The sequence below is a fragment of the bacterium genome (assembly GCA_023150945.1).
GTDB lineage: Bacteria > Zhuqueibacterota > Zhuqueibacteria > Zhuqueibacterales > Zhuqueibacteraceae > Coneutiohabitans.
The window spans coordinates 1-57671 of the sequence record JAKLJX010000022.1 but is presented as its reverse complement, the minus strand read 5'-3'; the positions used below and the strand labels follow the sequence as shown (position 1 = coordinate 57671).

Annotated in this window: 25 protein-coding genes; 9 read left to right on the top strand and 16 right to left on the bottom strand. The window is 59.4% G+C overall.

Annotated features, from left to right (window positions below; all coding sequences use genetic code 11):
- Positions 1 to 57 precede the first annotated feature (57 nt).
- From L6R21_22450 to L6R21_22440, 3 genes are all read right to left on the bottom strand, one after another.
- Positions 58 to 1938 carry a long-chain fatty acid--CoA ligase gene (locus tag L6R21_22450; protein ID MCK6561969.1) on the bottom strand — a complete coding sequence of 627 codons (1881 nt, stop codon included), beginning with the start codon at positions 1936 to 1938 and terminating at the stop codon, positions 58 to 60.
- Positions 1939 to 2123: 185 nt separating this feature from the next.
- Positions 2124 to 3560, bottom strand: coding sequence for a hypothetical protein (locus L6R21_22445; GenBank protein ID MCK6561968.1), 1437 nt, complete (start codon positions 3558 to 3560; stop codon positions 2124 to 2126).
- A gap of 69 nt (positions 3561 to 3629) precedes the next feature.
- A complete protein-coding gene (locus L6R21_22440) occupies positions 3630 to 4904 on the bottom strand; it encodes an outer membrane protein transport protein (protein ID MCK6561967.1) in 1275 nt (424 codons plus the stop codon).
- A gap of 631 nt (positions 4905 to 5535) precedes the next feature.
- On the opposite strand from L6R21_22440, the gene L6R21_22435 reads away from it, so the two are divergent.
- Entirely contained in the window at positions 5536 to 6330 is a 795-nt protein-coding gene (locus L6R21_22435; GenBank protein ID MCK6561966.1) for a tetratricopeptide repeat protein, read from the top strand.
- A gap of 66 nt (positions 6331 to 6396) precedes the next feature.
- On the opposite strand, the gene L6R21_22430 is transcribed toward L6R21_22435, so the two are convergent.
- Together L6R21_22430 and L6R21_22425 are read right to left on the bottom strand one after the other, a co-directional pair.
- Positions 6397 to 7029 carry a hypothetical protein gene (locus L6R21_22430; GenBank protein ID MCK6561965.1) on the bottom strand — a complete coding sequence of 211 codons (633 nt, stop codon included), beginning with the start codon at positions 7027 to 7029 and terminating at the stop codon, positions 6397 to 6399.
- A gap of 4 nt (positions 7030 to 7033) precedes the next feature.
- Positions 7034 to 8176 (bottom strand): hypothetical protein, encoded by a 1143-nt coding sequence (locus L6R21_22425; protein ID MCK6561964.1) that lies wholly within the window; start codon positions 8174 to 8176, stop codon positions 7034 to 7036.
- 462 nt (positions 8177 to 8638) lie between these two features.
- Between L6R21_22425 and L6R21_22420 the strand changes: the two genes are divergently transcribed.
- The 8 genes from L6R21_22420 (at position 8639) to iolG (ending at position 17901) form a co-directional block, all read left to right on the top strand.
- Positions 8639 to 9145 (top strand): polyhydroxyalkanoate synthesis regulator DNA-binding domain-containing protein, encoded by a 507-nt coding sequence (locus tag L6R21_22420; protein MCK6561963.1) that lies wholly within the window; start codon positions 8639 to 8641, stop codon positions 9143 to 9145.
- A 387-nt stretch (positions 9146 to 9532) separates the two neighbouring features.
- Positions 9533 to 10018 carry a phasin family protein gene (locus L6R21_22415; protein MCK6561962.1) on the top strand — a complete coding sequence of 162 codons (486 nt, stop codon included), beginning with the start codon at positions 9533 to 9535 and terminating at the stop codon, positions 10016 to 10018.
- Between the two features lie 213 nt (positions 10019 to 10231).
- Positions 10232 to 11971 (top strand): AarF/UbiB family protein, encoded by a 1740-nt coding sequence (locus tag L6R21_22410; protein MCK6561961.1) that lies wholly within the window; start codon positions 10232 to 10234, stop codon positions 11969 to 11971.
- Positions 11972 to 12192: 221 nt separating this feature from the next.
- Positions 12193 to 13215 carry an alpha/beta fold hydrolase gene (locus tag L6R21_22405; protein MCK6561960.1) on the top strand — a complete coding sequence of 341 codons (1023 nt, stop codon included), beginning with the start codon at positions 12193 to 12195 and terminating at the stop codon, positions 13213 to 13215.
- Between the two features lie 82 nt (positions 13216 to 13297).
- Positions 13298 to 14806, top strand: coding sequence for a sugar ABC transporter ATP-binding protein (locus tag L6R21_22400; GenBank protein ID MCK6561959.1), 1509 nt, complete (start codon positions 13298 to 13300; stop codon positions 14804 to 14806).
- A gap of 64 nt (positions 14807 to 14870) precedes the next feature.
- Positions 14871 to 15818, top strand: a complete 948-nt coding sequence (locus L6R21_22395) for a ribose ABC transporter permease (GenBank protein MCK6561958.1) — start codon at positions 14871 to 14873, stop codon at positions 15816 to 15818.
- 69 nt (positions 15819 to 15887) lie between these two features.
- The gene (locus L6R21_22390; GenBank protein ID MCK6561957.1) at positions 15888 to 16829 is read left to right on the top strand and encodes a sugar ABC transporter substrate-binding protein; all 942 of its coding nucleotides are present in this window, start codon (positions 15888 to 15890) and stop codon (positions 16827 to 16829) included.
- A 31-nt stretch (positions 16830 to 16860) separates the two neighbouring features.
- On the top strand, positions 16861 to 17901 hold the full coding sequence (iolG, locus tag L6R21_22385; protein MCK6561956.1) for an inositol 2-dehydrogenase: 1041 nt from the start codon (positions 16861 to 16863) through the stop codon (positions 17899 to 17901).
- 320 nt (positions 17902 to 18221) lie between these two features.
- On the opposite strand, the gene L6R21_22380 is transcribed toward iolG, so the two are convergent.
- The 11 genes from L6R21_22380 to L6R21_22330 all read right to left on the bottom strand — a co-directional run.
- Complete coding sequence (locus tag L6R21_22380; GenBank protein ID MCK6561955.1) at positions 18222 to 23207, bottom strand: Ig-like domain-containing protein; 4986 nt, start codon at positions 23205 to 23207, stop codon at positions 18222 to 18224.
- 604 nt (positions 23208 to 23811) lie between these two features.
- Positions 23812 to 32139, bottom strand: a complete 8328-nt coding sequence (locus L6R21_22375; GenBank protein MCK6561954.1) for a S8 family serine peptidase — start codon at positions 32137 to 32139, stop codon at positions 23812 to 23814.
- Positions 32140 to 32199: 60 nt separating this feature from the next.
- Positions 32200 to 37479: a S8 family serine peptidase gene (locus L6R21_22370; protein MCK6561953.1), complete on the bottom strand. Its 5280-nt coding sequence runs from the start codon at positions 37477 to 37479 to the stop codon at positions 32200 to 32202.
- A 201-nt stretch (positions 37480 to 37680) separates the two neighbouring features.
- On the bottom strand, positions 37681 to 42387 hold the full coding sequence (locus L6R21_22365) for a S8 family serine peptidase (GenBank protein ID MCK6561952.1): 4707 nt from the start codon (positions 42385 to 42387) through the stop codon (positions 37681 to 37683).
- Between the two features lie 424 nt (positions 42388 to 42811).
- Positions 42812 to 43600 (bottom strand): AraC family transcriptional regulator, encoded by a 789-nt coding sequence (locus L6R21_22360; protein ID MCK6561951.1) that lies wholly within the window; start codon positions 43598 to 43600, stop codon positions 42812 to 42814.
- Between the two features lie 180 nt (positions 43601 to 43780).
- Entirely contained in the window at positions 43781 to 48139 is a 4359-nt protein-coding gene (locus L6R21_22355) for an FG-GAP-like repeat-containing protein (GenBank protein ID MCK6561950.1), read from the bottom strand.
- Between the two features lie 242 nt (positions 48140 to 48381).
- Positions 48382 to 51951 carry a CHRD domain-containing protein gene (locus tag L6R21_22350; GenBank protein ID MCK6561949.1) on the bottom strand — a complete coding sequence of 1190 codons (3570 nt, stop codon included), beginning with the start codon at positions 51949 to 51951 and terminating at the stop codon, positions 48382 to 48384.
- 26 nt (positions 51952 to 51977) lie between these two features.
- On the bottom strand, positions 51978 to 52751 hold the full coding sequence (locus tag L6R21_22345; GenBank protein MCK6561948.1) for a T9SS type A sorting domain-containing protein: 774 nt from the start codon (positions 52749 to 52751) through the stop codon (positions 51978 to 51980).
- Between the two features lie 116 nt (positions 52752 to 52867).
- Positions 52868 to 53437 carry a T9SS type A sorting domain-containing protein gene (locus L6R21_22340; GenBank protein ID MCK6561947.1) on the bottom strand — a complete coding sequence of 190 codons (570 nt, stop codon included), beginning with the start codon at positions 53435 to 53437 and terminating at the stop codon, positions 52868 to 52870.
- Positions 53362 to 55182: a S8 family serine peptidase gene (locus L6R21_22335; GenBank protein ID MCK6561946.1), complete on the bottom strand. Its 1821-nt coding sequence runs from the start codon at positions 55180 to 55182 to the stop codon at positions 53362 to 53364. Before L6R21_22335 ends, L6R21_22340 begins: the two co-directional genes overlap by 76 nt.
- A gap of 278 nt (positions 55183 to 55460) precedes the next feature.
- Positions 55461 to 57671 (bottom strand): T9SS type A sorting domain-containing protein (locus L6R21_22330; GenBank protein ID MCK6561945.1); only part of this gene is annotated, 2211 nt, incomplete at its 5' end.

Genomic DNA, 57671 nt, shown 5'->3' with positions numbered 1-57671 from the left:
ATGGCATCACGTTGAGTGTTGAGCAAGTACGATTGGCCGCGTCCGGAGCCGCACGGCTCAAAACGGCACGCTCTTGCCTGACGGCTGTGCGCCGGTAGCAGCCTCACGGCCAAAGGGGAAGCCGTTCAAACGCGCGTCCTCGCGCAGGTTGTTTTCCGCGTACATCGCTTCGATTTCTGCCCGGTATTTCTCCGCCACCAGGTTCTTCTTGATCTTGAGCGTGGGCGTCAGCAGGCCATTCTCGATGGTGAACTCCGGCACGATGCGGATCTTCTTGATGGTCTCGAACGACGCCAGCTCGCGATTTTTCGCCGCCACTTCCGCTTCAATCAAGCGTTTGATGTGATCCTGGCCGCGCAGCTCATCGATGATGGTGAAAGCAATGCCGTGCTCCTGCGCATAGGCTTTGATGTTTTCCGGATCCAACACCACCAACGCGCACAGGAATTGCCGTTGATCGCCCAAAACACAGGCCTGGCTGATGTACTTCGACGTCATGAGCAGATTCTCGATCGGCGATGGGGCAATGTTCTTGCCGCCGGCGGTGATGATCAGCTCCTTTTTGCGGCCGGTGATGCGCAGGAAATTCTCGGCATCGATCTCGCCGAGATCGCCGGTGCGCAACCAGCCTTCGGGCGTGATGGTTTCGGCGGTTTCCGCCGGCATTTTGTAGTACTCCTTCATCACATTGCGGCCGCGAAACAGGATCTCGCCGTCGGGTGCAGCTTTCTGTTCGATGCCCGGCCCCGGCTGGCCCACCCAGCCGAAACGATAGTTGTCGTGGCGGTTGACATTGGTGAAAGAGGTGTTCTCCGTCATGCCAATGCCCTCGAGAATCAGAATGCCGGCGGCGTGGAAAAATTTGGCGACCGACGGACTCATGGGCGCGGCGCCGCTGATACACCAGCGCAAGTGGCCGCCCAGCGCCGCGTGGATCTTGTGGAACACCAGCTTGGTCGCCAGCGCATACTGCCAGTGCAGCAGCGCAGGAATCGGTTGCTTCGCCAGTTTGAGATCACTCACGCGGTCGCCCACGCCGCAGGCCCAGCGGAAAATTTTCAACGCCAGTCCGCCCTTGGCCTCGGCATTGCTCAACACTTTGGCATAGACTTTTTCATAGACGCGCGGCACGCTCGCAAACCATTGCGGCTTGGCGATCTTGATGTCTTCCACGATGGTTTCCATGCTGCGCGTGAATGTCGTGGTGGTGCCGGCGAGCAGGGCAAAACTCACGCATTGGCGCGCGAACACGTGCGCCAGCGGCAGAAACAGAAACTGGCCGTCGCCCTCCCACACGTCAACACATTGCCAAACCGATTGCGGCGTGAAAGTGAGATTGTCGTGCGTCAGCACGGCGCCCTTCGGCAGGCCGGTGGTTCCCGAAGTGTAAACGATGGCAGCAGGATCGCCGGGCACGGGCAACCGCGTGCGCCGCTCGAATTCCGCCTCCGGCACCTCCCGCCCCAACTCCAGAAACTGCTCGAACGTCATCGCCCAGCCGTCCGTGGCCGCGCCTTTGAACAAAATGACGCGGCGAATATTGGGAATTCCCGGCCGGATTTCCAGCGCTTTCTTGAGTTGCACTTCATCTTCCGCAAACAGCAAAACGGCGTCGGAATGATTGATGATGTATTTGCAGTCGCGCGCCAAATTGGAATGATAGATGCCCACCGTGCAGGCGCCGATGCTGGCCGTGGCAACGTCCGCCACCACCCAGCGATAGCAGGTGTAACTCAGGATCGCGATCTTGTCGCCCGGATTGATGCCCAGCGCGATCAAACTCCGGCCGACCTGCTTGACATGATCATAGAATTGCGACCAGGTCACCGCTTCGAGGTTCCCTCCTTCGCCAAACCAGCGATAGGCGGGTTGCCCGGGCCGCCGCGCAATGGTTTCTTGCACCATCGCATGAATGTTTTGATAGTCTTTGATCTCCATCTCCTCCTCCTTCACAGAAACACCTCGGCACTCATTCAAACTCAGGCTGTGCTTCCGCCGCGCACGGGCGCGGTATGGGACTCTCCGCAGCCTGCCACCCGGCCGGCGCCGCGCAAAAGAAGCGATTCCCGCGGGTGGCAAGATGCTGGCTGAGACAATCAGATTTGCGGAGAGGGGAGCACGCCTCAGTAGAGCGCCTGAACTTGCGCGACCGCTGCGGCTGCGGCACCGGTCACTGCCGCGCCCAGGTACTGCCCTTTGTACTCCGCAGGATTCAGCTTGGGAATGGCGAGTTGAAAGGTGGCGTTGATCTTGTCGATGAAGGCGTTGGCGATCAGCGCGTAGCCGCCGTTGTTGGGATGCACACCGTCCAGACTGAAGGCGGTGTTCTGCGGATCCAGCAGCACAAAGCGGCCGGAATATCCCTCGAGGCCGGTGGCATTGAGTGTGGCCATCAAGCTGTTGCAATCGACGATGGCCGCTTGAAACTGGCCAGCGAGCGTCTGCAGCGTGCTGTTGAATCCCGCCACCGCCTGCTGGATGGCAAGCTTCTCCGCGGCGGTGATCGACATCGTGCCCGGGAAGGGCTGGCCGGTCGGGTTCAAGCCGGCAGCGCGCATGCCTTGCTCCAACGCCTGTGCCTGCGCCACCGGCAGACCCAGTTGCAGCAACGTGGCGCCGTCAGGAATGCCAAGGCCGGTTTGATACGCGCTGAGCGCCGGCAGAGTCAAGTGTGCCACTTCCTTTTCTTCCGTCATCAACGGCACGTAGAGCGTGTTCGCCGTCGGGTCGAAGTCCACCGGTTGGAATTTGGCGTCGAACACCACCGGCACGGGCGCGGTGATTCCCAGGGCAGGAATCGGCCGGAAGATAAAGTCCATGGTGTTGAGGTAGGGCAGGTCCGTGGCGTTGGGCACGTTCGCCATGACGAGGGCGGCGTGCGTCTTTTGGCGCAACTCGGTCAGCAGCGTCGTGTAGCGGGCTTGAAAATCGGAGAGCGGCGTAATCAGTGCCGGATTGCCACCGCTCAACGCCGCGCCCAGCACGTCGCTGTCGCCGATCCACAGCAACACCAGCGTGGGATTGAGCAGCGCGATTTGTTGCAGCGGCGTGGTGTTGCCGAGGTTGGGATTGCGCAGCACGAGATCGAAAAAGGAGTTCGTGCCGGTCGCGGAAGTGGCGGCGCCGGTGGCGTTGAGCATGTCGCGTAACGTCGCGCCCGGCACGCCGAGATTGTCATAAGGCCGCGCCAGCAAAGCTCTCAACAACAGCGAAGTCGGCGACACCTGCAAATCCGGGGTCACGATCTTGCCATTCTCCAGCTTGAGCGGCTGCTTGCCCGGCGTGCTGCCGATGCCGGGCGCGGCAATGAGCGGCAGCTCGAAGTCACCGGCCTTGCCGATTTGTTGCGCAATCAAAAACGGATAGCTGTGCTGCTGGAAATCATCACGCAAACCGCCGGATTGAAACCCGGCGGTGTGGCTGTTGCCGAGCGCCACCATTTTGCTGAGGACGAGTTGATTGGCGGTGATATTCAGCTCCGGCTGCTCGGGTGTCTTGACGCCGCAGCCCAGCCACCAAACCAAACTGAGAAGGCACAACACATGGGTCAACTTTCGCATATCGACCTCCACGGTCACAACGCATGATTGTCACGATTCCAATTCATCACGGGCTGGTGCTCCGCGCCGCTAGAAGGTGTAGCCAAAGCTGGCGAACAGCAAATCGGCGCGGGAATTATACGTGCCGTCGAAACCGTGATAGTTCCTGCCCACGCCATTTTCGAGAGTGGTGCGCTTGCCCAGCAGCACCAGCATGTAACCGGCATCGATTTGATACTTGCCGAACGTGTAGCCCGCGCCCAGGCTGAAGTTGTGGCGCGTGTCATCTGGCAGCAGCGGGCTGACCGCTTGAATCGGCTGCGGCGTCTTGTCGTAGATATAACCGGCGCGCAACGCGAGCGCATCGTTCAACTGATAGTGCAGTCCGAGCCGGCCCTGCCAGGAATCGTCATATTCCTCCAGCATGGTTTGATCCAGCCGGTCATTGGCAAAGTCCAGCGCGATTTCATTGAACACCGACCAATTGAACCAGATGTAATCGGCCTCGAGCGCAAGCTGATCGGTGAATTTGTAGTGAATGCCGGTGGCGATGAGATTGGGAAATTCGATGGCCGTGTTGGCTTTTTGATCCTGCAGCAGGGTGCGCGCCAGCGCGCCGGCATTGGGCACGGTGAGATTGTCAAAAATCGTGAAGTCCGCTTCGCCCTCTTTGAATTCATTCTTGATCGAGTGGCGATAGAGAATGCCCCAACCCAGCCGCGCGGTGCGAAACATGGCACTGGCGCTGAATCCCAGCGCCAGCTTGGAGTTGCCCTCCAGCGTCACGTCGCCCACTTCATAGCCCGGCGAGCCCGGACTGTCGAAGAGAAACACGTTCTTTTCCAACTTCACGCTGGCGAGCACCAGGTCTGCGCCGCCGCCGATGCTGAAATTCGGGGTTATTTGATAGGCCACCACCGGCGAGATGTAGAACGATTTCAATTGCGCGTTCTTGGAATACCCGCGCCCGGAGAAGTCATCATACCATTCCACTCCCAAACCAAACGGATTGGTGACGCCGAGGCCGGCGGCAAACTTCCGAGTGAAGCGATGGGAAAAGTAGAAGTTGATGGGATAGAAAAACGTGTCGCGGGTTTCATACATGGCGCTGCTGAACACGGGCGCAGCGCCGACAAAGCGGCTGTTGGGAAAGATCAGTGTGGTCCCGCCATATATCCGCGTGCCATCGAGATACGCCAGGCCGGCGGGATTGTAGAATATCGTGGAGCCGTCCCAAGCCCACGCCACCGCGGCTCCGCCCATGGCCGAGGCACGACCGCCAAATTCATAGATACTGAAGCCGCTCGCCTGCAGAGAATGTGCGGCCAGGAGGGGCAACAATAATAGCAGCAGCCCTTTTCGCATAAGTCCTCCTTCTCATCAGAGTTTTATATGAAGAACAGTTGATTAGGATAGGAGACTCAGCCGGTGTCGCCTGGCGAGCCAGCGGCTCGACAGGCAACCGAGGAATACTTATGCAACCGAATTCAGGCGGGCTGATCGTGCTAATCAGGCGGGCCATTCCGCTGAATGACGTTCAATAACTGTTCCACCGGCTCCGGCAAAAGTGCCGCTGGCTGCGGCTGCCGGCGCGCTGATTCAACTGGTTGAGAGTGTTTCAGTTACCACCTGGAGGCCGGTTTTCGCCGGATTTTGGATTTCATGCGAAACCGCGAAAATTCTTACTCTTTCGAAAACGCTTCGCAATGTTGGGAAATCAGCGCAGGTTCGCGCTACCGGGTCAGAACCGGCCGGCCCCGAAATCAGACGCGGTAGCGCTCACCGCTGGCTGTATTTCCTGAACTTTGTTCACTCGGCTGCGCCGTCCGTCAAGTTCACGCACTGCGTCATGGGATGGTATGATTATTGAGTTTTTTTAGTGGCTTCAGCGCAGTGAAATCCGCGGGGCCTTTGGCCGGCGAAGTGAACCATTCGACCCAGGCGGAATGATGCAAGATCCGAGGTCTCTCAAAACCCACGGTGAGGAGGAAATCTCATGATTTGGCGATGGCTGGTGGCCGTGCTGCTGATGCTGGTGGCGTTGAGCCGTGAGTGCCGCGCGCAAGAAGACGGGGTGGAGCGCATTTTGGCGCAGGGGAACGCAGCGTATGCTGCATTCGACAATGACGGCGCGTTGCGCAATTTCCGCGCTGCGCTGCAGATGGATCCCAACAATTACGAAGCGCTGTGGAAGGCCGCGCGCGCCTGCGCGGATGTCGGCAAAACCTTCGAGCAGAAGGACAAGAAGCAGGCCAAGGCAATCTACTTGCAAGGTGACAGCCTGGCGCGGCAGGCCGTCAAACTCTATCCCGATTCCGCGGAATCGCACTTTGCCCTGGCCCTGTGCGTGGGCCGCGTTGCTTTGTTCGAAGGTGGCAAGACCAAGATCCGGCTTTCGAAGGAAGTGCAAAAAGAAGCCGAACGCGCGGTTGCCCTCCATCCGCGGCATGACGGCGCCTATCACATCCTCGGCCGCTGGAATTACAACATCGCCACGCTGGATTGGTTAATGAAGGCGGCGGCCAAAGTCATCTATGGCGGCGTGCCGCCCGGCGCCTCGCTGGAAGAGGCGGCCAAGATGTTTGCCCAAGCCGTGGCGCTCGACGGCCGGAAACCCGTCCACCGCCTGGAGTACGGCCGCACGCTCATCAAACTGGAGCGCTACCAGGAAGCGCGTGAGCAATTGCAGGCTTGCATCGCGCTGGATCGGGCGCAATGGGAAGACCCGCAACACCAGGCCGAAGCCGCCAAGCTGCTGAAGGACATTCGCGACAAGAAGGACAAGACGTGAGCGAAGGCGGTGGTGGATCGCGGCCGGAATCATCCCAATCCCGGTGCGCCGCGCGCCGACGCCGGCTCAGCGCCGGCTGTAAATCTCGAACACCGGCGTGAATTGCAGGTGCAGCTTCAGAACGATGGCGTCATGCGAGAGGGTCAGCTCGTGCTCGCCGTCTTCGATGTTGGGGGAGATGCGAAAGAGAAAATGCTGTTTGCCGATGCTGAGGTTGATCGGCTCCAAATCGTTGACCTTCTTCCGCACTTCGTCGAGGATGCTCTCGAGATCAAAGTTGAGTGAGTGGCCGAGGTTGGGCAGGAAGCTCTTGTTGACCAGCTCGCGCACGAAAGCCTCGAAGAAGCGCGGAATCAACGGCATGTCGATTTCCTTGATGGTGGCCTTGTGCAACGTCAAGCGGTTGTGCGCGATCGTCGGCTTGCACACCAGCACCAACCGCGTGCCGCCAAAGCGGAATTCTCCGCCGGGAATGAGCACGATCCGGCCGGCAAGCTCCATCGCGATCAGCAAATGATGGCCGGCGCCGTAACGCAAGCTGAGTTTCACCGCCCGCAGCGGATCGGTGCTGTGCTGATGATAGCGAATGCGTTTGAGCAGGCGGATTTCGCCCGGCTCCAACTGGATGACGATGCGCTCGGGCACCGGGATTTCATTGTAGTCCAGCTTGAGCGCGAGGTGCAGGGCAGCGTGATGCATGGTGTCAGGATTTGTTGGTGTAACCGCGCCAGAGAATCGGAATCCAGCCGAGCACCGGCACAAAAAACGCCAAGCTCAGCGGCCGCCGCAGAAACGCCTTGAGTCCGGCCCACAGGCTCATGTCCCACGGCAGGTCGTCGCGCTGCCGGCTGCGCCGTTCCACCTCCGCAAACAGCGAAGGCCAAAAGCACGGCAGAAAATAGGGAAAGCGCCGCACCTGCTGGCGGCAGGTGGTGAAAAACTCCTTGAGCGCGTACGGCTGGCGGCCGTAGCGGCGGACCGCTTCCTGCAATTCCGCCTGCATCTGGCGCCGCACCAGCATGGTGAGTTGGTTGATGTCCTGCTCGGTGATGCGATTCAGCGGTTTGTCGATCATCTCGTAGGGTTTGATGCGCCTGCCCATCACATAAGTGAGTTTGGCGGGAAAGGCAAAGTAGAACAGCCAGGGCTGAAAGGGAATCAGAGCCGTCATCAGTCCCAGCGGCAGAAAGGGGATGCCGAGCAGGTTCGCGATTTTGTTGACGGTCGCGGACTGGTAAGCATAGGGATTGATGAACTCGTTGTTGACCGTGGCAAACGGAATGATGTCGGTGCGGTACTTCAGACTGACGCGAATGAAGGAAGTGGCAAAACGCTGCAACTGGTAGCGTTTGTCGAAGCCCTTGCCGATGCCGGGCACGCCTTCCGGATAGATCAACAAGTTCATCTCGGTCTGCTGCATCATGGTCTCGACGTTGAGCGTGGTGGCATCGACACTGCCGACTTTCTTCCAGAAATTGCTCACCAGAAAGGGATTCATCAGCGTGGTTTGTGAAAGCATCGGCGAGGTGAGCGCGCGCACCGCTTTGGAGAAATCATAATTGTTGCGGCGAAAAAGCTGGGAGATGAAAATGATGCCGTCCCACGGAAAAGCCATGCCGGCATGGTTGCTCGCGAGAATCAGCGGCCGGTCGGGATGGTTGCGTTCCGGCAGCGGGTCGAATCCGATGAACTCCGAGCGGAAATAGCAATCGTTGAGTGGAGCCAGCACGTATTTGACCAGCTTGACGGCGAAGTCATGGTCGAGGTGGCGATCACAGTGCTTCCGGTTTTCGCTGACCTGTGCCTTCAATTCCGTCTCAGCCAGATCGATTGCATATCGTTCCATCCGCGCCTCCTTGCCGACAGAGCAAATGCTTCTGGCCGGTGCTTGTGCAACAATCACGCCGATGATCGCTTTCAGCTTTGTTTGATTTTATTGGCGGCGTGACGGGAACCGGCCTCGCGGGAATTGTCATTTTTCGCAATTCTGAAAACTTGGGGTGTCACAGTCGGCCGCGCCGAGACCACAGGTGTCGCCAAATGCCGCCCTGCGCACCGGCGCACGAATGCTGAAACGATGCAGGAGCACTGCAGGCAATTCTCATTACATGTTGCGTCATCTTTTGGCGTTTTCTCTAACGCGATGCGGCAAGGATAAGGAAACTGAAATCATCGCACATTCACTAATATCTATTTTTATTAATAGATTTTCTGTGGTTCAGTACGCTGTGGTTCGTTCTATTTGTTACGCATTGCGTCAAATTCGCCTTGACTTTTATAACGCGGTGTGTTATATTCGAGCCAGAATATGAATCGCCTCATCAAACGCTACGAAAACCGCAAGCTCTATGACACCGAGGAGCGCCGGTATATTTCTCTCGAAGAAATCGCCAGCTTGATTCGCAAGGGTGTCGATGTTCAGGTGGTGGAAAACAGCAGCGGCGAGGACATCACCACCCAAACCCTCACCCAGGTGATTCTCGAAGAAGGGAAAAGAGGCCGCAATCCGCTCACCACGGATCTGTTGCATGATTTGATCCGGGTCGGCAGCAACCTCATCGACGGCGGGCTGGAACAGGTGCGCCACGGCATTGGCGCTCTGATGCCGGGCGCCATCAACAAGCTGTTCAGCAGCGACCACGCCGAGGATCTCCGGCAATTGCAGCGTCGGGTTGAATCTTTGGAGAGGATTATTCGCGCGCTGGCGAGTCAGCCTGCGACTGGTGAGGCCGGCGCAGAGAGCGTTGGCGATGCGCCCCCTCCGCCGCCTGCGTCCAGCAGCAAGGATGAGAAAAGAGAAGGGAAGAATTCCTAACCTTGCGAAAAGCTGGCAAATTTTGACCGAATTTAATGAGATAAATCCAGAATAATTGGAGGCGCCACTGCTGGAAATGGTGGCCTGAGTATTGCAAATTTGATTGTTGTTTGAATTGCATGCCTTCGGCGCGGTTTCCTGGCAGACACCGTGTTGTGAGGAAGATGGAAGATGGAATAACCGTCCGGGCGGGAATGTGCAAGTCCCAACAAGCCCAATCGTGTAAGTTTTAGTGGAAGTCAGTTTAGAGCCGTCCGGACGGTCTTTTCGGTGCCTCCGTATTCGCAGAGCTTAAGTGTCGCAGCCGGCATTCAGGAGAAAGCCACGAACCCGCTTTCAGGAGACGTGCGATTCAACCGAGAGGCAAGCTCTCGAAAGGAGTGCATTATGACTCACGAAAAAGAGACGATGGAGCACAAATCCGTCGAACAAATGGTGGAAGACGCGAAGGGCACCTTGCAGGTGCTGCAAGAGGGCATCTCCAAGACCTCGCGTGAGATTTGGCTGGCGGGCTTGGGCGTATTCTCCACGATCGACAAGGAAGGCACCAAGCTGTTCAACCGGTTCGTCGAGCGCGGCCGGGAGATGGTGGAGAAAAACGGCAAAACCATGAAGACCAACGGCGAGCCGGCGCCCACCTATGTCAGCGAAAAGGTGGAGCAATTCACCCACGACGTTTTTGCCCGGCTGGATGACGCCGCCGAATTCGTGCGGAAGAAAGTCATCGGCCCGGCGGAGCGGCCGGCCGAAGCTGCCCGTGACGAGGTGAAGATCCTCTCCGAGAAAGTCGACAAGCTCACGGAAAGCGTGGCGGCGCTGGTGCAAAGATTGGAGGAGGCTACAAAAACCGGTCCCAAGGCCAAAGCCATGTGATGTTTGATGTGAAGGTCCGAAAGTTTGATCTGCTGACCGGCCGGTTATGATGTGAGATTCACGGGATTACATATGGTTCATTTGCGCTGATCCAGGCGCGGCCGGTCATCAATTTCGGACAGGCAGACAAGTGTGATTGCCTAGGCGCCGGAGATTTACAGAAAAAGCTGTCGCAGTTCGACAGCTTTTTCTGTTTTACGAAACCCAGGCATCATGGAAAGAGCCACAGCCATGCCCGCGCCGGCGGCGGAGGCCTCCCCCCCGCTGGCGGCACGCGTGCAGGTGTTTCAGCCTGCCACCAACCACAAGTATCACCTCCACGCCACGGCCTCAGCACCGCCGGTTTTCCGGCCGCGGGTCGGGCGCCGTTTTTTCCTGCTCCTGCGCCATTTGTTCGGCCTGCTCATGGGCAGCCATCTCGCCGCGGTGCAGCGCCTCCCTGCCGACAAACGCAAGTATCTGCATTCCGCCGGCTCCCGTTTTCTGGCGCTACTGGTGCGGCCCTTCGTTCTCAAAGAACTGCGCGACCAGCCCTGGCCCGTGCAATTGCGCCGGCGGTTGGAGCTGCTGGGGCCGACCTACATCAAGCTCGGCCAGATCATGGCCATCCGCGAAGACCTCCTGCCGCGTGAAATCACCGATGAGCTCAAACAACTGCTGGACCGCGTGCCCGAGGTCAAGTTCGAAGCCATCGCGGAAATCATTGCCGCCAGCCTGGGCCGCCCGCTGACCGAGCTGTTCACGCACCTCGAACCGCAAGCCATCGGCTCCGCTTCCATTGCGCAAACCCATCTGGCACAGACCATCACCGGCGAGACCGTCGTCATCAAAGTGATCAAGCCCGGCATTCGCGAGGCCATCCTGGCTGACATCAAGCTGCTGCAATTGTTTGCCCATCTCCTGGAATGGCTGCTGCCGCGCTACCAGCCCCAAATGATCATCAACGAGTTTTGCGCCTACACCGAAAGAGAAATCGACCTGAAATATGAGGCCGATCATGCCGAAATTTTTGCCGCCAATTTTGCCCGCCACCCCGACGTGGTCTTCCCCAGAATTCATCACTGGCTAAGCTCGCGCGACGTGCTGTGCATGGATTATCTCGATGGCCTGAAGCCCGGCGATCCCAAGGTGCAGGAACTGAGCCAGGAAGATCTGCAACGCATCATCGATCTGGGCGCCGGCGCCATCATCAAGATGCTTTATGCCGACGGCTTTTTTCACGCTGATTTGCATCCCGGCAATCTCATCGTGCTGCCCGGCCCCAAAGTCGGATTCATCGACCTCGGCATGGTCGGGCGATTCGACGAGAAGATGAAGCTCAGCATGCTGTACTACTTCCACGCTCTGGTTAACGGCGACATCACCGGCTCGGCGCGCTACTTGATGGCCATGGCGCGCCCGGGCGAAGGCGGTGACCCCACCGGCTTCCGGCGCGCGGTGACTGACTTGTCCCGGCGCTACTTGCTGCATGCCTCCGATGGCAGCCTGAGCCTGGCGCAGCTCATCCTCGAATCGCTGCGCCTCGGTGGCAGGTTTCGCATTTTCTTCCCGGTGGAAATGACATTAATGGTGAAGGCGCTGGTGACGTTTGAGGGCGTGGGCTTGCAGTTGGATCCCCATCTCGACGTGCCGGCGTTGTCGCGGCGCCACGTGCACGCCATTTACAACGAACACTATGACCCCGTGCGGCTGCTGCAGCAGTTTTTCAGCGGCATGCCGGAATTGGTCGATGCGCTGGTGCGCGCACCGGAGTTCATCGCGGAAACTTCGCGCTATCTGCAACAAATCTTCAACGCGCCGCGCCAGGAAAACCCGTTGCGCGGCTTGCGCAGCGGCTTGATGGCAGGCTCGTGCATCATCGGCGGCGTGGTGGCTTTCGTGCAGGGCGCTCCGCCCTTCTTGTGGATCGGCCTGTTTGCTTCGAGTGTGATCTTCTTTTTCTTTGGCAAATGACGCCAGCCATTGCGCATGACCGGCTCCGGCACCTGCAAAGTGCTCCAGGCAATCATCGCGTTTTGCGTTTCAGGCTCTGAACAAAACTCCGAGAGATTTCTATCCACCAAGCAGACAGTTGAACCGCGGAATCCTCGTGATCGCAGATTGGTCACCTCCAAAAGCGACGTTCTCCGCCTTCTCTGCGACGCTGCGGTTTCGATTCGTCCGGGTTGGGCCTCATGAATGGGAAGCACGGTTATCCGATCATTCTGGCACACGGCATCACCCGTCCGGATTATCTCATCGACTTCATCATCCGCAAGCTGAATCTGCATGAAGACAGCCGGGTGGCGGATCGCCTGCACTATTTCAAAGGCATTGCCAGCCACTTGCGCCGGCACGGCTATGAGGTTTTCGCCACCAGCGTGAGCTTTGCCGCTGACGTCGACACCCGGGCGCGTGAGCTGGCAGCGCAGGTTCGCAAAATCCTGGCGGAGACCGGCCAGCCCAAAGTTCATCTCATCGGCCACAGCATGGGCGGCCTGGATGCCCGCCACATGATCGTGCAGCACGGCATGGCCGATCAGGTCGCTTCCCTCACCACGTTGGGCACGCCGCACTTGGGCGCCAGTGTGGCCGATTGGTTCCTGGAATTCGGCCTCACCAGAATCATCGAGTCGCTGCGCAAGGTCATCAATCTCGAGGGCTTTCAGAGCCTCACCACCGCCGCCTGCCGGGAGTTCAACGCCAGCGCGCGCAATGCCGAAGCGAGCAATTCCGTCATCTATCAAACCTATGCCGGCTGGCAGCGGCGCGAGTTGACTTTCTTTCCGTTTCAAAAGACCTGGCAAATTACCTATGCCAGAGAAGGTGACAATGATGGCCTGGTCGCAGTCACCTCGCAGCGCTGGCAGGATCGCCTGGTTGCAGATGACGGCACCACCAAATTGATCGTTCAGCGTGATTTCCCAGTGCCGGCTGATCATGTGAATCAAATGGGATGGTGGCACCTCAACGGCGTGGCAGCGGCGCACTGGTGGAAGCGGGGCACCTGGCGGGAGAAAAGAAACTACGAACTTGCCATCAAGAATGCCTATCTCAAGATCGCCGCGGAGATCAGCGGCTTTCCCTGTCATGAGCACGAGCCCCAAAGACAGCGCCCAGCACCAACCTCCGCATCGGATGGAGGCCATGCGCTTCCGCGCCTGCCGATTGCTGGCGACGCACCCTCCTCCCCTTCCTCCAACCAAAACGGCACTTGACATTGTAGCATTTCGTGTCTATGCTTGGCCGCAACCACCGCCTCGCTGCAAATCATGAAGGCAGTGTCCGAGAACCCCCGTCATGCCCAACGATATCGTCCTCACCATGCGCGGCATTCGCAAGAGCTTCCCGGGTGTGGTGGCGCTCGCCGGCGTCGATCTCGAAGTCGCGACCGGTGAAGTTCACGTGCTGCTGGGCGAAAACGGCGCCGGCAAATCCACGCTGATGAAAATTCTCAGCGGTGCCTACCGCAAGGACGCTGGCGAAATCATGCTCGCCGGCGGGCCGGTGGAAATCAAAAATCCCAAGCACAGCCGCGAACTCGGCATCAGCATCATCTATCAGGAGTTCAATCTCATTCCCGAGTTGTCCGCCGGGGAGAATATTTTCCTCGGCCATGAACCGGCGGGTTTTGCCGGCCTCATTGCGCACAAGCAAATCCATGCAGAAGCTTCTCGTCTGCTGCGCGAGTTGGGTGTCGATCTCGATCCCGGCACACCGGTGCGCCGGCTCGGCGTGGCGCAGCAACAGATGGTGGAAATCGCCAAAGCGCTGTCAGTCGAGGCGAAGGTGTTGATCATGGACGAGCCGACTTCGGCATTGACGGACCGGGAGATTCAAGAGCTGTTCGCGGTGATCCGCCGGCTGCAGGCGAAAGGCGTCGCCATCATCTACATTTCCCATCGTCTCGCCGAATTGTTCGAGGTCGGTGATCGTGTCACCGTCCTGCGCGACGGCCGGCACGTCGCCACGGAAAACATCGCCGCAGTCACACCGGCGCAATTGGTGCGCTTGATGGCCAATCGCGAGCTGGCGGAATATTTCCCCAGGCAAAAAGTGCCGGCCGGCGAGGAGCTGCTGCGCGTGGAACAGCTCAGCCGCGGCCGCGTCTTGCGCGATCTCTCCTTCTCTCTGCGGCGGGGAGAGGTGCTGGGTATGGCGGGATTGCTGGGCGCGGGCCGCACGGAGCTGGCCCGTGTGCTCTTCGGCGTCGAGGCCAGCACTGCCGGCACGATTTGGATCAAAGGCCGGCCGGTGCGCATAAACTCACCGGCGGCCGCCATCAAGCTGGGGCTGGGCTATCTCACCGAAGACCGCCAGGCTCAGGGGCTGGTGCCGATTCTTTCTCTGCAGGAAAATCTGAGCCTGCCGAATTTGGGTCGGCTGGCGCGGCTGGGCGTGGTGAATCGCAAAGCAGAGACGGCACTCGCCCGGCGTTTCGTGGCTGAGCTGCGCATCAAAACGCCCGGCCTCTGGCAGAAGGTGATGTATCTCAGCGGCGGCAATCAGCAAAAGGTCGTGCTGAGCAAATGGCTGGCGGGCGAGGCGGAGATTTTCATCTTCGATGAGCCGACGCGCGGCATCGACGTCGCCGCCAAGGTCGAGATCTATCAGTTGATGAACCGCCTCACGGCACGCGGCGCAGGTATCATCATGATCTCCTCCGAGCTGCCGGAGATTCTCGGCATGAGCGACCGCATTCTGGTGATGCATCAGGGTCGCCTCACGGCCGAGTTCGCCGCCGGCTCCGCCACCCAGGAAAAAATCTTGAACGCCGCACTCGGGCATCCGGCCGGCAGCCAGCCGTGACCGGGAATGCCGCCAACCGCAGACAATTTGCGCGTGCCGCGCAAACAACCACCTTTCGGTGATCATGGCAGATAGTAAGATTTTCACACCTCACGGCCGGCAACTGGGAACGCTGCTGGGTCTGCTGGCCCTCTGCCTGAGCTTGTGGCTGCTCACCCCGCATTTTCTCACCGTTGCCAATCTGCTTAATATCGCGCAGCAGACTGCGATCAATGCCATCATCGCGGTCGGCATGACGTTCGTGATCATCTCCGCAGGTATCGATCTTTCCGTAGGCTCGATCGTGGCGTTTGCCGGCGTGGTGCTGGCGAGCGGACTGCAAGCCGGACTGCCGATTCCCCTCGCCGTGTGCGCGGGACTGGCGGCGGGTTGGGTATGCGGCCTGCTCAACGGACTACTCGTCACGCTGGGAAAACTGCCACCGTTCATCGCCACGCTCGGCATGATGAGTGTCGCGCGCGGCGCGGCGCTGGTGTATGCCGAGGGCCGGCCGATCTCGGGTTTTGCGCCCGAGTTCCGGCAAATCGCCACCGCCGAAATCTTGTGGGTGCCGGTGCCGGTGATCATCATGATTTGCGTCTACGCTGCCGGTAGTTTCCTGCTTGCGCGCACGAAGTTCGGCCGCTACACCTACGCCATGGGCGGCAACGAGCAGGCTACGCGGCTGTCCGGCGTGAATGTGCGCCTGCACAAAACCCTGGTCTATGGCCTCTGCGGTGTGACCAGCGCGCTGGCCGCCGTCGTGTTGACCGCGCGCCTGAATTCCGCCCAACCGATTGCCGGCATAATGTATGAGTTGGACGCCATTGCCGCCACGGTCATCGGCGGCACCAGTTTGATGGGCGGCCAAGGCTCGCTGCTGGGCACGCTCGTCGGCGCGTTCATCATGGGCGTGCTGCGCAACGGATTGAATCTGCTGGGCGTTTCCTCATTCCTGCAGCAAATCATCATCGGCGCCGTGATCATCATCGCGGTGTTGATCGATGCCGGTTTGAAATCATCACAAAAATGAACTGCGCGAAGCTTGCAGACCCGCCCCGCCGCGGGAAATCCATCATGTTCGACCAATCGAGGAGTCATCATGAGAAGAACCGTTCTGTGTCTGCTTGTCGTTCTCGGGCTCGCGGCCTGTAATCGCGACAGCGGCCAAACTGCCGCCGGCGGGCCGCGCGTGGCGCTGGTGCTGAAGACGCTCAACAATCCCTTCTTCATGGACATGCAGGAAGGCGCGGAAGCCGCAGCCCGGCAATTGGGCGTGCGCCTGACCGTGCAGGCCGCCGAACGCGAAATCGACGTGGAAAAGCAAATGCAGATCATCGAGAATCTCATTCAAACCAAGGTCGATGTCATCTGCGTGGTGCCGAGCGGCTCGCGTGAAATCGTGCCGGCGATCGGCAAAGCCAACGCCGCCGGCATTCCGGTGATCATCGTCGACACCCGTTTGGATGAAGAGGCGGCGGCGGCCGCGGGCGTCACCGTTGCCACTTTCATCGGCTCGGACAATTATGATGGCGGCCTGGTTGCCGGGCGGCATCTCATCGCGCTGAAGCAAGGCCGCGCCCGCGTCGCGATTCTCGAAGGCATTCCCGGCCACGAAACCAGCGAGGCGCGCTTGCGCGGTTTTCGCGAGGCCTTGCAGGAGGCGCCGGGCATGCCGATCGTAGCCTCGCAGCCGGCGAACTGGGAACGCGATCAAGGTTTCAGTGTTTGCCAAAATCTGCTGCAGGCGCATCCCGCTCTGGATGCGATGTTCGCGTGCAACGACATGATGGCGCTCGGCGCGATGGAGGCCATCGCGGCGGCAGGTAAAACCGGGCAGATCACCCTCCTCGGCTTTGACGCCGTCGCGGACGCCCGCACTGCGATTGCCGCCGGCACCTTGGCCGCTTCCGTCGCGCAGTTTCCCGCGGAGATGGGCCGCCTGGCGGTCGAGCACGCCGTGAAAATCATGCGCGGAGAAACGTTGCCGGCCTACGTGCCGGTGAAGATTGAGTTGATCACCAAAGCCGCACTGCCGCATTAAGGCGGCCGCGCAGACAAGCGAGGGCGCAAACATGACCGAAAATGCCAAAGCCAAAATCAAGCTCGGCTTGATCGGCGCGGGACGATTGGGCCGGGTTTACGCGCGCGATCTCGCCCAAGCCACACCGGCAGCGCGCCTGCTCGCTGTGGCCGACCTCAACCGCGAAACCGCGCAACAGGTGGCCGAGGCGTTCGAGGTGCCGCGCTGGTATGCTGATCCTCACGCGTTGCTGGAAGACAAGGAAATCGATGCGGTGGTGATCGTCACGCCCACGCACACGCACCGGGAGCTGGTCATTGCCGCGGCGCAACGCCAGAAGGCGATTTTTTGCGAGAAACCCTTGTCACTCTCGCTGGCGGAGGCGGAAGAGATGAGACATGCGCTCGAACGCTGCGGCGTCTTTTTTCAAATGGGATTCATGCGGCGCTTCGACCGCGGTTACCTCGCGGCCAAGGCCAGGATTGATCAAGGCGAAATCGGCACCCCGGTGGTGTTTCGCGCCACCAGCCGCGATCCCTTCCGCCCCAGCCTGGAGTACGCCGATCCGCGCAGCAGCGGCGGGCTGATCGTTGACATGGGCATTCACGATCTCGATCTGGCGCGCTGGTTCATGGGTGAGATCGAAACCACCTACGCTATCGGCGGCGTGCTGGCATATCCCGAAATGGCAGGCGTGGGCGATATCGACAATGCCGTCATCAGTTTGATCTTCGCGGATGGCCGGCTGGGCGCCATCGACTTGAGCCGCAACGGCGTCTACGGTTATGACATTGCCACGGAAATCCTCGGCACGCGCGGCACGCTGCGTATCGGCTATTTGCGCGAAACGCCGCTGCTGGTGATGACCAAAAACAGCATCGCGCACGACACCGTGCCTTACTTCATGGAGCGCTTCGCCGCGGCGTACACTTCCCAGTTGCTGAATTTCGTCGACAACCTGCGTCACGACCGCCAGCCGCCGGTCAGCATCGCTGACGGGATCGCCGCCTTGCGTGCGGCGCTGGCAGCCACCGCCTCGTTGCGTGCCGGCCGGCCGCTCGCAGTTGCGTCGATCACAGGCGCAGCATCTTGAGGCGCAGAGGCTCGCGAAGGCATTTCAATCGTCTGTTGACCCTATTCAGGGAAGACTGAAGTCAAGTCTTCCTTTGCGTATCATTGCACCGTTGCGTGCGTTTTTGCTTTCGCAGGTGGCGGCTCATTCGGGTCATGGTATTGTTCTGAAAAAAACAGCGCGGCCGCGAAGTTTCGTCCAGCTTGGCTCCTTTGCAGTCTGACAGACTACGCTGCGATGCTTCCCAAATAGAAAAAGGCGATTGAGTTGCCTCAATCGCCTTTGCTGTTTAACGCTATTGCCGGTGGCCGGCCCAATGCCCGGCTATCCTAAACACAGAACTACTTGAGCAGCGTCATGCGCTTGATCTGCACGAACGAACCTGCCTGCAGACGATAGCAATAGATGCCGCTGCTGACGCGCCGGCCCTGCTCATCGGTGCCATCCCATTTGAGATTGTGCACACCGGCAGTCATCTGCTTGTCAACCAGGCGACGGACGAGGCGTCCTTGCAGGTCATACAAATCCAGCCGCGTGGGGACGGAAGCCGGCAATTCAATGCGAATCACGGTTTCTGGATTGAAGGGGTTGGGATAGTTCTGCGACAGGGCGAATTCGATTGGCAGGCCCGCCTCCTCTACCTGCTCAGCCGCTGCACTCTTCGCCAGCCCGCTGCCGGTGACATGGACTTCGAATTCTCCCAGTTGCCGGAAACCAGAGGCAGGCGTGTCGATCTGCAGTTTGACGTACTTGGCCGACACCGGCGTCATACTGAATTCCTGCCAGCCGCCACCGCTCAGCTCACCCTGCAGCACTTCCGTGAAATTGCCCGCTGCCGTGCCGGAGGTGGAAACCAGAATCCTGAACTTCCGCACCCAGCGCGACCCGAAGCCCACGCCGGTGTCGGTTAGCAGGCGCACGGCTGCGACCTTCTCGGTGGCCCCGCCGGCGAAGGAGAACACGCCAAACGCGGGCGTGCCGCTGATTGTTGTGGTGCCGTCCCAATCCTCGACGTCACCGTCAATCGCATTGTCCCAGCCTTCGCCAGGATACGCCTCGGCGCCCTGCACGAACACCAGGCTGGCGAGTTGGACCGGGATGGGCACAAACGTCGTGCTTGCCAACTCACCTGCCGGCGTCTTGTTGAGGCGCGTGCAGCCCAGCAACACTGAAACGGTTTTCACTTCTGCGGTCAGCGAAGTGAGCGTGGCCTGATAGGTTCCCGGAATCGTCGTTTCGGTCACTGCGCTGACACTGTTCTGCGCGCCGCTGACAAACAGCTTGAAGGCAATCGAGGGCTTGCCGGTGATCGCCGCGCCGCTGGCGTCGCGCAGGACGATGGTGATCGTGGCGGCGTCCTCGCCGTCGGCAACGTGCGGACTGCTGACCGCAATGCTCGAGAGGGTAGTGTCGGGCGGATTTGCATCCAGCGCTTCCCAGACCTCGAATTCACCCAACTGCCGGAATCCTGCGGCCGGTTTGTCGATCACGAGTTTGACGAACTTGGCGCCGGCCGCGGGAAAAGTGAAATCTTCCCACGCCCCGCCGGTCTTGACGCCGGCCAACACTTCGCTGAAGTCGCTATCAGCAGTGCCGGTGGTCGAGACCAGCACGCGGAACTCCTTCACCCAGCGGCTGGAGAAAAGCACGTTGGTGTCGGTCAACAGGCGCACCCGGTCGATCATGCGGGCGTTGCCGTCGCTAAAGCCGAAGACGGCTTGCGGCGGGTTGCCGTCCGCAGTAACGGTCCCGTTCCAGCCATCCACGTCCCCGTCGATGGCATTATCCCAACCTTCGCCGGGATAAGTGGGACTGCCCGAGACCAGGCTCAGCGGTGCCTTGGTGAAGCAGTCGAAGACCTGCACAAAGTTGACTTTTCTGGTGGTGATGCGGCCTAGCGGCGTTTCGGTGACCAGCGTCACGGTGTACGCCCCGGGCTGGAGGTAAGTGTGCGCAGGATGCGCGTCGGTGCTGGCGCCACCGTCGCCGAAATTCCAGGAATAGCTCGATATCGGAAGATTGGAAGAGCTGCTGAACGCCACCGCGAGGGGCGCCAGACCGGAGGCCGGCGCTGCCTCGATATTGACCTCGAGGGCGAGCAACACTTCAATGTAATTCACCTTGGTCTCGGTGTCACTGCCGCCCGGGCCGGTGACGGTGAGACTGACGGTGAATTTGGGATCGACCTGCACATCATAAGTGTGCTGCGGATTCTGCTCGGTGCTGGTGTGGCCGTCGCCGAAATCCCACAGCCAGCTTGTGATGAGGCCGGTGGAGGTGTCGGTGAACTGCACGGTGAGCGGCGTCACGCCGAGCAGAGGCGTGCCAAAGAAACCTGCAAGCGGCGGAGCTACAGGTTCCTCATCCACAGTAATCGTAACCGTCGCCGTGTTGCTGTTCAATTGGCCGTCGTTGGCCAAAAATGTGAAAGCATCATTGCCCGTGAAGCCGGTACTCGGCGTGTAGGTCACGTTCGGCGGCGTGCCGCTCAGCGTACCGTGCGCCGGGCCGGTTACTATCATGAAAGTCAGCGGGTCATTTTCAACATCGCTGGCCGTGAGAGTAATCGCCACCGGTAAATCGAGAAAGGTGGTTACACTCTGATCGTTGGCCACCGGCGCATCATTGACCGGTGTGACGGTGATGGAAACCGTGGCGGGGTCGCTGTCCAAAACACCATCATTGACTTTGAAGGTAAAAGAATCAGGCCCGAAGAAATTGGCTGCGGGCGCATAGGTCACGTTTGGCGGTGTACCGCTGAGCGTGCCGTGCGCCGGGGAGGTGACAATCGCGAAGGTGAGAGGATCGCCTTCCTCATCCGAGCCGGTCAACGTGATGGGTAATGGCGTATCTTCAGGGGTTGATGCGGTTTGAGGATTGGCGATGGGCCTTCCGATGTCTGGCGTAACCGTAATTGAAACCGTGGCCGTATCGCTTGCCGCCGGATTGGCATGTCCATCATCTGCCGCAAACTCAAAGGCATCGGGTCCGAAGTAGTTGGCCGCCGGGGTGTAAACCACGTTTGGGGGTGTTCCACTCAGCGTGCCGTGAGCAGGCGCTGTGATGATGCTAAACGTCAGTTCATCGTTATCGACATCGCTTGCAGTCAAGGTGATTGCGACCGGCGTATCTTCCGGCGTAGTGACTGACTGATCATTGGCCACGGGTGCATCATTGACCGGCGTGACGGTGATGGAAACCGTCGCGGGGTCGCTGTCCCAAACACCGTCATTGACTTTGAACGTGAAAGCATCAGGCCCGAAGTAGTTGGCGGTAGGCGTGTAAGTCACGTTCGGCGGCGTGCCGCTCAGCGTGCCGTGCGCCGGAGGAGTGACGATCGCAAACGTCAATGGCTGGTCTTCGGGATCAGACCCGCTCAACGTGACCGCCACCGGTGTGTCCTCGCTGGTCGTGACGCTTTGCGGATTTGCCACGGGCGGGTCATTCTGCTCGATCACCGTAATTGAAACCGTGGCCGGTGCGCTGTCGGCTTGGCCGTCATTCACTTTGAACGTGAAGGCGTCCGGCCCGTTATAGCCTGAATTCGGCGTGTAGGTCACGTTCGGAGGCGTTCCCGTCAGCGTTCCGTTGGCCGGGCTGGTCACGATCGTGAAGGTAAGCGGGTCACCATCTACGTCTGTGCCCGTCAATGTGATCGGCGTCGATGTATCCTCCTGCACGATGACATTCTGCGGATTCGCCACCGGCTCGTCGTTTACCGGCGTAACCGTAATCGAAACCGTTGCGGGGTCGCTGTCCAAAACGCCGTCGTTCGCTTTGATCGTAAAAGCATCAGGCCCGAAGTAGTTGGCGGCGGGCGTGTAAGTCACGTTCGGCGGCGTGCCGCTCAACGTGCCGTGCGCGGGACCCGTGACGATAGCGAACGTCAACGGCTGCCCTTCCACATCCGAGCCGGTCAACGTGATCGCTACCGATATGTCTTCCGCCGTGGTCACACTTTGAGGGTTTGCTGCTGGCGCATCATTGACCGGGGTTACCGTGATGGACACTGTGGCAGGCGCGCTGACTTCTGCCGTGCCGATCACGCCGTCGTCTGCCGTGAACGTGAAGGAATCCGGGCCGTGGTAGTTGGCGTTCGGCGTGTAAGTCACGTTCGGCGGCGTGCCGCTCAAGCTGCCATGCGCCGGAGAGGTGACGATCGCGAAGGTCAACGCATCACCATCGACATCGTTGGCGGTCAGCGTGATGGCAAGCGGTGTGTCTTCCAGCGTGGTGAGGTTTTGCGGATTCGCTGTTGGCGCATCATTCACCGGATTGACCGTCATCGACACCGTCGCGATGTTGCTGTCGTCTGCGCCATCGTTGGCTTTGAAGGTGAAGCTGTCCGAGCCGTGATAGTCGGCTGCCGGTGAATACGTCACACTTGGCGGTGTGCCCGTCAACGTGCCGTGTTGCGGTGAGTCAACAATGGTGTAGGTGAGTGGCTGCGGGCCGTCGTCCGGATCGGTCGCCGTCAATGTAATGTCCTTGGGCATGTCCTCATCGGTGGAGACGTTCTGAGGGTCAGCAACCGGAGGCACATTGCCGGGCGGAGGCACAGATACATATCCGGGCTTTGTTTCCGTGTCCGTGCCGGCATTGTTCGTGACGGTCAGCGACACGTCAAACGTGCCAGCAGTGTTGTAAACCACATTGACCGGGGCCGGCATCCCTGCGCCGCTGACCGTTTCCGGACTGCCGCCGGGGAAGCTCCAGGAGAAGCTGTCGATCACAGCCGAGCCGGTGATTGCAGGCGTGAAGGTAACCGACAACGGCGCCGGCCCACTCAACGGTGAACCGGAAAAGTCAGCCGTGGGCGCATTGACCACCGGCGAGGTGTATTGAATCACCACCGCAGTGGTGAAGGGGTTGACCACCAACGTATCGGTAGTCAGCATGTTCTGGCCGTTGATCGTCAGCGTGCCGGCGATGTCACCCGGTGGGAACTGGGAGGGATTCCAGGTGATGGTGGTGGTGATGTTATTCGTAATCGTATTGGAGAGCACTGCAATCCATTGCTCGGAGGCCGATTCCGTGCTGCGGTAGTCCTTGCGAAGAAAGTTGGTCGGGGGCGGCGCGACGAAGTGAACGTAATAGGTAAACCCCGGCGGCGGGACAATCTCGTCGATCCCGCTGTCGAAGCCGGCCGTCGCGTTGGAGTTCGTGCCGAATTCCAAATGGAAAGTATTGGCATTGGGATTATTGGGCGTGAACGTGAGCGGAATCGTCCACCCCCTGCCGACCGGTGCCTGCTGCGCGAAAGCTTCGACGCCAAGCAAAGCCGTGAGCAGAATGAAAGTTCGGATAATACTCTTCGTAACCGACATGGGTTCCTCCTTGGCTGCTTTCTGAGGAGTTCATAGCAATGATGAGGGGCACTGGACCCGACAAGATTGAACAGCCACGCAGCTTGAATCCAACCAGACTGCGTTGCCGCGTGAAAACCGACAGCATGCGTTCAACCAGCCATATTCGTCCTCCTTTTTTGACACTTCAATTGTGTATGTTTGTTGCGATATAGTTTCACCGCGCCATCTTACACGACATGACATTTGCGCAAAAGATTCTGCACCAAACTTCGAGGTCGGGCCGCAGACTTGGTTTGAACAAATTTCGCCGGCCAGGACACTCATTTCCTCCGTGGCCGTGCCGCTGCATGCGTCGAGTGGCGCCCGCGCGATGGAAATGGCACCCGCTACCATGCCCGCAATGACCGGTTGCATTTGTCCTGCAAAGAAACAACACGGCCCGGCCGCTTCCTCTGGCTGGATTCGCCAGCGATCAAGTGGCCGGGCAGTCTCTCTTGACGGACATGGACGCGGAGCCATGCTTGAATGCTTAAGCCCGTCGCCGCGGATTCCCAGAATCTGCAGGCGTGCTGCAGTTCCGCCTGGCAGGCTCAAGCTCTCAAGTTCACAGAACCCTGTGCGCTTACTTGAGCAAGACGAGCTTCCTGCTTTTCACAAAATCGCCGGCCGTGAGACGATACAGATAGACGCCCGATTCCGCCACGCGCCCCGATTGATCCTTGCCATCCCATTGCACGCGGTGCAGGCCGGCCGGCATTTCGCCTTCGACGAGCGTGCGAATTGCGTGGCCGAGGACGCTGTAGATCTTCAAGCTGACCCTGCCCGCCTTGGGCAGTTGAAACTCGATCATCGTTTCGGGATTGAACGGGTTGGGATAATTCTGCGCCAGGCCATATTCCTTCGGTATCGCCACCATGCGATCGCCGTCAATCGTGTAAGCAGGCGGCGCAGGCGGGTTAGTCCCGTGATGCTTGGTGAAAGCCTCCATCGCTGCCGGATTGGGCGCTGGGGCAGCGTTCGCTCCCGGGCTCACGGTGAGGAAAACAGGCTCATTCTCATTGGCTGCAACTGCGATCCAATAACCTTGCTTCGGTTCGAACCCGCGAACCGAGTGATACACGCCGTTGATCGGATCGAAGCCAAACATCGCAAACACGTTGCCTTGGGGGTCGCCGTTCACACTGGCGCGGGTGATCACCGAGCCCAGCATATCCCAGCCGGAGGCGGTGTAGGTTTCACTGTATTGATTCAACGGCTGCCCGGTCACCGTCACCGTGGTGGCGGAAGGCATGGTGACCCAATAGCCCCGCGCCGGCAGGAGCCGGGTGGCAGCAACGTAGCTTTGCGAAGCGAAATCCCAGCCGAATGCCGCCAGCGCCTCCGGAAACACGACGCTCAAGCGGTTGTCATCCGGGATCACCGGCAGCGAAATCAGGTACCAGCCGCCGCTGGCCACCGGAAAGTCGTAGGTCACCGCAGTGACCGAAATGCCGTTGTCGAAGAAATCGAGATACGAGGCCATGAGGGTGGCTTTGCTCACGCCGGAGATGCTGAAATCATCCAGCCCGCCGAACCCGAACGAGTTGCCGAGGGTGCGGCCGTAAGCTCCGCTGTTCGCCACACCACAGGTGTAGGCCGGGCTGTCATTGGAGTGGATGGTACATGCCGTGCCCACGGGCGCGATTTGGTCGATGAAATTGTTCGCTCCGGAGTAAGTAAAATCCTTGCCCTCGGCCAGGCATGCACCCAGCACCGTCTTCAAATTGTTGCTGCCGTCACGCAGCGGGTTGATCTGGAAGGACGGACCGAAATCATGGCCATTGAGATTAATGGGGTCGTAATACCACACGTCGCCGCCTTCGAGGTAAACCTTTCCGCCGGCGGCAAGGTAGCTCTCAATGAGCGCCGCTTCGGGATCCGTCTCTTTGATCACGTGATTGTTGGGATAGATGCCCGCCACCACGAAGAGATAATCGGCCTGTGCGATCTCCGCCTGCGTCAGGGTGTTGGTAATCAGAACGGCTTTGCCGTTGGCCTCCAGCGCTGCTTTCAACTCCAAGTGGCTGGTGGGTGCGACCGACAAGTTCTGTAGTGTTTCAATGGACAGCCCACGCTCCGTCGCTTTGCGCGCAAGATCCGGATTGAGCACGTCATCCGGAATCCAGATCACGGCATCGACAACGATATCGAGCTGAACCGGGACTGCCACCTGCGGTTCATCCGGGTCATTGCTATTGACGATCAGCGTGCAGTTGTACGTGCCCGGTGCCAGACCGGCGGCGCTCACGGTCACCTCGACGGTTTCGCTGCCGCCCGGTGAAATGCTGCCGCTCAGTGGATTCGCCGTCAGCCACAAACACCCGCCGCCGACCATGCCGCTCAAGCGGAACAACAGATCCGGATCGCTACCGACACCACAAGCGCTCACGCGCTGGCCCCAGTCGGTGCACGGTGTGCCAAATCCGTTGCCGGGATTGCGCCATGCGGATGGATTGCTCGACGCCACCGTGCGTTCGGTCCAGCCCCACTGTCCGAAGGGCGTGAAATCCATGTTGGCTTGTACCGAAACCCAGTACGCGCCGGCCGTAAGAATCGCCGGCGCCGGCAGATCGATCACAAACGAACCGTTGGCAATGCCCGCGCTCGGAACAACTTCGAGGGCGCTGTACACTTCTGCTCCCGGCAAATTGCCCGCATTCTGATAGAACCACACGTTGACCGAAGCGACCGGCCCAGTGCCGTTGAAATAAACCCCTGCCACTTCCACGCGCTCGATCGTCCATGCGCCGTCACTGGCCGGCACAACAAAATCATCCGCCGCCTGGTTATCGAAAGCATCGTTTGCAGCTTCGAAGTTCTGGGAGGTGATACTGTTCAAACCCGGTGAATCCATCTGGTCGTAGAGCACCTCGGCGGGATTGACCGGCGCCTCGGCAGTGCCGGCGCCATTGAAGCTCAGACTCGGCGAAGCAGAAAGCAATCCGGCGGCCGGAGTCCCTCCATCGACACGGCTGGGCGAAAGGTGTGACTTGCGCGAGCCGCTGCCATGCGGACGCACACTGACCGGCAGCTTCTTGCCGTCGCTTAAAACCAGCGCTGCTTCTTGTTCCGTTATGTTCCAATCCAGATTATCGGCGCCGGGGCCGGGCGGCAGCAGATTGGAAATCGTCATGGTGCCGCTCGTTGAAGCATCGCCGTAGGGCAGCGTGAAGGCAAACGAGGCCGGCGTGACCTCGATTTCCGGTGGAATCAGCGGAATTACAATCAACTCGACCGGAACTGTAATCTGCGACTCATCCGGATCATTGCTGTTGACCAGGAGACTGCAGTTGTAGGTTCCAGCCGCCAAACCGGCAGTGCTGACCGATAGCGCCACTTGCTCGCTGCCGCCCGGTGGGATCACGCCGCTCACAGGATCTTCGGAGATCCAGGGGCAGGCGGCCTGAATCGCCACCGCCAGGTTATCGTGCACATAATTGGCGTTGAAGACGATCTGCAAGCCGATGGTGCCGCTGCTGTTCTCGACACCCAGCGTGGCGGAATTGACCGGGCCCTGCATCCCAAGATACTGGAACAGCATGCTGCCGTTTGACCGCAAAATGGCTTGAAAAGTGTAAGGCGCGCTGCCGCCAAAATGCTGAATCCCGGTGTATTGCACGATGAACTCATTCGCGCCGGCGTTGTGGTAGTAGTGGATCGTTCCACCCAGGCCCGGGTCGAGATCATCCCAAAACGCCGCGATGATGTCGTTCGGCTGGCCCGCGTTGGGCAATGGCGTGTTGTTGAGATCCGTCCCGTTCGGCCCAAAGGCCAGGAATCCGTTGGAAGAAATCTTCACCAGTGACTTGTCAACGCCATAGAACGGGAAAGTGAACGGCAACGCCACCTCGATGAAGGAATCATCCGACAAGTTCACCGGCGTGCCCACACCGGTGATGTCCTGCCAATTGAAGGCCGGACCGCCGGGTTCATCGCTGTCGATCCAGGTATAGCCGAAGCCATCCGGGCCGCCCGCACCTTGAATTACCGGCGGACCGGGAGGCAAATCCGCGTCGTATTTGCCGGCATGGGGATTGAAGTTCTCCAGCCGCGCGTTGGGTTGGGTTGCCGCCCCGCTGCTGCGCCGCCCGAGGTTGACCGCGAGTTTCCTGCCATTGCTCAAAACCAGCGTAGCCTCCTGCTCGGCGATGCTCCATTCGAGATCATCATGGCCGGCCGGGGCGGTGTTCGCGATCGTCATCGTGGCCGCGGCCACCCCCTCCTCCTCCGGCAGAGTGAAGCTGAACGAAGAGGGCGAAACGTCAATGTCTGCCGGCGGCTTCGGTACCACCGTGAGATGCACCGGCACCGTGACTTCCGGCTCATCGGGATCATTGCTGGTGATGAGAAGATTGCAATCATACTCACCCGGCTGCAGTCCGATGGTGTTGACCACGAGGCTGACCTGATTCTGGCTTCCCGCCGCAGTCGATCCGCTCGTCGGATTCTCGGTCAACCAACTGCAGCCACCGGCGTTGATGGCGTTGCTGACGATGGTCTTGAGAATCTCGAAATCCGACGGATTCGAATAGTAGGCGTCAAACGGGGAGCTGATCGAATAGACCAGCGTGCCGCTGCCGATGCTCTTGCGCACCAAAGCCGGATGGCCGTCGCCATTCATGGCTACCACTGTGGCCGCCGGATCATTGATGCGCAGCATGTAAAAGGCGGCGGCGGCATCAGCGTAGGTATAGGAGGCGGGCAGGCCGGCTGCCAACGGATCGCCCGGGCTGGTAACGGTCAAATGCGGCGGTGCCGAGATGGTCCAACCTTGCGTGCCGGTGTGCTGCAGCAAGTAGGCACTCATGCCGGTGTAATACGGCCCGTAGTTGGTGCCGCCATACATCACCAGTTTTTTGCCGCTGGCGGCGGCATTGGCGAGCGCCTGCACGCTGGCGGTCTCGATCGCGCCGCCATCCATTCCAACGATGATAGTCTGATAGAGGCTGAAGTCGATGGTGGTGAAGTCGCTGGTTATGAGAAAATCGTGCATCACGCCGAGTTGATCCAGAGCCTCGAGGATGGAGTTACCGATCGACACGCCGGGTTGCAGCACCAGTGTGTTCGTTGTAAACGGCGCTGCGACGAATTTCTCCTCCGGCGCTTTTAGGCCGCGTTGCGAAGTTGTCTCCTCGAAGCCGCCGGCATTCACACGGCCGCCGGATTTTTCACCCTGGCGCTGCGCCGCCAGACGGGGATCTCGATTCTGTGCTTGCAGAGTGACTGGCAATTTCCGGCCGTCGCGGAGCATGAGCACGGCCTCCTGCTCTTCAATCTCCCAATCCAGGTTATCCGCGCCGGCTGCTGCCGTGTTCGTGATCGTCATGATTCCGCTGTCCGAGCCTTCTTCCATCACGGTAAAGGCAAAAGAAGCGGGACTCACGGCGATGTCCGGCGGCGCCAGCGGGGTAACGGTGAGCTGCACCGGCACCGTGACCTGCGGCTCATCAGGATCGTTGCTGTCGATAACAAGATTGCAGTTGTAGGTTCCGGGAAGCAACGTGCCCGCGCTCACGGAAACCGTCACCTCCTGGCTGCCGCCCGCCGGAATCGAGCCGGAAGTCAAACTCTCGCTCAACCAGGGACATCCGGATGCAGCTTCGCCCTCTGCGCGGATAAACATCGCGCGATAGGCCGGGAAGTAGCTTTGCAGCGGCGTCCAGACGAACCCGTCATAATCGTTCTGGCCGTAACCGGTTTGCAGCGGGGTCGTGGGACTCTCATCCGCACAAATGAAGAAATTCGGCTCCGTCATCGGATTCCACTGCGCGCCAATGTAGACCAGCGGGTCATTGATTTCCGCAATCAAGCCGGAAACATCAAAATCATAGAAGGCCGCTGACGGCCACACAGGAACTCCAGCCGCCGCCACCGGAATGGAAGTCAGCAGCGTGCCCGGCGATCCGCCCGCGCCATCATCATCGTAGACCTGAATATTGAAACTGATATCCGCGTCTGCACCGGTGCGCGTCCAGGAAATGCAGATTTTGGTAAGGCTGAAGGGCAGCGGCCCGGGGCTGAATCTCTCCACCGTACGGCCATCCGAGACCAGCGAGGGATTCCAGCCATAGCCGTTTTCGATGGTATTGTCATCGTGGACCTCGCCATCGGTACATTGCGGCCCCTGGGGCACGACTACACCGAACGGCGGGGGATTCTGCAGCAGCGCGAGGGCCGCCGGCGAAGCGCTCAGCACGGCCGGCGCAGAAGACAAAGGCGGCTTTGCAGCCTGCCTCACCTTGACCGGCAGCTTGCGGCCGTCGCTCAACAGCAGGGCAGCCTCCTGCTCGCTGAGGCTCCATTCGAGATTGTCCGAACCGGCTGCAGCAGTGTTCGCGATCGTCATGAGGTCACTCGCGGAGCCGCCCTCCGGAACTGTGAACGCGAAGGAAGCCGGGGTCACGGAGATGTCCGGCGGATTTCCGGTGGAAACATTCAGCGTGACCGGCACCGTGACTTGCGCTTCATCGGGATCATTGCTGTTGATCACCAGATTGCATTCGTGCGTACCGATTGCCAGGCCGGCCGCATCCACCGAAACCGTCACGTTCTGGCTGCTGCCCGGAGCAAGCAGGCCGCTGGTGGGATCCTCGGCCAGCCAGTCGCAACCTGCTTCGATCTTGATCGCCAGGTTGTCATGCACATAGGCAGCATTGTAAACCACCTGCAGCCCGACCGTGCCGGCGGCATTCTCGACGCCAATGGTGGCCGAGGTGAGCGTGCCTTGCATGTTGAGATATTGCAGCAGGATTTTTCCGTTCGCGCTGAGAATCGCCTGGAAGGTGTTTGGCAGGCCGCCGCCGAAACGCTGGATGTTGGTGTACTGGACAATGAATTCACCAGCAGCAGCATTGTGATAGTAGTGAATCGTGCCGCCCAGGCTGGGATTGAGATCGTCCCAGAAGACTGCGATCATGTCATTTGGCAGGGCGATATTCGGAATCGGGTCGTTGGTGAAGTCCGTGCCGTCCACGCCAAAGCCCAAGAAACCGTTGGAACTGATTTTCAACGAGGTTTTGCTGGCGCCATAGAACTGGAACGCAAAAGGTAACGCCACCTCCTGGAACGAGTCGTCCGACAAGCTTACGGGCGTGCCTACGCCGGTGATGTCCTGCCAGTTGAAAACCGGGCCATTAGGGTCATCGCTGTCCCTCCAGACATAACCGTAGCCATCCGGCCCTCCTGATCCGTCGGTGACCGGCGGCCCGGGAGGCAAATCTGCATCATATTTTCCCGCGTTGGGATTGTAGTTGGGCGGATTCGCCTGCGACATCGCGAAAGCGGAGGCGTCGGCATTGGCGCGGCCCAATCTGATCGGCACCACCCCGCCGTTGCTCAACATCAGCGTCACGCTTTGCTCAATGACGTTCCAATTGAGGTCTTCCGCTCCGGTGGCAGCAGTGTTCGAAATCGTCATCATCTCACTCGCCGTGCCGCCGGGCGGCAAAGTGAACTGGAACGACGCCGGTGAAACGGCGATATCCGGCGGATCGCTGACCACCCCGGTCAAAGCTTGATAGGCATTCACTCGGCCGCTGCCCAGAAGCCCGGCAAAACCGGGGTTGAGCGCATCGATATTGTCGGCCGTCCCTTCGATCTGCGTGCGAATGTCCGCGCCCGACATGCCGGGGTTGGCCGCCGCCACCAGCGCGGCCACGCCCGCCACGTGCGGGCAAGCCATCGAGGTGCCGCTCAAACTACCATAGCCGCCAATCAGCGTGCTCAACACGCTCACTCCAGGAGCAGAAATATCGACCCACGTGCCGTAATTCGAGAAGGACGCCTTGACATCGTTATGGTTGGTTGCCGCCACCGCGATCACCGGCGGATAAGAGCCGGGATAACCGATCGCCGGATTGCTGGAATTGTCGTTGCCCGCGGCAAACACCACCACGCCGTTGGTGGTGGCGAGAAAATAGTCGATGGCATCTTCGATCAAATTAGACTGGCCGCCGCCGCCCCAACTATTGGTGGAAATGAACGAGCCGTTGTCGGCAGCGTAGGTGAAGGCATTGGCGATGACGTCATCGAAGGCATTGGGGAAAATCTTGCACGGCATGATTTTGCTGTCGAACGCCACGCCAGCCACGCCGAGGCCGTTGTTGGTCACCGCGGCCACGGTTCCGGCCGTGTGTGTGCCATGGCCGTCATAGTCATCCGGATTGTTGTCGTTGTTGGAGAAATCCCAGCCCTTGGTGTCATCGATGTAGCCATTGCCGTCATCATCAAGGCCGTTGCCGGCGATTTCGCCGGTATTCACCCAAATGTTGGCAGCAAGATCAGGATGATCCAGATCCTGGCCGGTGTCAAGATCGGAAACGATCACGCCCGCATCACCGGTTTCAATATCCCACGCCTCGGGCGCATCGATATCCGCGTCCGGCGTGCCACCGGTTTGGCCGGTGTTGTTGTAGTGCCACTGGCTCGGGTATGACGGATCATTGGGCGTGAAGTTGATTTGCCTACCCTGCTTCCTGCCGTCAAAAAGCTCATAACGGTGGTTAGGCTGTGCCGCTTCGAGATTGCCATCGCCGGCATAAGCCTGCACCAGGGCTTCGACCTCAGCGCCGGCTTCGAAGCGCAGCTTGTAATAGCGCGTCAAGCCGGACTCCACGTGCCTCGCCTCGAATTTCCCGCCGTGGCGCAACACGCGCGCCATGTCGCGCGCGCGATATTGCTGGTTCAAGGCATCCACCGAAGGCAGGCCGGTCAGAGCGATGCCGTTTTCAATGCGAATACTGATCTGGCTGGCAGCGGCCGGGGTGAGCTTTACGAGAATGGCGTTCTCTTCGAAGCTCGCCTGTGCCATGGCGCGGCCGCCGGCAAGGCTCCCGAGCGCAGCCGTGAGCAGCACCAACGCCCCGAAAAAGACTCTCCCGGCAAAGCCGGCATGGTCGCGATCCATTGACATGACAGCACCCTCCTCGATTGGCTTAAGTGGAACGATGAAGATTTCCCGCCCAGGGCGAGCCTATTTCAAGAGGATGACCTTCCTCGTTTGTGAGAACGCCTTCGTTTCCAACCGGTAGAAATAGACACCGGAATCGAGCTTGCGGCCGGCGCTGTCCGTGCCCTCCCACCGCACGCGATGAACACCGGCGGGCTGCTCCGCTTCCACCAGCTTGCGAACTTCACGGCCCAAAATTGAATAAACCGTCAGGCTCACTTTGCCCGCCTCCGGCAGGTGATACTCGATCATCGTCTCCGGATTGAAGGGATTCGGAAAATTCTGCAACAAGGCGTATTCCGTGGGTATGACGCCAAGCCGACCAGTCTGAATGAGAAACGGCGGCGCAGGCGGTGTCGCGCCGAAGCGTCGCAGCCAGGAAACCGCGGCAGGTCCAGCCAAGGTTGGGGCACCCGACACACCACCAACGGTCAGGTAAAGCGGTTCGCTCTCACTTGCCGACACCGCGATCCAATAACCTTCGTTCGGGGCGAGGCTGCGCCTGGTCTGATAGGTCGCGCTGATTGGATCATACCCAAACATGGCGAAGACATTGCTCTGCGGCTCGGCCTGCAGGGTGGAGATCTCCATCACCGACCCGATCAAGTCCCAGCCGGGCTGGGTGTAAGTCTCGGAGTAGGTGAGCACGGGCTGCCCTCTCACTGTCACGGTCGCGGCCGCAGGCAAGGCAAGCCAATACGCTTTGGTCGGCTGCAACTCGGTGGTGGCGGAGTAGCTCTGGCTGGCATAATCCCAGCCGAAGGCGGCCAGCGCCGTCGGGAAGAGATGAGCGAGGCGGTTGTCGTCGGGAACCACCGGCAGAGAGATCAAATACCAGCCGCCCTGCGCGAGCGGGAACTCGAAGGTGGCACTGGCGCCGGCAAGCCCGGTGTCGAAGAAGTTCAAATAAGCCGCCATGAGCGCGGTTTTGGTGGCGCCGGTCAGGCTGGCATCCTCCAGGCCGCCGAATTGAAAGGCATTGCCGATGGTGCGATATCCGGAGGGAGAATCATAGGCCACGCCGCAGCCGTAGTCCGGTCCTTCATTGGAGTGAATCATGCACGCTGGGTTCCGGGGCGTGAGATGATCCATGAAATTGTTCTGGCCCTCGTAGGTGAAATCCATGCCGCCGGCTACGCAGGAGCCGATCACGGTTTTCAAATCGTTGGTGCCGTCTTCCAGCGCGTCGATGAAAAACGATTCCCCGAAATCGTGGCCGCTCAGGAACAGGGGGTCATAATACCAGACATCACCGCCTTCGAGATAGACTTTGCCACCCGCGGCGAGGAATTGTTCAAGGACGGCCGCCTCCGGATCCGTCTCTCTCACGACGTGATTGTTGGGGAAGACGCCGAGCACCGCGAAGAGATAGTCGGCATGGGCCAAATCAGCGGCGGTGAGGGAGTGGACGACGTGAGTGCTCTTGCCGTTGGCTGCCAGCGCCGCCTGCAACTCCAAATGGCTGGTCGGTTGAAAGGCCATTTGCTCGACCATTTGCAGGGGCAAACTGCGCTCCATCGCCTTGCGCGCGAGGTTGGGCTCCAGCACATCGTTGGGAATCCAAATCACCGCATCGGCGGCCACCAGTAAATGAATCGGCGAAACCGTCACCACCGGCTCGTCCGGGTCATTGCTCGAAATCTCCAAGTGGGCATAGTAGTGGCCCGGCACCAGCTCAGCGGCATCGAAGATGATGCTCACCTCCACGCTGCCGCCGGCGGGAATCGTGCCGGCATTCGGCTGCTCATCCAGCCAGGTCAAGGCCCCGCCGCTGCTGAAGCGCACAGCGTTGTGCAAAACCAGCGGCACGTCGCCGGTCCAGGATCCCGGGCTGGCGACAAAAATGTTGAAAGCGACGACGGTGCCTTTCACGGCGACGCATTGCAAGCCGTTGGCCCACATGGCTACAGAAGTGGCGCCCGATGCCAAGGGCACATCCGCAAGCAGATCGCCGAACATAGTGGAAACGCCCTGCATCACCGGATGATTCGGATCAAACGATCCCAGATTCGAACCGCCCACCGGTCCCACGCCAATATCAAAGGGTGAATACCCCTCGTCCATGAACCGGCCGGCCAATTGAAAGCCGTTGGCAAACGAGGCCAGGGTGGTGGTGACGCCACCGCCGGCATCAACGTAATCCGCCAAAACATTGCCCAAGCCAACCGGATCCGGAAACGCGTTGTTGTTCATCAGAATGACGGCGTCATAGGCAAGCAGGTCTCCCAAGGCCGGAACACCGCTCGCGCCCAGATCCCAAGTATTCACCGGCGACAAATCCGGGTAAGCGCTTAACGCGCCCTGAATTTCGGAGGGATCACCGCCCATGTGCAGCAATAATACGCCGGTAGCTTGGGGATGGGGATTTCCTTCCGGAGGCGGATATGCCCCGCGCAAGGGATCATGGCCATCGGCGTAACCGGCGCCTGCCGCGGCATGCGGCTTTACCGAATCAGAACTCACGGCTGGCGGTTGCCGGTCTTGTGGCCGTCCTGCCCACCGCGGCTTGATTTGAATGGCCTTGCTCAACGCCGCGGCCGTGCCTTCGGCTTCGCTGATACTGAAGGTAAGATCCGAGCCGCCAACGTTGCCAATGGTCAAAGTATGCGTGACCGTGCCGCCGGGATCGAGCACCACGTCGAAGCTTGTCGGGGTGACCGTAATGTCGGGCGCAATCAATACCGAGATGTAATCGGTCCTGGTTTTAGTGTTGCTGCCTTCCGGGCCGCTCACGGTCAAACTCACGTCAAAAGTACCGGGGCTGTTGTAGACCACGGTATGCAATCCGGCACCGCTGGCGGTCGCCGGTGTGCCACCCTCGAAGCTCCATTCCCACGAGGTAATGTTGCCGATGGATTGATCGGAAAAGGTCACGGTCAACGGCGCAAAACCGTTGGTGGGAGCGCCCACAAAATCGGCAAACACACCTTCGAGTATTCCCCAATGCTCCAAGTAGGCTGCCAGCAACTGCGCTTTGGTTGAGTTGCCGTCTGCCAGGCAGCCGAACTGATGCGAAACTCCGATGGTTTGATAGGCGCCCGGATCAAACGCGATGCCGCAATTAAAGGCCGGGCTTTGGTTCGAATGAACAACGGCCGCGCCGGCCAGTGGCGCAATGACATCATTGAATGAGGTCTGACAGGAATAATTGAAATTGTAGCCGGCGAGAAAATTGGCGCCCAAGATCGTACTGAAATTGCCACCACCATCAGCCAGGCCCGTAATGCCGAACAAAGGCCCGAAGTCATGTCCACCGGCGAACTGCGGGTCGTAGTACCACATGTCATTCCCTTCCATGTACATCTTTCCGCCGTTGAGCACATAGTTCTCAATCGCCAGCGCTTCCGGGCTGTTATTGGGAATGACATGGTTGTTGGGGAATGCCCCCAGCACGGCGAAGACCGCTTCAAACTGGGAAAGATCGAGCGAGGCAATGTCCGACACAATCAGCGAGCTTTTGCCCACTGCGGCCAGGGCCGCAGCCAGTTCCAGGTGGCTGGTGGGTTCCGACACCAGGGCCCGCACCTCGGCTTCGGTCAAGTTGCGCTCGCTTGCCTTGCGCGCGAGGTTCGGTTCATTCACCTCGGGATGTTTCCAAATCAACACGTCAAAGCTGCCCACCAGCACGCTCACCAGGTTGCTGGGCCCGCTTTCTTCACCCTCGATATTGGTGGCCGTGACGAAATAGCTGTGGAAACCGTCGGGCAAACCCAGATCGCTGTAGGACTGCACCCCACCGGCAACTTCCGCGATCTCCGTTCCGTCGCGATAGACATTGACATGGGCGAGGTTGATCGGGCTGCCATCGAGGTTCGTGGTGGGATCCACCCAAGTGAGTTGCGCGTCGTTGCCCGAAACCGCAGCTTGCAGATTGGTGGGCGGATTGGGGAATGGCCCGCCGCTCAACGCGCGGTTGGCATTCACGCGGCCGCTGCCGAGCAGGCCCACGAAGCCGGGATTAGTCGCATCGATGTTGTCCGCGCTGCTTTCCAATTGCGTCCGGATCTGCGCGCCCGGCAAGCCGGGATTGGCCGCGGCCACCAACGCGGCCACGCCTGCCACGTGCGGGCAGGCCATCGACGTGCCGTTCAAATAGCCGTAGCCGCCAATCAGCGTGCTCAAGACGTTCACACCCGGCGCGGAAATATCGACCCAGGTGCCATAATTCGAGAACGAAGCCTTGACGTCATTATGATCCGTTGCCGCCACTGCGATCACCGGTGGATAGGAACCGGGATAGCCGATCGCCGGGTCACTGGAATTGCTGTTGCCCGCGGCAAACACCACGACGCCGTTGGTGGTGGTGAGGAAATAGTCAATGGCATCTTCGATCAGATTCGACTGAGCACCGCCGCCCCAACTGTTGGTGGAAACGAATGAGCCGTTGTCCGCGCCATAGGTGAAGGCGTTGGCGATAACGTCATCGAAGGCGTTGGGGAAAATCTTGCACGGCATGATCTTGCTGTCAAACGCCACACCGGCCACGCCGAGGCCGTTGTTGGTCACCGCCGCCACGGTGCCGGCCGTGTGCGTGCCGTGGCCGTCGTAATCATCCGGGTTGTTGTCGTTGCTCGAAAAATCCCAGCCATTCACATCATCGATATAGCCATTGGCATCGTCATCGACATTGTTGCCCGGAATTTCGCCGGGATTCACCCAAATGTTGGCGGCAAGATCGGGATGGTCGAGATCCTGGCCAGTGTCCAGATCGGACACGATTACGCTCGGATCGCCGGTTTCAGTATCCCAAGCTTCGGGGGCATCGATATCCGCGTCCGGCGTGCCACCGGTTTGGCCGGTGTTGTTGTAATGCCACTGGCTCGGGTACTGCGGGTCATTGGGCGTGAAATTCACCTGGCGGCGTGCCTCCCGGCGATCGAAGAGCTCATAGCGATAGTTGGGCTGTGCCGCATCGAGATTCCCGTCGCCGGCATAGACTCGCACCAGGTCCTCGACTTCAGCGCCGGCATCAAAACGCAGCTTGTAATAGCGCGTCAGGCCGGACTGTGCGTGCCGCGCCTCGAACTTGCCGCCGGGGCGCAGCACGCGCTCCATAGCCCGGACGCGGTATTGCTGGTTCAGTGCGTCCAGCGAAGGCAAGCCGGTCAGGACGATGCCGCTTTCCAGGTGAATGTTGATTTGGCTGGCCGCCGCCGGCGTGAGTTTCACCAGAATGACGTCAGCCTGGAATTTCTCCTGGGCAAGCACGCCGGCAGCGCTCAGGCTCAAAAACATACCGGCCATAAGCGGCAAAACCAATGATAGCTGCCGGGCAAAGCCCCGTTTGGCACGATCCATTGACATGACGGCACCCTCCTTGATTGGCTGGTTTGGGACGATGGCGATTTTGGCTCGACCACGGCCACCTGTTCAAATGCCACCATGATTCATGCGAGAAGAGCGGAGTCCGCGCGCACGCGTATTTCGCAAACTCACCGTATCTTGACGATTCTGCCCGTGACCCCGAGGGCACGGCCTGATCATCGCAACGAACGCAGGACGAGCCTACTTCAAAAGCACGATCTTTCGCGTCTGTGAAAAGGTTTTGGCTGCGCCGGAGGCCGGTGCGCTCACTTCAAGGCGATAGAGATAGACACCGCTCGGCAACGGCTGGCCCGCATCATCTTTGCCGTTCCAGACGGCCTTATGATAACCGGCCGCCAGTTCCCCCTCGACCAGCGTGCGCAGCGGCTGGCCGAGCATGTTGTAGATTCTCAAAGCCACCCGGCCCGCTGCGGGCAGTTGATAAGCGATCTGTGTTTCCGGATTAAAGGGATTGGGAAAGTTCTGCGACAAGTCGAAGCTCTTGGGCAGCGCCGGCGGCGGCTCACTCTCGCCCAGCGCAAAGGGCGGCGGCGGCGGCATGACCCCGTGGCTCTGATAGAATGCCGTCAGATCCCCCGCCGATGCTCCAGCCACGGCCGGCTTGCCTGCCTCCCCGAGCAGAGTGCCTCCCACCGTGATCGAGCTCGGCACTTGGTACACCAAAATCCAGTATCCTTGCTGTGGTTCGGCAACGAAGGGGCTGACGTTGTAGTATTGACCGGTCGCGGGGTTCCATCCGAACATCGCCAGCACGCTGTTGTCCGGATTGTCGACCAAGGGGCTTGTCTCCAACACGGCGCCGGTCAAGTCCCAGCCCTGCAAGGCATAATTGCGGGTATACGATTCCAACGGCTGGCCGCAAACTTCTGCAGAACTGGCTTGCAGGAACAAGAGCCAATAAGCTTTTTCCGGCTCGAGCGTTGTTACCTGGGTGTAAGATTGGGCTGCGTAATTCCAGCTAAAAGCAATGGCGGCATTCGGGAACAAAGTGTCGAGCGAGCCATCCTCCGGAACCACCGGCAATGAGATCAAATACCAGGCGCCGGTGCTCACCGGAAAATCGAACGTCACGCAAGCTTCCGAACGGTATTCGATGACCAACACCACGTTGCCGGTCACCTGCACACTGCTCTGCGTGCGCATGTTGACGTTCACGCCCGGGCCTTTCAACGTGAACGTGCCTTGCGCCGGGAACTCTGTGTTGTCCCAGCTCACGTCACTGGTAATGCCAATGGCATTGGTAATCACCAGCAACCAGTCAATATCTGTGTTAAACGGCGGCAGCCAGCCACGAATGTCGCGGCTCAGGAAGCTGACCGGAGGCGCGATCGAGAAATAGGCATAATAGTTGAATCCCGGCGGCGCAGCTACAATATCCAAACCGGCGTCAAATCCGTCTGTGGCCGCGGGATGTCCGCCAAAGGAGAGGCCAAAAGCTTTGATTTCTGGCAGACCACCGGCTTGGCTGGCCACGGCCTGGACCGAAATCGGCACCAACCACTCCGTGGAAGGAACAAGGGAGAAAGGATTGTCGCTGACGTCGACACAGCCGGGATCCGCATGATCGCTGATCCGCACCAGGCAATTGCTGGACAGGACATTGGGCACCGTCCAGTCATGGGAACCGTCATCCGGCTCAGCACCGGCGATCAGCGTATAACTTGCGCCACCGTCGGTCGAGAGTTCGAGGTCCACCAAACCGCTGGTGGCGGCAGAGGTCCACTGAATTTCAAAGACACTACCGAAGGTCAAGGACTCGCCACCGTTGGGCGAGATAATGGAGACGTTGCATTCGGCCGGGCCGGTTTCGAAAAACTGCAGATAGTGCTGCATCAACTGGGTCTTCGTTGCCGCGCTCAAGGAGTTGTCAGCCATCCCGCCAAACTGAAAGGAATTGCCGATGGTGCGAGAACCGGTTCCTGGATTATACCCAACACCGCAGCCGTAGATCGGAGCGAAGTTGCTGTGGAACAAACAAGCTTGTGCGCCGGCAGCAATGTGATCGATGAAATTGTTGGTGCCTTCATAGACGAAATCGAGTTCTTCGACGAAGCAGGAGCCATAAACCGTTTTGAGATCGTTGACGCCATCGGCTACGGCGGTAATTCCAAAAAGCGGCCCAAAATTGAAGCCGTTCAATTGCAGCGGATCATAATACCAAACGTCACCACCTTCCATGTACACTTTGCCGCCGGCAGCCATGAAGTTCTGAATGATCAGCACTTCCGGGTCGCCGTCCTGAACGACATGATTGTTGGGATAGATGCCCAGCACAACGAACAAATACTGGGCGCCGGCAAGGCTTGCTGCGGTCAACTCGTTGACGATATTGACGGTCTTGCCATTGTCCTCCAGAGCCGCCGCCAGGGCCTCGTGGCTGGTGATCCGCACCTTCAAGGTTTCCACTTGCTGCAGCGTAAACCCGCGTTGCGCCGCCTTTTCTGCCAGGTTGGGCTCGAATACCTCTTGCGGAATCCAGATGACTGCCTCCACGGGGCCGGCGGGCAAATCGAGGAAGCCAAGATATGCCGCCATCAATTCTTCTTTGGTCGAGGCGCCGTCGGTCAGGCCGCCGAATTCATAGGAAGTGCCGATGGTTCGATAGTTCGAAGCGTTATTTGCCACGCCGCAATCGTAGGCCGGGGCGGAGTTTAGATGAATGGTAAAAGCCGGAGCGTTGGGTGCGAGACGATCGATATAGTTGTTTTGGCCGGCATAGGGAAAGTGCAACCCGTCAGTAAACGTGCCCGCCGCGCCCTGGACCGTCGCCAGATCGCCGCTGCCATCACTGAGGCCGCTGATGCCAAAGAGTGGCCCGAAATCGTGGCCGCCGGCGGAGTTAGGATCCCAGTACCAGACATCTCCGCCTTCGAGGTAAACCTTGCCTCCGCCGGTGATGTAATTGACCAGAGCCAATGCTTCAGCGCTGTTTGCAAGCACCACGTGATTGTTCGGGTAAATGCCCAGCACCGCAAAGACGGCCTCAAATTGCGTCAAGTCAACCGTGGTAATATCCGCAATCACCGCCGAGCTTTTGTCGTTTGCCGCCAGTGCCGCCTGCAAGGCGAGATGGCTCGTCGGCTGGTGCACCATGCCGCGGACTTCGCGCTCGCTCAGGCCGCGTTCCTTCGCCTTTTCCGCAAGATTGGGATCAATCACATCGGAGGGCAGCCAAATGACCACATCGATGTCGCCGACTAGAACCGACGCTGTGTTGCTCGGGCTGCTTTCTTCCCCCTGCGCATTGGTCGCGGTCGCGAAGTAGGTGTGCGCCCCATCCACCACACCCGCATCAGTATAGGTCTCCAGGCCCGGCGCGACTTGCGCGATTTCAGCGCCGTCCCGATAAATGCTGATCTGAACAAGATTGATGGGACTGCCGTCCGTGTTGGTGGTGGGATCATCCCAACTGAGTTGAACGGTGTTGCCGTTGACACTGGCCTGCAGGTTGGCCGGCGGATTGGGGAAAGGCCCTGCGGACAAAGCTTTGTAGGCATTGAGCCGGCCGGTGCCCAGCAATCCGGCAAAGCCCGGATTCAAAGCATCGATGTTATCCGTTCCACCAGCGATTTGCGCCCGCACTTGCGCGCCAGTGAATCCCGGATTGGCGGCAAACACCAGGGCCGCAACACCGGCGACATGCGGACACGCCATCGACGTACCGCTATAGGAAGCATAGCCGCCGATCACCGTGCTCAGCACATTGACACCGGGCGCGGAAACGTCAACCCAACTGCCGTAGTTCGAAAAAGAAGCTTTGTGATCGCTGTGATCCGTCGCTGCCACCGCGATCACCGGCGGATAGGAACCGGGATAACCCCAGGAGGGATCAGAAGAATTGTTGTTTCCGGCTGAAAACACCACCACCCCGTTGGTCGTGGCCAGGAAGTAGTCGATCGCCGCTTCGATCACCGGTGAAGGTGGCCCCGGCAGAGTGTAACCCCAACTGTTGGTGGAGATGCGCGCGCCATTGTCCGCGGCGTAGGTGAAGGCCTCGGCAATCGCGGCATCGGTGGCATTGGGAAAAATCTTGCAGGGCATCACATGAGCGTTGAAGGCGACGCCGGCCACGCCGATGCCGTTATTGGTGACCGCCGCAACGGTGCCGGCCGTGTGCGTGCCATGGCCGTCATAATCATCGGGATTGTTGTCATTGTTGGAGAAATCCCAGCCGCGGACATCATCGATGTAGCCATTGAGATCATCGTCAACGCCGTTGCCGGCAATCTCACCGGGATTGATCCAAATGTTGGCGGCAAGATCAGGGTGATCCCAATCCTGACCGGTATCAAGGTCGGAAATGATCACGCCGGGGTCGCCGGTTTCAATGTCCCAAGCTTCCGGGGCGTCGATATCCGCGTCCGGCAGGCCGCCGGTTTGGCCGGTGTTGTGATAGTGCCATTGGCTGGGAAAGGAAGGATCGTTGGGGGTGAAGGTCACTTGCCGCCCGGCCTTGCGGCCGTCGTGGAGTTCGTAGCGGCGGCTGGCTTGCACAAATTCCAGATGTTCATTGTGCTGGAAGCGCTGAATCAGGGATTCCACCTCGGTTGCACGCGCAAAGGTGAATTGGAAGAAGCGATTCAGGCCAAATTGGGCATGCCGGGCTTCATTCTTGCCCGCGGCCCGGATGAGTCGTGCTGCCTCGGCAAGCTGAAACTCTTGTGCCAGGGCGTCCAGCGAGGGCAGGCCGGTGCGAATCTGGCCGTCCACGCGCTCGAACTGCAACTTCTCGAAGGCGGCGGCAGTGAACTTCACCAACAAGGTATTCTGCACCGGCGTCTGGGGTCGGGAGGCCGCGGGCAGAAAGAGCAAAATGGCTGCGACGATCATCGGACCGGAAGACGCCCAGAACCAACTGATCCTGGCTGCTCGTGCGTTTCGCGTCATGACGGAACCCTCCACAAGATAGGTATTGATAGAGAACAGCCTGCTCTGCGTGCCGGGAATGGCAATGCCCGACGCAGAGTTTCGCAACCGAACGGTTCGCCGCGCGCCAATGAGAATGATCGACCGCCGGCGCTGTTTCTTGTTTCAATCCAGCACAGCACCAGTACTTCCACGCACGGCAACTCCACTGGGAACCCAGAGGCAAACTTGTTAGGAAAAAAAAATCCATGCCCTGGTGCCGCAGAACCGGGGTCAAAACAATGAGATGGTCAGGTCGGACTTAAAGTTAGTGATCACAGCCCACAGAGAGGGAGGGGATCGCCCCCAAAAATTCACACAAAACCGTTCCAACGACTACAGCGCGAAATAGCGATTTTTTGCGTTTCCGTCCATGTGCTGATGTGACAATTGTTGTGCATTTGTTTCACGCATTTGCCCGCCGGGAAGATGAGGCGCGGTAATGGATTGAGAAATCTTCAAAGACATGCGCCTGGCGAAACTGGCTGGGTGGCATGCCCATGTGCCTGCGAAAGAGCTTGCAAAATTCAAAATAATCCGGAAAGCCGGCCAACTGCGCCACGTGAAAAAGCTTGAGGCCTTCGTTCTTCATCAAGAAAACCGCGATCAGCAACCGAAGGCCGAGAATCAACTGCTTGGGTGGAATGCGACAATAGCGCAAGAACTCACGATCTAAATGGCAGCGATGCACATTCAGCCGGGTGGCGATTTGTGCAACCGTCAGCTCTTTGTGCAGGAATTCTCTGCGGATCATCTCCAGCGCGTGCTTGATGCGCGCCGGGTACGGTTTGGGGGCGATGCCAAAGACGCTGAAATCGACCGAGTAGGAGTGATCTTCCACCAGGCTGGAAATCTCCTCGGTCAGCGGCCGACCGGCGGCTGGCGGGATCACCCGCAGCACCGAGCCTTGCCCATCAATTTCCTCACCGATCAAATCGGGACTATCGGAAAGGCCGCACACCGCGAGCGGAATGGTCTGAAAATTCAAGCGCAAGTAGCGCAACTCGTCCACCGGCACGGCCCGCGTCTGCGGCACTTCGGTAATGATGCAGGCGATCGGAACCTGCCGCAGTAGTGCGACCGCGCGGCGCAAATCATTGGCAGCATGCAGACAGTATTGCTTGGCCAACGGCTCCCACGCTTCGGTCCGCCTGTGGTTGATGACGCGATAGACCAGCAAATTCCTGCAATTCATCGGTGGCCTCCCCGCAGTTGGTGCTTTGCCCGGCACCGCGGCGGGCTGCAATGCTGCAGCATCCAGTACACCGCGGCCCGACTTGGGGCTGAGTCAGAAGCCGGTTCCGTATCTTATCCCACGCACCGCGCGATCACACTGCTGGTTTACATTTCCCGTTTCGTTAGCGGGAGGCTATTGCTATTGCGATCGCATCAAAACCAACATCTTTTTGCGGCTTCTAGATTGATCCGTGTCGAGTTGATAAAAGTATATGCCGGAATTGACCGGAATTCCCGCTGCATCCCTTCCATCCCAGCTTGCCGTATGCCGCCCTGCTGATTGCAGCCCGTGCGCCAACACGCGCACTTCCTGCCCGAGCAAATTGAAGATCTTCAGTTCAACGCGCCCCGGCCGCGCCAAAGTGTACTGAATCGTTGTGGCACCGGCGTGTGGCCCGCCCCAAATCGGGTTGGGGAAATTCTGGCTGAGAGAAAAGCGGGCGGGCAGAGCCGTGTGATCAGTGTGCGTGTCCGCCTGCACGGTCACACCCTCCACAATCGTCAAATACCGATTGACGCCCCGGACAGCAGTGAAACTCTCGACCAGCCCGCTCGCCCAGAAGACCGCCAGCGTATCCACCTGCTCGTGGTTGCCCAAACCAACCTCCAGCGCCAGACTTTCCTGGCTGCGAAATCCCGACCCGCCTAACACTTCGCGCCAAAGCGCAAGCTCTCCCGCCCGCAGGCGCACGCGGCTGCCGATGGCGGCGCGGTTGCTGCGGCGGCCCTCCAGCTTGATCACGAGCCAGTTATTTCCGCGGCAAAGATTCTGATAAAGCCCATTGGGCTGGTTTTGATTAACGACGTAGATCTCCGCGTCACCATCATGATCGAGGTCGCCGCTGACATTGGCCCTGGCAAACGGCAGCGCCGGCACACCCGCTGCCTGCGAGAAATCGGAGAACTTGCCGTTGCCAAGGTTGCGCATGATTTGGCGAGACTGGCTCGGGCCGGCGAGATGCAGGTCCAGCCAGCCGTCATTGTCAAAATCACCCCAGGCCGCGCTTTGCCCTGGCAGCTCGGCACGCAGGCCCGCGGAGTCTGCCACGTCGGTGAAATGGCCGTTGCCCTCGTTGCGCAACAGCAAGTGTTCGCCGGCACCCAGTGGGTTCAGCATGCTGATCATGAAAATGTCGAGATCGCCGTCGTTGTCATAATCGCCGGCGGTGGCGCCCAGGCCGTTCTGCCCCAGCGTCGCCGCCGTGAAGGTGAAATCCTGATTGTTGAGATACAGCATATTGGGCGAAGAAAAGGTGTGGTCGAGTTGCGTGACCAGCAGATCCGGAAAGCCGTCATGGTTGAAATCGCCGCCAAGCGCACCCGTGCTGCTGAGCGGATCGCCCACGCCCGCCGCAGGCGCCAGGTCTTCAAACGAGCCGTTGCCGATGTTGCGATACAAGCGGCTCACGCCGGCATTGGCGACAAACAGATCAAGATGACCATCGCGGTCGAAATCACTCCACACGGCGCTGCGGCCCGCGCGCTCATTCGTGACGCCGGCGGTGGCTGCCCCGTCAGCGAATCTGCCGGTACCGAGATTGTGATAAAGCAGGCCGGGCTTTTCGCTCCGCACGACGTACAAGTCCAGCCGGCCGTCATTGTCATAATCTCCCCACACGCCGGCTTCCGCGGATTCTGCCGCTTGCAGCCCGGCTGCCTGGGTTTGATTGATGAACGTAGCCAGGCCGTTGTTCTGCAGCAGGGTGCTCGTCTTCTGCGCATTGGCAACGAAGATGTCGAGGCTGCCATCGCCGTCATAATCTCCCAGCGCCGCCCCAACACCGGCGCCCGGGTCTGCAGCTTTGGCAAAAGCGGCAATGTCAATAAAGAGGGGATTGATCGGCTGCACTTCGAGGCCGGCAAGCACCGGCTCCTCCCGGCGCGGCGTGAAGGAAATGTTGAGCTGGCCGTCTTCCACCGGTGCCAGCGTTTCTTCGACAAGGGCAAAGTCATGGCCAACCAGCGCGTAGATGTCAAGATCTTGCAGGAAGAGTTGATTCTCAATCGCGACGTCGAAGCGGCGCTGGTGCGGGGCTTCGAATTCAATCTCGGCGAAATGCAGGCGCACGCGATAACGGCCGTTGGGCACGTCGAGGCGATAAGCGCTCAAACCGCGCCGCACGGTCTGGTAAAGCTCCGCCATCTCGGTGTGCGCGATGGGGTCGTTGGTGGAATCGGCAACGCCGCCCACGAACCCGGCACCGCCGGGAAGGTAAGGCTGATCATGCAGCCAAACGCTGGAATCCGGCGCGCGATAAGTTTCACCGCCGCAGTTGACCCGGAATTCTCCCGGCGCCGGTGGCGGCGTGAAGGCAAACGGCAGCGCACCGATGTCGCTGCGGGTGCCGTCGGGATCGGTGAAGGCAGAGTCCGGATCGCCGGCATTGATGCAGGGGGATTCCGCGCGCAGCCGAAAATCTCCGAAGAACGGATTGATGAAAAGTGGGTCCCGGGAGAGATCGCTGCCGCCCGCAGCCAGTCCCTGATAGTTGATGGCATTGTTCCAAACATCATTGTAGAATAACTCCGGCTGTGCCGATTCCAGCTTGGCAATGCCGGTGGTGTTGTGGGCGAAAATGTTGTTGCGAACCTGCGCCGTTGCGCCAGCCAGGCAGGAAAGTCCGGCAGCCGCGACGTTGATGATTGTGTTGTTGCGCAGATGCGCTGCCGTCTCAAACGCAACAATGCCGTCGACCGACATGCCGGCGATCACGGTGTAGCTGATATCAACCTGCGAACGAAGCACAAAAATGCCGGTGCTGCCATTCACCATTGACAAGTCGCGGATTTCCCCGCTGCTGATATTGCGCATCTCGATCAGCCGCCGGCCTTGGCCATCAATGATCGTCGCCGCGGCTTGCTCGCCGCGCACCCGCACGCCCTCTTTCAGACGCAGATCGCTTTCATAATAAAGCCCGCGCGGGAGGTAAACTTCGCCATGAGGAAACGCCGCTTCCATGGCCGTGAAAATGGTGGGGAAATTGCCCTTTTGATTGAGGGTAATGCCGGCACCCGGCCCCAGATTGACCGACAGCTCGCAGTAAATATCCTGCCCCTGCACCCTGATGTTCGACACGTTGACATAGCTGTGCCCGTCGTAATCCGTGCTGGCCGGCAGGGTTGCCGCACCAAAGGTGGAGTTTTGGCTCGTGCCAGGAAAAGGATCACCGCCATCACCGCCGGTTTCAGTGCGGTCAGCCTCTTCGAGATCAACCAGCCGGTGGCTGTCGATGCTCTGACTGCCGTAGCGTTCGTCCACGTGCCAAATCAGCAATCCATCGCCCGGCAGGTTGAGGTCGTAATCGAGCTGCTGGCGATTCTCCAACAAAAAGTACGAAGCCATTGAAATGAGCTTGGCGGCACCGCGCGCCGTTGCCACGGGCGGCAGCACGGCCGGCCCGGCCGTGCCCTCATAAAAGGTTTGCGGTACCAGCCAGCCGAGCGTGATTTTGGCCCAGGCGCAGAGATGATGCGGCCGCTCATGAAAACCACTGCCGTAATTTCCCGTGCTCATCGTGCACCACCGGCCCGCGCCCGGCGAGCTGAAATCGGTGTCATACAAATCCGGCAGGCCGAGCAGATGGCCGAATTCATGGCAGTGCACCCCGATGGGCGCAAACTCATACCGCGAGAGCCATTTCTCGGACATAACGTAATGAAGCTTGCCGCCCGTGCTGAAGGCCTGCGGCCAAAGATTGCTGCCCGACGGACCAACCGTGCCGGCATAGATGACCACATAGCCGTCGAAATCTGCCAGGCTCACGCCGCTCTTGTTGATGGCCTCGAAGCGCAAGTTGCCGTGCCTTTCGTAGTAGCTCTTGTTGCTGTCGGCTTGAACCCAGTTGAAGGCCTGACCGGTGACGCTGAGCATGCCGTTCGACATGGCCAGGTAGTAATCCCGCAGGCTGCCGAAAGCCGGCTCGCCGGGCGCCGGCGAAACATAAGTGTAGCCTTCGGAAAACAACATCTGCTCGAAATCAGCGGGCGCATAAGAGGCCGGCGTGTCGGGAAATTCCACCAGCAACACCGCCAGCCGGTAGTGATTCACTGCGCGCTTGGCCAACCGCAGGTCGCCCACCGGTTTGGCCGGCCCGGGCGCGAGCAGCCGGAGATTCTCATAATGCGCCTCCCTCCTTTGCTGCAAATCTTGCATGACGTGCGGCGCGTGTCGCCGGTGTTTTTCAGCAATCACGGCATCGGGGATCGCCTCGCCAACGAGGTATTCAGATGCCTCGAGCCGGCCGTCGGCGCCGAGGCGGGCATAGCACCAAAAGCCGGCGGCATTCTGCGCGATGCTGAAACCTTCAGCCGTTTCATAGAAAACCACGAATTCGTCGCCCAACACCCAGCCGATGAATTCCTTTCCGTCCGGATGGCGAAACGTGCGCAGCACCGGTTCGACCGCGGCCGGCTGGCTGGGCGGAGCGTACAGAATTGCTCCAAACAGGCCGAACACCAACACCGCTCGCCGAGGTCCCGTCGATACGGCTCTTTTCATGCGATTCTGCGAAAACATGGCTTTTGTAGGATCGACCACAGATTCATGGCCATGGCTGAAAGCTCAAATCCACTAAACCGAACTCATCCCGATTTGCCGTGTTTGGCGTCAGCTTTAGCTCCTACCCCCTCTCCTGCTTGCTGTTTCAAGCCCGTCAAAAGAGCGGGCAAGAGTGAGAGTAGGAGTAGGAGTAGGAGTAGGAGTAGGAGTAGGAGTAGGAGTAAGAGCATGAACAACCAGGCTCATTGCAGCAAAACGAGCTTGCGCGTCTGCAAGAATTCACCCGCGCGCAGGCGATACAGATAAACGCCGGAATTCAGTTTTTGCCCGGCGCCATCGCTCCCATCCCACTTCACCCGATGAAAACCTGCGGGCATTTCTTCTTCGATTAAAGTTTGAATCTCATGGCCGAGCAGACTGTAAATCTTCAAGCTCACGCGGCCGGCTTGCGGCAGTTGAAATTCAATCATGGTCTCGGGATTGAACGGATTCGGATAGTTCTGCGACAGACCAAATTCTGCCGGCCGCATAACTGCCAACCGATCACGGGTCACTGCAAACGGCGGAGGCGGCGGCAGCGCGCCGTATTTCGTATAGATAGCCTTCTGCTCTTCCCCTGCACTCATTTTTGCCCCTTGCCCCTCGTCACTTGCCATGCCACTGCCGACAGTAATCGCGCTCGGCGCTTGCCACATCAAAATCCAGCAGCCCTGCTCAGGCGCAATGCTCGGCGGATCGACGGGAATATAGTTTTGCGCCAGCGCATCCCAGCGAAACATCGAGAGCAAAGCTCCCTCAGGATTATCCAGCACCGGGCTTGCCGTCATCACCGAGCCGATCATGTCCCAGCCGGGTTGCGAATAGCTTTTGGCGTAGGAATTCAACGCCTCGCCACACACTTCAACTGTCGCGGCTTGCGCCATCAACAGCCAATACCCTTTCTCCGGCTCGAGTTGAGTCACGGACACATAGTTTTGGCTCGCGTAATCCCACTCAAATGCCGCCGCCGCGCCGGGGAATAACGCGCTGAGCGAGCCATCGGCCGGAATCACCGGCAGGGAAATCAAATACCACGCGCCGGTGGCAATCGGGAAATCATAAGTCACGCAAACCGGCGGCGGCTCCTTGCCAAGCTGCCCTCGAATTTCACCGCCTGGATTGACGGTGGTATGAACATTTGCATAAATTCTGCCGGCTAAAAGCTCTGCCACCAACGCCGGAGTCAACGCTTGCGGGTCAGTCTCAGCCCACACGCCGGTCGCGTGATTCCCGACAAAAGTAATGTTGCGCACCACCGGGCCGTTCACGCCGGCAGCAGCGTTGTGAAAATGCGCGGCGGTGATCGCGCTGCTCAAATCACTCACCGTAACATCGAACGTCAAGCTGTCGCCGTCGCCGCTGAGGGTGAAAACGCCCGCGCCGGTCGCCGGAGTCTGCACCGGCGGAACCTCTTGGCTGCCGTTCAGAGCCGCGAAAAGATCGATCGGAATGCCGCTGATGAGCTGGCCGCGGATTTCGCCCGCGGGGTTCGCGGCGGTGTGAACGTTGACGTAAATCCTTCCGGCCAGCAATTCCGCGACCAGCGCCGGCGTCAAAGGCTGAGCGTCAGTGCTGAGCCACGAGCCGCTCGCCTCTTCGCCAACGAAAGTAATATTGCGAACGACCGGGCCGGCAACGCCAGCAGCCGCATTATGAAAGTGCGCCGCGGAGATCGGCCCGCTCAAATTGGAAACGCGAATAGTGAACGTGAGCGCATTTTGCGCGGCATTCAAAGTAAACATGCCGCCGCCGGCCGCGTTGGTTATCACCGGCGGCGTTTCCTGCCCGCCCTCCAGGCACGCGAGAAAATCAACGGGAACTTGTTCCTCCACCGTTACATCTTCCAATGCGCTCCATCCTCCCCACTGTTGTTCGGCGTCTTGCGCGCGCACGCGATAAAAGTAAACGCCGGATTGCTGGCCGCTGATCTCGTAAGCATTCCCCGCAATGTCATCCGCCAGCGTGGCGATGCTCGCAAAGCGCGGCACCGGCGTAATATCGTCGACATAAAAGCCTTCTTGCATCACGGCACTGTCGGTCACGTAGCGGAAGCGCACGTAAATGTTCTGGCCGGCAAACGCGTTCAAATTGAAAATCCCCTGAATCCACCCGCCGGAAGAGCCGGTGATGCCGTTGCCGAGATTCATGCCGTTGGGATTGCTGTTGGTGGTAATGTTTCCGGGAATGGATTGAAACGTCATGCCGTCGGTGGAAACCTCGACATAGGCATAATCCCAGTGCAGCTCGATGCTGTACCACGCCCAAAACGTAAGCATGCCGCCGGCCGGCACAAGCAACGGCACCGCGGTCGTCATGTTCACATTCTTGCCATCGCCCATACCGGAATAAAAGCTGTGTGAGTTGCTGTGATAACGTGCCGTGGATACGTTGAAGCCAGCGGGCGTGAAATTGGCCGGCCCGCTTTCCGCATTGTCGGTGAGCGTGGAATAGCCGCTCAACTCATCCAATTGAAACACCACCGCCGGATTATTGGGGTCGGCGGCGATGGTCCAGCTCACGGCGTATTCGCCGTCTTCGATGCCGGTGAAGGGAGCGATCACCGGCGCGGCGGGCCGGAGCAGGCGCCAGGGATTGTCCGCAACGATGGGCGCGACTTCCGCGAGATAGAGCATGGGCCCGAGATTCTCTTGTGTGAGAATCGGAATCTGGCTTTCCGGCGGCCAAAATTCCTCGCCCACTTCCGGCGTAAAACTGAAAACGCGGTTCTTCTCGCTGGTCTCGCCGTAGAAATAATCATCAGTGTCGCCATTGGTGAGGTAGATCGTGCCGCTGGCGGGATTGCCGGGCGTATAGCCGTTGAAAGCAACGCAGTGACTGGCCAATTCCACAAAGATTTCATGATGTGAGGTGTTTTGCGGAACATAGCCCCAGGGGAAAAGCCACAGATTCCCGTAGCTGTGAAATGATAGCGCGAGCACAAAATTTTGCTGCTGGCAGAGTGCGCGAATGGCCTGGGTCTCCGGCTCGGAAAATGGCCCGGTGCCACGATAGGTTTCGCTGAAGGGATTGGGGCTGGAGCCGACGTTGTCGAAGCCCCACATGTAGCCAAAATTGCGATTCTGATCCACGCCGAAGGAGCCGTTGCCGTTGTTGCGGCGGTTCTTGCGCCACCAGGCGTCGACGTTTTCGACGTGAACGTGGCCGTCGGGATTTTGCGTGGGAATCAGCCAAAACTCGCGATGGTCCACGAAGTCCGTGATCTGTGCGTCGACGCCGTAGTTTTGCGTGAGGTGTTTGAGGAAGAAAAGAATGATCTCGGGCGTGACCACCTCGCGCGCGTGCATGTTGGCCATGTAGAGCAAAGCCGGTTCTTCGTCTTCTTCGAGAGCAGGATTGTCGGAGACTTTCATCGCCCAAATCTGCCGGCCTTCGATGCTGGAGCCGAGGCTCATGAGCTTGGTGATGTTGGGATAGTTTTGGGAGGTGGCGAGCATCTCGTCGTACATCTCTTGATAGGTGTGATAAGCGCCCATGTCTGGCGTGCTGCCAAAGCGCTCGGCAAAAGCGCTAGCGAGATCGTCGATCAAGGATTGCAGCTTGAAGCCCTTTTTCTGCAGGAGGCGCTCCTCGGCCGCGGTGACAACCACGTCGGCATGGCGTTGAATGGCGTGGGAGGCGAAATCGAGATCATACGAGAGCAGCTCTTCGGCCTGGCTCCGGTCGGCGAGATGAACCCGCACGAGTTTTCTGGCCTGCGCCTCGGCGGAAGCCGGCGCGAGCGTGAAGAGCACGGCAAGAATCAGGAGGAGCATGAGTTCCCTTTCTCAAAAAAGAGGCGCTACCGCAGCCGATGAATTCTCTTCACGAACACGGCGCCCGGCAGCTCGAGGCGGTAAAAATAGACGCCATTGGCCACCGGCAGGCCGCGCGTATCCGCACCGTCCCACAAGATTGCGGTCGGCGAAGGCTCGTAAGCCGAGGCCGCAAAACGGCGGATTTCCTGGCCGAGCACGTTGAAGATGCGCAGCACGAACGGTTGCGCCGCCAAGCCGCGAATCTCGAAGCGCGTTACCGCCGCAAATGGATTGGGATAGTTGTCGATCGCCAACGCCTCGGGAAGGGCATTCCCCGCAGGCGAGGCCACCGCAACCGTGGGCTGGGTGTATTCGATTGCCAACATGCCGGCGCTCAAAATCAAGGTCGAATCCTGCGTCAGCATGTCCAGCGAGTCATTCAGCGTGATCCCGCCGGGCCGCGGGAATTCACGGCTGTCCCACGAAATTTTGGTGATTTTGCCCACGGCATTGAAAATCTGCAAATGCCAAACGATGGCGTTGCCCGGGCCGCGAAAGTCCGCGCGCAAGGTTCCCGGCAGCGTGGAAATGACGAAGGCAGCGTAAGGCGTGAAGGCCGGCGGCGGCGCGATCGTGTCGATGCCGGCGTTGAACGTCTCCGCGGCGTTGGGGTGAACCCCGAAATACAAATCATAGTGGTACGTCTCGATCTGAACGTGAATCGGGATCTGCCAGGACTGCGCCGGGGCGCTGTTCGGTGCGCCGCTGTGCCATAAGAGGGCAGCCGTGAACAGTGCAAGAGCATTTCGCGTTTTCATCTTGACCGTGAAGGATTTGATCCGCAGCGTTTGGTTGTCAGAACAAAATCGTACTCCTACTCCTGCTCCTACTCTTACTCATACTCCTACTCTTACTCCTACTCTTACTCTTACTCCTACTCGCTTTTCGAAAATTTAAGCTGCGAGCAAGAGTAAGAGTAAGAGTAGGAGTAAGAGTAAGAGTAGGAGTAGGAGTAGGAGTAGAAGGAAGAGCAGGGGCAACCAGCCACTATTTCAACAAAAAGAGTCTTGCGCGTTTGCGCGAAGCTTCCAGCCCGAATTCGACAAAAATAAACCCCGGAATCCAGCTTCCGTCCGGCAGCATCCCTCCCATCCCACTTCACTTTGTGATAACCCGCCGGCATTTCCCGATCGATCAGCGTGCGCACTTCACGGCCGAGCAGGTTGTCGATTTTCAGGCTCACTATTGCTGGCTGAGGCAATTGATATTCAATCACGGTTTCGGGGTTGAAGGGGTTGGGGTAGTTTTGCGACAGGCCATAGCCGGCCGGTCTGTTGACTGTTAACTGGTCACTGGCTACTGAAAACGGCGGCGGAGGCGGCAGCGCCCCATAGTTCTCATAGAAAGCCTTCGACTCTACGCCTGCACTCACTTTTGCCCCTTGCCCCTTGCCAAGCCACTGCCAACGGTGACTGTGCTCGGGGTCTCCAACATCAAAATCCAATACCCCTGCTTCGGCTCGACTGCAAAGGGACTGACCGGCATGTAATTTTGCATTTCTGCATTCCACCTGAACATGGCGATGAGGCTGCCCTCGGGATGATCCACCAGCGGACTGCTCTCCAATACCGACCCGGTCAAATCCCAGCCCGGAGAGATGTAATTGCGCGCGTATGAATGCAGCGGCTGGCCACAGATTTCCACGGTTGCGGCTTGCGGCATCAACAGCCAGTAGGCTTTTTCCGACGCGAGCGTTGTGACTTGTGCGTAGCTCTGTGTTGCCTGACTCCACTCGAATGCCGCGCTTGCGCCCGGAAACAGCAGGTTCACGGCACTGCTGTCCGGAATCACCGGCAGAGAGATCAAATACCACGCGCCGGCTGCAATCGAAAACTCGTATGTGACGCAAAGCGGCGGCGTAACTGCGCCATTCAGGGCCTCGAATGCATTCACCCGGCCGCTTCCCAAAAGTCCCACAAAGCCCGGATTCGCGGCGTCAACATTGTCCGCGCTCGACTCCAACTGCGCGCGCAATTGCGCGCCGGTCCAATCAGGATGGCTGGAAAGCAACAAGGCCGCGACGCCCGTGGCATGCGCACAAGCCGGCGAAGTCCCATTGTATGAAGCATACCCGCCGATGGTTGTACTCCAAATATTCACGCCCGGCGCCGAGACGTCGATCCAATTTCCATAATTGGAGAAGGAGGTTTTGCGGTCGTGATGATCGAGTGCTGCCACTGCAACCACCGGCGGATAGGACGCCGGATAACCAAGGCAGGGATTGCTTGAGTTGGAAGCGCCGGCGCCAAACAGGGCAACACCATCGCTCACGCTGAGAAAATAGTCGATGGCGCCTTCGATGACAGGCGCAGGGCAATTGCCACCGCCCCAGGCATTGTTGGAGAGGCGGCTGCCATTGTCAGCGGCATAAACGAAAGCCTCGGCAATCACGTCGTCGAACGCATTCGGAAAGATTTTGCATGCCATCAAACTGACGCCGGCAACATTGCCCCAGCCGCCGGCAATGCCGGCAATGCCGAGGCCATTGTGGGCACGGGCGGCAATGATGCCGGCGCCATGGGTGCCGTGGTTATCATAGTCGTCGGGATTGTTGTCATCGTCGGAAAAATCCCAGCCGTGCACGTCGTCGATGAAGCCGTTGGCGTCATCATCGAGACCGTTGCCCGCCACTTCGCCGGGATTGCTCCACATATTGGCGGCCAGCTCCGGGTGATCGAGATCTATGCCGGTATCCAAAACGCTGACCACGGCATCGGGATTTCCGGTCTCGAGACACCAAGCCTCCGGAGCATCGAGATCCGCGTCAGGCGTGCCGCCGGTTTGGCCGGTGTTGTGCAGATTCCACTGACTGGGAAAGATCGGATCATCGGACAGGCACAGCGCATCAGGGGCGCGCAGCAGATGATAGCGCCAATTCGGTTGAGCGAATTCCACATTCGCGTCGGCCGCATAGATGCGCGCCAAAGCCTGCACCTCCGCCTCCACAGCAAACTGAAGCTTGTAGAAACGCTGCAAGCCTTTGGCAAGGTGCGTGGCTTCATGTTTTCCCGCCGGGCGAAAAACCCGCCGCATTGATATGGCGCGGTGGTCGCGGTTGAGGGCGTCCAACGAGGCCAGGCCGGTCGTGACAATGCCCTCGATGCTCCGGAGATTCAGTTGCTCCGCGGCCGTCGCCGTCAGCTTGACGAGGATGACTTGATTCTCGTACGCACTTTGAGCAAGAAGCACGTCGCCGCACGCCAGCCAGGCGATAGCCGCAAGCAGCCAGCTTCGCCAGCCATGATTTGGGGGTGAGTTTTCCCGCATGCTCCACCCGCTTTTGTGTGAGGTGCTAATTTCACAATGTTAAGTTGCTTATGCTACCTTTTTTTATTGTCATTCTGGCAGGGGAGTCTTCCACTCCTACTCCTACTCCTACTCCTACTCCTACTCGCTTTTCGGAAATTTTAAACAGCGAGTACGAGTAAGAGTAAGAGTACGAGCAACCAGCAACGAGCAACCAGTTACTATTTCAATAACAGGGTCTTGCGCGTTTCCGCGAACTCCCCGGCCCGGAGGCGATACAGATAAACGCCGGATTCCAGCTTTTGGCCGGACTCGCTTCGGCCATCCCACTTCACGCGATGATAGCCTGCCGGCATGTCCTGATCCACCAGCGTTCGAATCTCGTGGCCGAGCAGATTGTAAACTTTCAAGCTCACGCGCCCAGCTTGCGGCACTTGATATTCAATCGTGGTCTCGGGGTTGAACGGATTGGGATAGTCTTGCGACAAGCCGTACTGCTCCGGAATCGGCGCGAATGTGTTGCCCGCCAGTTCATAAGGCGGCGGAGGAGGCATCGTGCCGTATTTCGCATAGAAGGCTTCCAGTTCCGCCCCAGCACGCACGTTTGCCCCTTGCCCCTTGCCCTTTGCCTCGCCACTTGCCAAGGCACCGCCAACGGTCACACTGCACGGGACGTTGTACACAAACGCCCAATAACCCTGGCGGGGCTCGACGATGTGAGGATCGACCGGAAGGTAGTTCTGGGCTGCCGGATCCCAGCCGTAGAGTGCGATGATGCCGTCCGCAGGCTGCGCAGTCACCGCGCTGGGATTCATGACCGCGCCCAGGAGATCCCAACCCGCTGCCGTGTAGTTCCGCGAATACCGGTAGATCGCCTCCCCGCAGACTTCCACCGTTGCCGCTTCGAGCATGAGCAGCCAATAGGCCTGTTCCGGCTGCAATTCCTCAGTAGCGAGGTATGAGGAGCTGGCGAAATCCCATTTGAAAGCTGCGACAGATTGGGGAAACAACGCTTCCCGTGAAGCATCGGACGGCACGATGGGCAGGGAAACCAGATACCAACCACCGCCGGCCAAGGGGAAGTCATAGGTTACACACGCGTGCTTGGGAGGCTTCGCAAAGGTCAACCCCGCAACCGACTGCAGGCCCAACGGCCCAACCACGCTTCCCTGCGCCGTCAGCGGGTCAATGGTGATCAATCGGCGTGCGTTGGGCCCCTGCCTGCCGGTCACGCCGAAAAGCGTTCCGGTGGCGCCAAACGCGATATCCGGCATGGAACTCTGCAACCCCGTAGTCCCAACCAGGGTGGCGCTCGCAGTGTTGAGATCTATGGTGTAGATCCCCTCCGCGTCTCTTCCCTGCGCGGCATACAGAACGTTGTTGATCGGGTGGAAGGATAAGCCCATCAGGCTGGGCACGCCGGTGGATCCAATGAGCGTGGCAGCTCCCGACATGGGATCGACACGGTAAAGGTTGGGTGAACCGGTGCTGGCGTCAATCGCATAGAGAATATCATTGGCATCGAAAGCCAGCGCACCGACGCTGTACAAATATTGTCCGTTGGCTTCATCGAAGAACCGCCCGGCGAAGAGCGCCGCGCCGGTAGCCGGATGGATGCGCGACAGGACCCAGCCATTGCCCGAGGCAAAGATCTCGCCGCTGGCATTTGCCGCGAGGCCGTGCACATAGTAGAAACCGGTCCGCCCGATGGCCGTGCCCGCGCCGGTTATGGGGTCAATCGAAAATAAACGCCCGTTCTCCAGTTGGCCGCCGGACCCGTAAAGAACGCCCGGCAATGCGGGTGGCGGCTGTGGCAGCGGCGGGCCGGCGGTTTGCGCGAACGCCCCGCTGAAAGTTTCTCCCACCAGTTGCCAAATCGACACGGTGAATTCCAGCACAAGATTCTCACGCGTGTCCAGCTTCAGACCGATCGTCCAGGGATCCTGCAAAGTCACGGTCTCGCCCGCCGAAATCTGATTGATCCACGAGTAGCCGTCCAGGATGACAGCGTGCGGGCTGTTGCTTTGCAGTGAGGTGCCGATGGCAAAGGCCTCGTTCCCGTCATTGCGGATGATCGGATAAAGATCGACAATTTCGCCGCCGTTGAGGATGCCGTCGCCATTGCCGGACGGTCGCAAGCCGCTGCCCGAGTCTTGCGCGGCGATCGAGTTGTTGATCTGGAGGTTGAAACGAATCTGCCTCGCGCCTTCGCGCAGCCCCTCGCTGTCGGCAACGGTTTTCTGACTTTGGGTAATTCTGGCATGCCACGGGTGGATTTCGGCAGTGTTTCGGGCGGCTTTGGTGCCGCGGACGCTTGCCGCCGCGCTTGGCTGGGAATCATCAACAATCACGCTCTCCAGCACCAACGGCCCGCCCGCCGGCAGCGGCGGACCCGTGATGATCGCGAAACTGTCGGTGAAAGGCCCGGCGTT

What these genes read in the sequence shown, in the direction of transcription:
- L6R21_22375 (MCK6561954.1), bottom strand. Translation starts at nt 32,139, where the DNA reads ATGTCAATGGATCGCGACCATGCCGGCTTTGCCGGGAGAGTCTTTTTC.
- L6R21_22450 (MCK6561969.1), bottom strand. Translation starts at nt 1,938, where the DNA reads ATGGAGATCAAAGACTATCAAAACATTCATGCGATGGTGCAAGAAACC.
- L6R21_22345 (MCK6561948.1), bottom strand. Translation starts at nt 52,751, where the DNA reads ATGAAAACGCGAAATGCTCTTGCACTGTTCACGGCTGCCCTCTTATGG.
- L6R21_22435 (MCK6561966.1), top strand. Translation starts at nt 5,536, where the DNA reads ATGATTTGGCGATGGCTGGTGGCCGTGCTGCTGATGCTGGTGGCGTTG.
- L6R21_22405 (MCK6561960.1), top strand. Translation starts at nt 12,193, where the DNA reads ATGAATGGGAAGCACGGTTATCCGATCATTCTGGCACACGGCATCACC.
- L6R21_22390 (MCK6561957.1), top strand. Translation starts at nt 15,888, where the DNA reads ATGAGAAGAACCGTTCTGTGTCTGCTTGTCGTTCTCGGGCTCGCGGCC.
- L6R21_22440 (MCK6561967.1), bottom strand. Translation starts at nt 4,904, where the DNA reads ATGCGAAAAGGGCTGCTGCTATTATTGTTGCCCCTCCTGGCCGCACAT.
- L6R21_22415 (MCK6561962.1), top strand. Translation starts at nt 9,533, where the DNA reads ATGACTCACGAAAAAGAGACGATGGAGCACAAATCCGTCGAACAAATG.
- L6R21_22395 (MCK6561958.1), top strand. Translation starts at nt 14,871, where the DNA reads ATGGCAGATAGTAAGATTTTCACACCTCACGGCCGGCAACTGGGAACG.
- L6R21_22370 (MCK6561953.1), bottom strand. Translation starts at nt 37,479, where the DNA reads ATGTCAATGGATCGTGCCAAACGGGGCTTTGCCCGGCAGCTATCATTG.
- L6R21_22360 (MCK6561951.1), bottom strand. Translation starts at nt 43,600, where the DNA reads ATGAATTGCAGGAATTTGCTGGTCTATCGCGTCATCAACCACAGGCGG.
- L6R21_22380 (MCK6561955.1), bottom strand. Translation starts at nt 23,207, where the DNA reads ATGTCGGTTACGAAGAGTATTATCCGAACTTTCATTCTGCTCACGGCT.
- L6R21_22425 (MCK6561964.1), bottom strand. Translation starts at nt 8,176, where the DNA reads ATGGAACGATATGCAATCGATCTGGCTGAGACGGAATTGAAGGCACAG.
- L6R21_22355 (MCK6561950.1), bottom strand. Translation starts at nt 48,139, where the DNA reads ATGAAAAGAGCCGTATCGACGGGACCTCGGCGAGCGGTGTTGGTGTTC.
- L6R21_22430 (MCK6561965.1), bottom strand. Translation starts at nt 7,029, where the DNA reads ATGCATCACGCTGCCCTGCACCTCGCGCTCAAGCTGGACTACAATGAA.
- L6R21_22420 (MCK6561963.1), top strand. Translation starts at nt 8,639, where the DNA reads ATGAATCGCCTCATCAAACGCTACGAAAACCGCAAGCTCTATGACACC.
- L6R21_22350 (MCK6561949.1), bottom strand. Translation starts at nt 51,951, where the DNA reads ATGCTCCTCCTGATTCTTGCCGTGCTCTTCACGCTCGCGCCGGCTTCC.
- L6R21_22400 (MCK6561959.1), top strand. Translation starts at nt 13,298, where the DNA reads ATGCCCAACGATATCGTCCTCACCATGCGCGGCATTCGCAAGAGCTTC.
- L6R21_22445 (MCK6561968.1), bottom strand. Translation starts at nt 3,560, where the DNA reads ATGCGAAAGTTGACCCATGTGTTGTGCCTTCTCAGTTTGGTTTGGTGG.
- L6R21_22365 (MCK6561952.1), bottom strand. Translation starts at nt 42,387, where the DNA reads ATGACGCGAAACGCACGAGCAGCCAGGATCAGTTGGTTCTGGGCGTCT.
- iolG (MCK6561956.1), top strand. Translation starts at nt 16,861, where the DNA reads ATGACCGAAAATGCCAAAGCCAAAATCAAGCTCGGCTTGATCGGCGCG.
- L6R21_22410 (MCK6561961.1), top strand. Translation starts at nt 10,232, where the DNA reads ATGGAAAGAGCCACAGCCATGCCCGCGCCGGCGGCGGAGGCCTCCCCC.